We start from the raw sequence: 54446 nt of genomic DNA, 5'->3' as shown, positions 1-54446 counted from the left end.
CCAATCGCTGGCCGCGGCCACCGTCCCGGAATGGGTGCCGAAGCCGATGAGCGCCGCCTCTTTCCCGAACCGCTCGCGGCAGAGCTGGCCCAGGTTCAGCTCCTCGCGGGTGATGCCCATGTCGGTGAAGCGCGCGTCGCCAATATGCGAGTTGTGCGCCCACACCACCGCCTTCGCCCCCTCGCCCTTTGCCGCGAGCAGGTGCTCCAGCGTCTCGAACATATGGGTGTCACGCAGGTTCCAGCTTTCCGCACCGCCGTAATACATAATGCGGTAGTAGCGTTCGGCCGAGGCGATCAGCCGCGCGTTCTGCGCCGCATCGAGGAAGCTCTCTTGGTCCTGCTGCGCGTATTCAAGCTGCTTTCGCAACAGCGCCTGGCACTGCTCGATCACGGCAGCCTCGCACGTCCTGTACCCCTGCGTGAGCACGGCGCGGCCATAGGTGGCTGGATCTCTCTGCCAGGGCGTGAGGCAGCCATAGCGCTCACGCGCGGCTCGCGCCGCCCCGGGGTCCACCCGGTCGAGATAGTCCAGCACGGCGGCAATGGAGCCGCGCAGGTTATAGAGGTCGAGGCCGTGGAAGCCGGCGCGCCACTCGGGCTCGGTCACCGTCTCGTTGTGCGCGCGCATCCATTCCACCAGCCCGGCAACCTCGGCGTTGCGCCACATCCAGGTAGGGAAGCGCTGAAACGGCAGCTCGCCGGTGGCCGGGCCCGGACGGTGGCGGACATAGCGGTCCACGGCGGCCGCATCGGGCCAGTCCGCCTCCACCGCCACGATGGTGAACCCGTGCTTCTCGACGAGATGCCGGGTGATGGCGGCGCGGGCGCAGTAGAACTCCGATGTGCCGTGGCTCGCCTCGCCCAGCAGCACCACGCGGCAGTTCGCCCATCGATCGAATAGGGCGCCGAAGCGAGGATCATCCAAATCAGGCAAGGGTTCGGCGGCATCGGCGATCATCTCTTCGAGCGTGTGCGCCTGAGACCCGGGCTTGGCGCCGGAACTTGGGCCGCGGCCCAGGCCGCGGCCTAGGCCGTGGCCTTCCGACCATCCATGCTCGCCGATGAGCGGCACGAAGGCCACCAACCCGCGCTCCTCCTCGCGGTATTCGTCCTCGCTCACCCGGGTGATCTTGAGGAGCGTCTGCGCGCGCTCGCTGCCCACCGGAATGACGAGCCGGCCACCGATGGCCAGCTGCGCCTTCAAGGCTTCCGGCACCCGCGGCCCGCCGGCCGCCACCAGGATCGCATCGAACGGCGCCGCTTCCGCCCAGCCCTGCGAGCCATCGCCAACCCGCAGCTCGATATTGCGGTAGTCCAGCCGCTGGAATCGTTCCCGCGCCGCATCCACCAAGCCAGGATGGCGTTCGATCCCGTAGACCCTGTCGGCGATCTGCCCGAGCACAGCGGCCGCATAGCCCGAGCCCGCCCCCACCTCGAGCACCTTATCGCCCGGCTTGACTTCGCCCGCCTCGATCATCTCCGCGACGATGAAGGGTTGGGAAATCGTCTGCCCTTCGGCGATCGGCAGCGGCGCATCCTCATAGGCGAACTCGGCAAGCCCCGGCGAAACGAACTCTTCCCGCGGCACTGAGCGCATGGCATTGAGCACATGCGCGTCGCGGACACCCCGACGCGCCAGCTGCGCATCCACCATATGCCGGCGCCGTTGTTCGAAGCTCGACATGGCAGGACCCTCGCGAACACCGGATTTCTGTTGTAACGGCGAAGATTGGCGAGCGTTCCGGAGCGTGCGGGCTGCTAGCGGTTTGGCCTGGGGCTATGCTGGACGGTCTGGGATCGCGCGGCGGCAAGCTCCCGCTTGAGCTCCTCTTCGAGGAAGCCGGCATTCTGCTCCGGAACCATGACCACCAGAGGATGGATCTGCACCGCGCTGAACAGGCCCGCTTGCATATAGGGCTCCTCCGCCAGGAAGCGGTCCACCTCCGCGCGGCTGTCATAATCCAGCACGAAGGCGCTGCCGATCGAGGTGATACCGTCCTCAGCTTTCATCGGGCCGCCAAACAGGATGCGGTCGCGATGGGCGATCATGTAGCGCAAGTGCCGCGCCCTGATCTGGCTGCGCAAGCCGGGCTTATGCGGATCATCGAGACAGAAGATCTGGAACGGCATCACTCAACCTTCTTCGCGTGATCTTTTCCGAAAACCGGTGTCCACTTTTCGGGATCACGCTCTATCCCAGCACCATCGCATCATCATCCACCGGCACGCCGCGCGCCTGCTTGAAGAGGTCGAGCAGGTCGCTGCTGGTCATTGACCGCTTCCGGTCCTGCGGCAGGTCGAACAATACCCTGCCCTCGTGCAGCATCACCGTGCGGGTGCCGTGGGCGAGCGCCTGGCTCATGCTGTGGGTCACCATCAGCACGGTGAGCCGGTTGCGCGCGGCAAGCTGGTCGGTCAGCTCGAGCACATTGGCGGCCGCATGCGGGTCGAGCGCGGCGGTATGCTCGTCCAGCAGCAGCACCTTGTTCGGCACGAGGCAAGCCATCAGCAGGCTGAGCGCTTGCCGCTGTCCGCCCGACAGCAGGCCGACCCGGTCATTGATCCGGTTCTCGAGGCCCAAGCCGAGCTCGCGCAGGCGCTCGCGGTAGTGTTCATAGTCGCGCCGGGCGGTGGCACCACGCAGGCTGCGACGCCGGTTACGGGCCGCTGCGATGGCGAGGTTCTCCAGAATCGTCAGCCCCTCGCAGGTGCCGGCGCGCGGGTCCTGGAACACACGGCCCACGAGGCGAGCGCGCCGGGCGGCATCGCTCTCGGTCACATCCTCCCCGTCGATCCTGATCGATCCGGCCCGGGGCCGGATGTCACCGGCAAGCGCCCCGAGCAAGGTCGACTTACCCGCGCCATTGGTGCCGATCACCGTGACGAATTCGGCCTCCGCAATGGTGAGGTCGATGCCGCGCAAGGCATGGTTTTCAAGCGGCGTGCCCGCGTTGAACACGACTTCGATGCCAAAGGCCTCAAGCATCTTCGCGCGCACCCCTCGCAACGGGAAGCTGCCGCACCCGGACTGCCCTGCCCGCCGCCATCCACCCGGGTTGCGTGAGCTTGGCGGCGGCAATGGCGATAACGACCAGCACGGCCGTCACCAGATTGAGGTCCTGGGCGCGCAAGCCGATGGCATCCAGATTCAGCGCGAAGGCGATGGCGATACGGTAGATCAGGCTGCCCACCACCGCCGCGGCAGTGGCCAGTATCACGGTGCGGGTCGGAAGCAGCGTCTCACCCAGAATGACGGCCGCCAGCCCGATGATGATGACGCCGACGCCCATGCCCACGTCGGCAAAGCCCTGCGCCTGGGCGAACAAGGCGCCGGCCAGCGCCACATAGGCATTGGAGAGGCCGAGCCCAAGCGCCACCATGCCGCCGCGCTCGATGCCGTGGGCCGCCGCCATGCGGCTGTTGGCGCCGGCCGCCCGCAAAGCAAGGCCGATCTCGGTTGCAAGGAACCAGTCCAGAACGAGCTTCGCCGCCAGCACCACGACCGCCAACGCGAGCGGCAGGGCCAGATAACCCGGTATCGGCAGAGCCTGCAGCGGGGTGAACACCGTGTCGGCCGCAAGCAGCGGCAGGTTCGGCCGGCCCATGATTCGCAGGTTCACCGAATAGAGCGCCAGCATCACCAGGATGCTGGCCAGGAGGTGCAGCACGTTGAGGCGCACATGCAGGACCGCGGTGACCAGGCCGGCCAAGAATCCCGCCACCATGGCGAGCGCGGTCGCGGCGAACGGATCGATGCCGTGCATGATGCCCACCGCGGCAATGGCCGCACCGAGCGGGAAGCTGCCGTCCACAGTGAGGTCGGGGAAATCGAGCACCCGGAACGACAAGTACACCGCCATGCCCACCAGGCTGAAGATCAGCCCGGCTTCCACGGCGCCCATGAAGGCGAACAGGGTCATGGCTATTCGATCACCCGGGTGGCTTCTTTGACCAGGGAATCCGGCAGGGTCACGCCCATGGCCGCCGCCGCTTTGGGGTTCAGGTACAGCTGCAGCCTGTCGATGAAGCGCACCGGCAGCTTGGCCGGGCTCTCGCCCTTCAGCACCGCCACCGCATAGTCGCCGGCGGCCAGGCCGATGTCGAAATAATCGAAGCCCAGGGCCGCGATCGCGCCCCGTTCAACCGAGCCAGTGTCCCCGGCGATCACCGGAATGTCGGCTTCGCCGCCCACTCGCGCCACCGCCTCGATGGCGCTGACCACGGTCGAGTCGGTCGGGACATAGATCGCATCCACCTTGCCGACCAGGCTGCGGGCCGCATCCAGCACGGCGCTCGACTGGGTGGCCGTTGCCTCCACCACCTTGAGGCCCGCCTTGGCCGCCTCCGCCTTGACCACCTCCACCTGAGCGACGGAATTCGCCTCGCCGCCATTATAGATGACCCCGATCGTCGCCACGTCGGGCACGATCCTGCGGACGAGTTCCATATGCTTGTCGATCGGGGTCATGTCGCTCGCGCCGGTGAGGTTGCGGCCCGGTGCCTCATAGCTGTCCACCAGCCCCGCCGCGAGCGGGTCGGTCACCGCCGCAAACACGATTGGGATGTCCTTCGTCGCCGCCATGGCGGTCTGCGCGCTGGGCGTCGAGATGGCGATGATCAGGTCGGGCTTGTCGCCCACGAACTTGCTGTTGATCTGGGCCTGGGTGCTCATGTTGCCCTGGGCGCTCTGCACCTCCAGCGCCATGGTCTTGCCGTCCACATAGCCCGCCTTGTTCAGCGCGGCCAGGATGCCGTTCTTGGCCGCCTCGATGGCCGGATGGTCGACGATGTAGCTGAGCTTGACGCTCACCGGTTCCTCGGCCTGCCCGGCACTGATGCCCCAGAACATGGAAGCGGCAAGACCCAACTTTAAGACGAGTGCTCTCTTCATTGTTGTCTCCCCTATTGTCCCCTCGGTTCGGTCATTCGGCGGCAACCGGCAGCGGCGGGTTCGCCGGCCCGGCGGCAAAAGCGGCAAGCAGCTGCTCGCGTTTGGGGCGCACCGCCTCGATCGCCGCCTTTTTCACATGCCCATAGCCGCGGATGCGCTGCGGCAGGCGGGCAAACTCCACCGCCGGCCCGTGCGTTTCTGGCTTTAGCGCTGCGGCAATGCGCGAAAGGTCCGCTTCGTATTCCGCGATCAGGGCGCGCTCCTCGCGCCGGTCGGGATGCCATCCGAACGGGTCGAGCGCGGTGCCGCGCAGGCCCTTCATCCGCGCCAGCAGCCGGAACAGGTGCAGCATCCACGGCCCGAAGCGGCGTTTTCGCGGCAGGCCGGTCAACGGATCGCGTCGGGCGATCAGCGGTGCCGCCAGATGGAAATGGACCCTGCCGGTGGCTGCGACGGTCTTCTCAAGCGCCTGCTGGAACAGGCCGTCCGTGTAGAGGCGCGCCACCTCATACTCGTCCTTATAGGCCATCAGCTTGGCGAAATTCTCGGCCACCGCATGGGCCAGGGCGCCGGGCGCCCCGATGGCCCGCGCTTCGGCCGCGGCCACCAGATCGACGAGCCGGCGATAGCGCCTGGCATAGGCCGCATTCTGATAGCGCGTGAGCTCGGCTGCCCGATGCTCGGCCAACGCCTGCCAAGTCATCTCCTGCGGAAGCGGCGCACGCGCACGCTCCAGCCGGCGGAGGACGGCTTCCGGCTCGTGCGCATAACGCCGGCCCAGCGCGAAGGCGGCCTGATTGAGCTTGACCGCCACCCCGTTCTGCACAATCGCCTGATGAATGGCCTCGCGCGGAATCGGGATCAGCCCTTGCTGCCAGGCATAGCCCACCAGGATCAGGTTGGCGCCGATCTCATCGCCCAGCAGCGATTGGGCGAGGTGCCTGGCCGGGATAAGATGGGTGCGGCCTGGCGCAAGCCGTTCCAGCGTCCTCTGCAGCGCGTGGGACTGGAAGTCGTAATCCGGATTGCGGACGAACTCACCGCCGACCGCCTGCTCGCTGGCGATGACCAGGCTCCCATTCTCGCGGGCGACCAGATCGAGCATGGCCGGCTCGGCCGAAACCCTCAGATCGCCGCCGATCAGCACCCGCGCCGCCCCGCGCGCAATCCGCACGGCATCGAGCTGACCGGGGGAAACAGCCAGCCGCAGATGGCTGTTCACCGCCCCGTATTTTTGCGCCATGCCCAGCTTGTCGTGTACGGTAAAGGCATGGCCCTGCGTCCGGGCGGCCGTGGCCAGCAAAGTGCTCACCGTGACGATGCCGGTGCCGCCCACGCCGGCAATCAGCATATCGTAGGCGCCGCTGGCGGGAAGCGGCGGCAGCGGCGGTTCGGGAATGGCGGCCTCGTCGAGCAGCGCCGGGTCGAGCACCGGCTTGCGCAGGCTCGCGCCCTCGATGGTCACAAAGCTCGGGCAGAAGCCCTTGAGGCAGGAGAGGTCCTGGTTGCAATTCGTCTGATCGATGGCGCGCTTGCGCCCGAATTCGGTTTCGACCGGCACCACCGACAGGCAGTTCGACTGTACGGAGCAATCGCCGCAGCCCTCGCACACCCGGTCATTGATCAGCACCCGCGTCTCGGCTTGCGCCATGGTGCCGCGCTTGCGCCGCCGCCGCTTCTCCGTGGCGCAGACCTGGTCATAGATCAGCACCGATACGCCAGGCACCCGGCGCAGCTCGTCCTGCACCTGTTGCAGCTGCTCCCGGCCCGAGACCGGCACCGCTGCAGGCAGGCCGGTCCGCGCGTGGTAGCCGTCCATATCCTCGGCCACGACGGCGATGCGCTTCACGCCTTCCGCCTGCACCTGGCGCACGATGTCGGCGACAGAAAGCTTGCCGTCCACCGGCTGGCCGCCGGTCATGGCGATCGCGTCATTGTAGAGGATCTTGTAGGTGACGTTCACCCCAGCCGCGACGGCGGCGCGGATCGCCAGGCTGCCAGAGTGGAAATAGGTGCCCTCCCCCAGGTTCACGAACACATGGTCCGTTTCGGTGAATGGCGCGGTGCCGATCCATGGCACGCCCTCGCCGCCCATCTGGGTGAAGGTGTCGGTGCTGCGGTCCATGCCGGTGGCCATGAAATGGCAGCCGACACCGCCGAGCGCCCGGCTGCCCTCCGGCACCACCGTGGAGCTGTTGTGCGGGCATCCCGAGCAGAAATAGGGCGCCCGCGGCGGCAGCACCGCTGCCGGCGCGGGGGGCTGATGCAGCACCGCTTGGATTAGCGCGCGGCGGCGCTCATCCAGCCTGTCGGCAATTTCGGGCGCGAGCGCCGCAAGGATCATCTCCGCCGACAGCTCGCCTACCATGGGGAACAGCGGCTCGCCCTCACGGTCGCACCGGCCCAGCACCGCTGGCCGCTGCTGACCGGCGAAGGGATAGAGCGCGGATTTGACCTGGCTCTCAAGGAGATCGCGCTTCTCCTCGATGATCAGGATCGTCTCATTGCCCAGGCAGAAGGTGGCGAGCGCCGCCTCGTCCGCCGGCCATGGCATGCCGATCTTGTAGATTGAGAGGCCGCGCTCACCCGCCTCGTCCAGTGACAGGTCAGCGAGGCGCAGCGCCTGCTTGAGGTCGAGATAGGACTTGCCCGCGACCACGATGCCGAGGCGCGGCGCGGCCGCCTGCACCATCACGCGGTTGAGCTGGTTGGCACGGGCGAAGTCCAGCGCGGCCGGCAGCTTCACGCCGAACAAGCGCCGCTCCACCTCGGGCCACGGATCGGGCCAGCGGATCCAGCGGTCGTTGTCCGGCCCCAGTGCGCGCGGATGGGCCAGCGAAATCCGCTCGAGGCCCACATCGACGATTGCCGTCGAGTTCACATGCTCCGCCAGCACCTTGAGGCCGACATAGCACCCGGAATAGCGCGACATCTCGAAGCCGAGCACCGCATAGTCCAAGAGCTCCTGAATGTCGGCCGGATAGAGCACCGGCATCTGCATGTCGATGAAGGTGGGCTCGGAATGATAGGCCTGGCTCGACGACTTCAGCGCATGGTCATCGCCCGCAACCACCAGTACGCCGCCGCTGCGGGATGAGCCCGCCCCATGGGCGTGGCGCAGCGCGTCGCCACAACGATCGAGCCCGGCGCCCTTGCCGTACCACATGGCGAACACGCCCTCGACCTTGGCGCGTTGATCAAGCGCGGTCTGCTGCGTGCCCCATACGGCGGTCAGCGCCAGGTCCTCGTTGATGCCAGGCTGAAAGCGGATGTCTTCCGCCGCCAGGTCCTTCGCCACGCGCCAGGCCTCGGTATCGAGGCTGGACAGGGGCGAGCCGCGATAGCCGCTGATGAAGCCGGCGGTGTTCAGGCCGCGCGCCCGATCGAACCGGCGCTGGCGGATCATCGCCAGGAGCAGAGCCTGGGTGCCGGTCACCATCAACTCTCCGGCCGAGGAGCGGTAGATGCTGTCCATTTCGGCTGCTTTGCTGGCCATGCGCGGCAGGGCTCCCCATTCGCCGAGATGCTGCCCGGAGCCCATTTTCTCTAGCGGTGGCTCAACGGGCTCGGCTTTCTCGATTCATTTATGCATAGAACGAACGGTCGATCAATTAATTTTCCAGAGAACGACGCTCACCTCCCCGCGCCTTCCGCTCAGCGCGCGCCGGACCGCTTCGCGGACTTCGCCTTCGGCGCCGCGATATGGCGGTAGCCGTCGAGAAAGATGTCCACCGCCCGTTCCGCCAACTCGCCCGGCTGGATCGAGCCTTGCGGCTTGTACCAGGTGTAGGTCCAGTTGATCATGCCGAAGAACAGCATGGTGTCCGCATGCGTGACCTGCGCGTCCTGCGGCATGTCCGGGCGGATGCGGACTAGGATATCGCGCACCGTGGCGATCAGCGCCCGCTGCTTCTCCACGATTTCCTTGCGCTTGTCCTCGGGCAGGAACTGCAGGCAGGTGAGCAGCACCACGTGCTTGTTGCCCGAGACCGCATAAACGTCCAGGAACAGGCGGATGAGCTCGTGGAACCGCTCCACCGGGTCCTCATGCCGCTGCAGCGTCTCGCGGCAACGCTCCAGCAGCTTGTCCACATGCTCGGTGAGCATCTCGGACAGGATCGCCTCCTTGGACTCGAAATAATGATAGAGGCGCGACTTCGAGCAGTTGCAGGCGGCCGCGATGTCGCCGATCGAGGTGGCCGCATAGCCGCGCGAGGCAAACAGCGCAGCGGTCTTCTCGATGATCGAGGCCTGGATGTTGTCGAATTCCGGGGAACGCGTTCTCGCCACAGGACTACCTGTCTTGATGATCAGATGCGGGACTATAGGGATCGGCACTGCCCGAGGCAATTTTTCGCGAGAAGCAGGCCCGGTGAGGCGCTCACATGGCCGCCTCCATTCGCCGTTGCAGGACGGCGTAGTTCGCTGGTGCGCTCACCTCGGCGAGATGCGCCGCACCCAGATAGCGCACATGCTCGGGGGTGATCTCGGAGAGGGAGGCGGCACCCAGCAAGGTCATGGCCCGTTCGAGCTCCGTCTTCAGAATCCTGATCACATGGGCAATGCCGGCCGCCCCCGCCGCCCCGGCGCCATACAGCGTGTTGCGCCCCATCAGCACCGCATCGGCCCCAAGCGCCCGGGCCTTGATGATGTCTGTTCCCCGCCGGAAGCCGCTGTCGCACAGGATGGTGAGCCGGTTTCCCAGCTGCTGACGGATCTCCGGCAGCACGGTGAGCGGCGACACCGCGCCGTCGAGCTGCCGGCCGCCATGATTGGACAGGATCACACCCGATGCGCCGATGTCAGCGGCACGCAGCACGTCGTGCACGCTGAGCAGTCCCTTGATGATGACCGGCCCTTTCCACAGGGCGGTGAACTCGGCCACATCGGTCCATGTCACCGAGGGGTCGAGCTGGGAATTCATGAAGGCGACCAGCCCCTGAGCGCTTGCGCCTGCCCCGGTGGCCGCTTCCACCATGTTCTCCGGCCGCGGCGCGCCCGATTTGGCAAGGCGCATCAGCCATCCCGGATGCCGCAGCGTGTCGAGCACGTTGCGGCGGGTGAGCTTCAAGGGCAGCATGAAGTCGTTACGCGGGTCGCGCTCGCGATTGCCGCCGGTGGCGCAGTCTACCGTCAGCACCAACACCTCAAAACCTGCCGTCTTTGCCCGGGCCAGCAGGCTGCGGGACAAGTCGCGGTTACGGAAGATGTAGAGCTGGAACCAGGCGCCCGGGCCCGCGGCGTCCGCCACTTCCTCCAGCCGCACGCTGGAGACGGTGCTGAGGCAGAGGGGAATGCCCGCACCGACGGCTTCCTTGGCCAACAGGATTTCCGCCCGTGGCCAGGCAAGGCCCGCAAGCCCGGTTGGCCCGATGCCGAAGGGCGCCGCATAGCGCCGGCCGAACAGCTCGAGCGACATGTCCACCCGGCTTACGTCGTTCAGCACCCGCTGCACAAAGCCCCAGTCCTCGAACTGCATGCGGTTGCGGCGACGCGATACCTCATCTTCCGCCGCGCCATCGATGAAGTCGAAGATGGCGCGCGGCAGCCGGCGGCATGCCTCCCGGCGCATGTCCTCCACATTCAGGATGTGCTTGAACCGCCCCGCCCTCGCTTCCACCTCAGGCAACCTCCGCCCGGTGCAGCACCCGGGTTGCCTTGGCCTCATAGCGCGGCAAGGCACCCTCCTCCAGGCACTCCACCTGCACGTTGATACCGAGCCGGGCCTGAATCTCGCGCCTGATCTCGTCCACGATCTGCGCGGGCGGCCGGCCCGCACCGCGCGCCGCCTCCACGGCCACGCACATCGTGCCGATGGTGGTGCGCTGCTTGTCGATATAGATCTGCCAGGCCTCCTTCACGGTGCCGGGCGTCTTGGCGACGATATCCTCCACCTGCGAGGGGAAGACGATCACCCCCTTCACCTTGATCATGTCGTCGGTGCGGCCGATGATGCGGCCGATCTTGCGCATGCCGCGCCGCCCAGACGGACAATCGAAAGGGTTCGGCGACAGCCGCACCAGGTCGCGGGTGCGCCAGCGCACCACCGGCGAGGCCTCGCGGCACAATGTGGTGACGACGATCTCGCCCACCTCTCCCGGCTCAATCGGTTTCAAGGTGGCGGGATCGAGGATCTCGGTGATCACCGTGTCCTCGTTCATGAGCTGCAGCTCGTCATCCCCGTGGGTATAGGGGGTCGAGATCGCCAGGATCGGGCCGCCGGCTTCGGTCGTGCCGTAGATGTTGTGGCTCATGAAGCCCTCGGGCATTTCGGCTTCGAGCTGGGCGCGGAATTCGGTCGAGACGGACTGGCCGCCGAGAATGCCCACTTTGAGGCACCAGTCCGTCTTGGGATCGATGCCCATCTGCTTGGCCTGGGTGATCAGGGTCATGAGCCAGAGCGGCGACATGGAGGCCACCTCATAGCCGTGGTCGCGCAACCAGCGCACCGCCAGTTCGGCGCGCCCTGGCCCGATCGGGAATGTGGTGCAGCCCAGCGCGGCAAAGCCCGTATCAAGCGCGGGGCCGCCGATCCACAGCCCATAGCCATAGCCCTGATAGGCCCGTTGGCCCCGCCGGACCCCGGCGGCCGCCAGCATGCGCGCTAGTTGGTACGGCATGAGCTTCGTGTAGTCCGCTTCGGTGAGGCCGAACAGAACCGGAAGTCCCGTTGTGCCTGATGTGGCCATGAAGCGCTGCACCCGGTCCATCGGCACGGTCAGGAACGGGAAGGGATAGCGCTCATGCAGGGCCGATTTGTCCAGGAACGGCGCGTTCTCCAGCCCGTCTTCGGCAGCGAGGTCGCGCGGGTTCATGCCGGCCGTGGCGAAATGGTCGACCCATTCCGGGCTTTCCGCAAGGCGCGCACCGAGCTCCGCCAATCTCTTCCTCTGCAGCTTTTGGATCGCGGGCCAGTCCAGGCTCTCCACCTCGGGATGCAGCATCCAATCCTCCCTTTGCGCCGGAACTTTTCGATCGCATCACATGGACGACTCCCGGCAATCAGCATTTTATTAGAACGAACGATCGGTCTATGTAAATGGCCGAGCTGCTGGCAGTGGTGCGGCCTTGACAAATGTCGTCGAGCGCAAATAATTAGAACGATCGTTCGGTCTAATATTCTTCCCCAGAAGGTACGACAGCGCCATGCTTCATATGCCAAAGACGCCGGACTACCGCAGCCTCGTGGAGCCGACCAGGGTCCATAGTAGCCTTTATACGGACGAGCGGATCTTTCAGGATGAGCTGGAGCGCATCTGGTACCGCACCTGGGTCTATGTCGGTCATGTGAGCGAGGTGCCCAATCCCAATGACTATGTGACCAAGTCGATCGGACCGACGCCGGTTCTGCTGGTGCGCGACCGCGCCGGGGAGATCAGGCTCCTGCTCAACAAGTGTCCCCATCGCGGCAACCAGCTCTGCGCCTATCGCCGGGGCAACCGCACCACCTTCACCTGCCCGTATCACTCCTGGACCTTCAGCAATACGGGCGACCTCATCGGCTTTGCCTTCGCCGACGGCTACGAGGGCTGCGACAAGCGCCAGTTCGGCCTGGGCAAGGTGCCGCGCATCGGCATCTATCGCGGCTTCATCTTCGGTTCCTTCGCGGAGGACGGCCCCTCGCTGGACGAATATCTGGGCGGGGCCAAGGCCTCCCTCGACCAGCTCCTGGACAATTCCCCGGAAGGCGAGCTCGAGCTTACCGCCGGCTTCCTCCAGCATCGCACCAAGGCCAACTGGAAATTCATTCTGGAGAACGAGACCGATGGCTATCATCCGGCCTTCGTGCACAGCTCGATCTTCCAGGTCTCCGACAGCGGCATCGGCAAGCTCTATGATCCCCGCTCCAGCGCGCTGACCCGTGATTTCGGCAACGGTCACACGGAGTTCGACCTACGCCCGGAATGGCGACGCCTGGACAAGCCGCTGCAATGGTTCGGGACCAACGAAGGCCGGCTGCCGGATTACGTGCGGGCCATGACAGGGGCTTATGGCCCGGAGCGCGCACGCCAGATCATGATCGACGGCACGCCACATACCATGATCTTCCCCAACCTGTTCATCGCCGAGATCCAGCTGTTCGTGATCCAGCCGATCGCGGTGGACGAGACCATCCAGCACGTGACGGCCCTGCAGTTCAAGGGCGCGCCCGATTTCAACCGCCGCCTGCGCCAGCAAACCATGGGCTCGGTGGGCCCGGCCGGCCTGCTGCTGGCCGATGATACGGAAATGTATGAGCGCAACCATCGCGGGGCGGCGATCCGCGATCCCGAATGGCTCACGCTGACCCGCGGGCTTCACCGCGAGCGGCGGGACGAGAACGGCTATCTGATCGGCCATTCCACCGACGAGGTGCCGCAGCGCGGCATCTGGCGCCATTACCTGGAGTTGATGACCGCATGAGCAGCACGAGCGCGAGCAGTTTGACTTTGGCGGAGGCAGCATCGACTGGCAGCGACCACGCCCATCGGCAGGAGGATGCCGGCGAACTCATGCACCGCATCGAACAGTTCCTCTATCTGGAAGCGCGGCTCCAGGACACCCACGCCTATGACGACTGGGAGGCGCTGTGGACCGATGATGCCATCTATTGGGTGCCCGCCAATGGCCACGACACCGACCCGGAGCGGGAGATGTCCATCATCTACGACAACCGCTCGCGCATCCGCCTCAGGGTGGAGCAGCTGAAGACCGGCCGCCACCACACCCAGACGCCGCCTTCGAACCTGGCCCGCCTCATCTCGAATGTGGAGCTGGTGCGCCAGGAGGGCGACGAGGTGCACGTGCGCGCCAACATGCTCGTCTTCGAAGACAACCTGCGCGGCGAGACCATCTGGGCCGCGCGCAACGAATATACCCTGCGCATGGTCGAGGGCGCCTTCCGCCTCGCACGCAAGAAGGTGGCGCTGGTCAACAATCACAAGCCGATCTTCACCCTGTCCTTCCTCGTCTGAGCGGCCATCTATGGGAACCACACACATCCCCGGCAGAACGGGCGGGGCGAGCCGGTCCGAGCCCAGGTCATCGGTAGTGCGGCGGGCATCGGCGCCGCCGTCGACCAGCTGTCCCGCAGCCACGAGGGCTAGCCACCGTGGCTAGCCGTTCCATAGATGGCCGGTATCAGGTCAGGGCCATGCGCGGGGCGACGGTCTCCTGCGCTTCAGCTGCGCTCGCCACGCCCAGATAGCTGTCGATCACCCGCGGGTTCGCGGCGAGGTCAGCCGCTCTGCCCTGCAGCTCCACCCTGCCGTTCTCGAGCACATAAGCCGTATCGGAGACCTTGAGCGCCGCCCGGGCATTCTGCTCGATGAGCAGGATTGACACCCCGTCCTGCTTCAGCCGTGCAATGATGCGGAAGATCTCGGCCACGATCAGCGGGGCAAGGCCAAGGCTCGGCTCGTCCAGCATCAGCAGGCGCGGCCGCAACATGAGGGCGCGGCCCAGGGCCAGCATCTGCCGCTCGCCGCCGCTCAAGGTGTGAGCGAGTTGGCGCCGCCGCTCCGCAAGCCGCGGAAACAACGCAAACACCTCGTCCAGCTGCTTGGCCGGATCAATCGACCGGTCATGCCGTTGGGCAAAGGCGCCGAGCCGCAGATTGTCCAGCACCGTCATCGGCCCGAACAGCTCGCGCGTTTCCGGCACCAGGGCGATGCGCGCACGCACCCGCGCCTCGACCGACCGGGACGCCTCGGGCCAGGCGGGGAACACGATGCGGCCGGATGAAGGGATCAGCCCCATGACCGCATTCACCAGCGACGTCTTGCCGGCACCATTGGGGCCGATGACCGCGGTCACCTCTCCCTGGCGTACGGTGAGCGAGACCTCGCTCAGCGCGATGATCCTGCCATAGCGCACCGACAGCCGCTCCAGGTCCAAGAGCACGGTCACGCCGGCACTCCCAGATAGGCTTCTTGGACGCCGCTGTCGGCGCGCACCACGGCCGGCTCGCCGAAGGCGATGCGGCGGCCGAAATTCATCACCATCAGCCGGTCCGCCAGCTTGGTCACGAAATCCATGTCATGCTCGACCAGCAGGATGCCGAGGCCATCCTCACGCAGGCTGCGCAGCAAGGCCGCAAGCTCTGCCTTCTCATTGGCGCGCAAACCGGCCGCAGGCTCATCCAGCAACAGGAGCACTGGGTCGGCCGCAAGCGCCCGGGCAATCTCCAGCACCCGTTGATGGCCCAGCGGCAGCGCGCCCGCCGGCTCCCAGGCCTTGTCCGCCAGGCCGACCCGCCCCAGGAGATATATCGACCAGCCGAGCAGCCGCTTCTCCTCTGCTCGGTCGAGCCCAAAACTCGCCGACGCAAGCCCGGCTTGGCCAAGATGGGTCGCGCCGATCGCGACATTCTCGATCAGGCTCATATCCGGCACCAGCTTCACGTGTTGGAACGTGCGTGCCATGCCCAGCCGGCACATGGTGCGCGCATCCGCCCGCGGGATTTCCTGGCCGAGGAAGGTGATCCGCCCGGAGCTTACCGGCAGCGTGCCGCTGATCAGGTTGAACAGGGTGCTCTTGCCCGCGCCATTGGGGCCGAGCAGGCCGAGGATCTCGCCCGCGCGCACCTCCAGGCTCACCTCGTCCACCGCGACAAGGCCGCCGAAATTCCGCTTGAGACCTTCCGCCGCAAGCAGGGGTGTGCCCCTGGGCGGACGCGGCCGCGGCGAAGGCAGCCGGGCCGGCGCCATGACGTCTCCCTCAGCCGCAGCGCGCGGCAGCCAAGACTGGACGAGCGGCAGCATTCCTCGCCGAGCGCGCCACAGCACCAGCAGCATGATGCCGGCGAAAGCGAGCATCTCCAGCCGGGTCGTCGCCCCGAACAGCGGCTGCAGCACCTCCTGGAGCTCCTGCTTCAGCAGGGTCACCAGCCCCGCGCCCAGGATCGCGCCCATGACCTGGCCGCTGCCGCCGATCACCGTCATGAACAGATATTCGATGCTCATATGCACGCCGAACGGGGTGGGGTTCACGAAGCGCTGGACGTGCGCATAGAGCCAACCCGAGAGCGCCGCAAGCAGGGCCGCGACCAGGAAGGCGACCAGCCTATAGTGGGTGGCATCCGCCCCGAAGCTCTCGGCGATGGCCGATCCGGTGCGCAGCGAGCGGATCACGCGTCCGATCCTGGAGGCGAGCAGGCGCTGCACCCACCAGACCGCTGCCGCCAGGGCCGCCAAGGCCATGAGATAGCCCACCCGTTCCGACCGCAGCTCGAACCCAGCCAGCGAAACCGGCGGAATGCCCGTGAGCCCGTTGAACAGGCCCAGCGCCTCCGTGTTGCCCACCAGGAAATAGAAGCTGATGCAGAAGCACAAGGTGGCGAGGGCTAGGTAGTGCCCGCTCATCCGCACGGTCACCGAGCCGATGACGAGCGCCACCACCGCGGCCGCCGCAAGCGCCACCACCAGGCCTAGCCAGGGCGACAGGCCATAGGCCGTGGTCACATAGCCGGTCGCATAGGCCCCGACCCCGACGAACGCGGCCTGCCCGAGAGAGACCATGCCGGCAATGCCGGTCATCAGCACCAGGCCGACGCAGACGATGGCGAACATCATCACGTAAGTGGCGATGGTGAGCTGATAGGCCGTGAGAAACAAGGGTGCCACGGCAGCAATCGTCAGCAGAACCAGAGGCGCCTTGCGCATGAGCTTTGCTGTCATTCCGCCTCGTCCTCCACATGGGGCGAGATGAGCGAGCGCCAGAACAGCACTGGGATGATCAGTGTGAATACGATCACGTCGCGATAGGCGCTCGCCCAGAAGGACGCGAAGGCCTCGACGAGGCCAACGGCCAGCGCGCCCGCCGCGGCCAGGGGATAGACCGCGAAGCCGCCGACGATCGCGCCGACGAAGCCCTTGAGCCCCAGGATGAAGCCGGAGTCGTAGTAGAGGGTGGTGATCGGCCCGATCAGCAGGCCCGAGACCGCGCCGATGAAGCCTGCCAGCACGAAGGCCGTGCGCCCTGCCGAGACGGTGCTGATACCGAGGATTGCAGCGCCCCGCCGGTTATAGGCCGCCGCAAGCAGCGCCTTGCCCCGCAAGGTATGGGTGAAGAAGGCATAGAGCCCCAGCACGAGAAGCAGGCTGACGAGCAACACGCCGAGGGATTGCTGGGAAACCACCATGTCGCCGAAGACGAGCGGGTCGCCCGAGAAGCCGGTGGTGCGCACCCCTTCCGCGCCGAACACCTCGAGGCCGATGCTGTTGAGGCCGAAATGGGCCGCGATCGCCGCGATCAGCAGCACCAGCGGCGACGCGCTGGCAATGGGCTGGAAGGCGACCCGGTAGAGGATCGGGGCCATTGCGGTGATAAGCGCGCAGGTCACCGCCATTTTCCACAGGAGAGGTGCATCCGCGGGCACGAGATAGATCGCCGCAAGCACCAGTGCGGCCGGGATCGCGCCAAAGGTGACGAGCGAGCGTCCGACGCCGCTCCAATCATGGCGCAGCGCGGCCGAGCCGAGGTCGAAGAGCAGCGCCAGCGCGGCCCCGGCCGCCAGCACCCAGACCGTGCCCGGCAGGGTGCCCGCCTCGAAGGCCGCAAGGGTCAGGGCCGAGAAGGCCACGAAGTCCCCCTGCGGCACGAACACGATCCGGGTCACGGTGAACACCAGCACGAGCGCAACCGCGAGCAGGATATAAACCGCGCCGGTGGTGACACCGTCCTGAACGAGGATGGCCCCGATATCGAAGGTCATGGGGGCGAGCCCTAACAGCCTCTAATCCACGAGCGTCCACTTGCCGTCGACGATCTGGGTCATCACGCGCGAGCGCTCATCGAGCCCGAGATGGTCGGTGGGCGACATGTTGTAGACCCCATTGGGCCCGGCAACGTCGCGCGTGCTCTCGACCGCATCGCGCAAGGCGGCCCGGAACTCCGGCGTGCCCGGCTCGGCTTTTTCCGATGCCTTGCGGATCGCCGCATCGAGGATGAGCTGAGCATCCCAGAGATACGCGGCGAAGGTCGACCGCGCGCCCGCGCCGGGTATGGCCTCATAGAGCTTGATGAAGTCGAGCGCCGGCGCCTTGGCGGGATGGTCGTCCGGCAGCTGCTCGGCCACCAGCACCGGCCCCGCCGGCACGAAGGTGCCTTCCAGCGCCTTGCCACCAACCCGCAGGAAGTCGTTATTGGCCACCCCATGGGTTTGATAAATGGTGCCTTTATAGCCGCGCTCGACCAGCGTGCGCTGCGGTAGGGCAGCCGGGGTTCCCGATGCCGCAATGAACACCGCATCCGGCTTGCGTGCCACGATCTTGAGGATCTGCCCGGTCACGCTGCTGTCGGTGCGCTGAAACCGCTCCGACGCCACCACCTCGATGCCATTGGCTTCGGCAAGCCCGGTCATCACCTTGATCCAGCCTTCGCCATAGGCATCGCTGAAGCCGATGAAAGCCAGGGTCTTGATACCGCTCTTGCCCATGTGCTCGAGCACCACCGAAGCCATTTGCGCGTCACTCTGTGGCGTCTTGAACACCCAGCGGCGCTTCTCATCCACGGGCTCGACGATCAAGGCGGAGCCAGCAAGGCTGATCATCGGCACCTTCTGCTCGATCACCAGCTCCAGCAAAGCCAGGGAGTTCGGCGTGAGACTGGGGCCGACGATGACGTCGACCTTGTCTTTGGTGATCAGCTTCTGCGCGTGCTTCACCGCGGTCGAGGTATCGGAAGCGTCATCCAGCAGGATATAGTCCACCGACTTGCCGCCCAGAGTCTTCGGTAGAATGGGCACCGTCCGCTGCTGAGTCACGCCAACCGACGCGCCAGGCCCCGTCGCCGAGACGATGACACCGACCTTCACCTGGGCTGCAGCGGGCAGCACCATTGCTGCCGCGGCCAGAACACCAAGGACAAATCTCTTCAAGGCTTCCTCCCCTGGTTTGCCGGGTGCGCGTGCTCGTGGCGGAATCGCCATCGGTTCCAGCCAGCCGCATCCCCATGCCGTTGTTTGCGTAATTTATAGAACGAACGGTTGATCTTTTAAAGGGATAAATCGCGTCTGCCATTCCCATCCCGTTCTCACCCTAGGCAGGACGGAACCGATGCGTTACAGCCCGTACTGGACCGTAGAGACCCGGAGACGCCGCAGATGAGTGACACGGTGATAGCCGCGCCAGGCGAAGAGGATCCAATCTGCCTTGCCAGGCGCATCGATGATATCGCGCTGATCTGGATGAATGACCCGAAGCGGCGCAATCCCCTCTCGCTGGAGGCCAGAGGGTTGCTGATTGCCGAAGTGAACCGGGCGATGGACGACACCGCCGTCTCGTCTCTCGTGCTGGCCGGCGCTGGCGGCTTCTTCTGTTCCGGTGGCGATATCAAGGGCATGATGGGCATCGCGCCCGCCGATGCGCGCCGCCGTCTCCATCATATTCATGATCTGATCCGCACCATCCAGACCGGGTTCAAGCCGGTCATCGCCGCGGTCGAGGGCGGCGCCGTGGGCGCAGGCCTGTCATTGGCCGCCGCCTGCGACATCGTGGTGGCGGCCGCCGATGCCCGCTTCTCCCTGCCCTTCGGCAAGATCGGCCTCGCCCCTGATCTCGGCGCGCTCTACACCCTGCCGGCGCGCATCGGCGTTGGCCGCACCCGATGGCTGGCTATGACCGCCCGCTCCATCGAGGCGGAACAGGCCCTCGCGTGGGGTCTCGTGGAGGAGACCACAGCACCGGGCAATGCCGTTGCCCATGCGGTGGAGCTTGCCCGCGAGATCGGCCGCAACGCGCCCCTGTCCACCGCCATCTGCAAGCAGCTGCTCGCCCGCCACCCCGCCGCGCTAGAGGACGTGCTGTCCGCCGAGGTGAACGTGCAGGCCCTGCTCTTCGCGAGCGAGGATTTCGCCGAGGGCGCCAGGGCCTTCTTCGAGAAGCGCGCTCCCAAGTTCAAAGGGAAATAGGGGAGCCGGGATGCTCGACCACGTCTCCATCGGTGTCCGCGCGCTCGATGAAGCTGCGCGCTTTTATGAGGCCGTGCTTACGCCCATCGGCTATTCGCGGCTGGTGACCCGCACCGGCACGGTCGGGTTCGGCACCCGCTATGCCTCGTTCTGGCTCAACGAGCGGCCGCATATGGCGCCCGTCGCCGCGGATACCGGCTGCCACATAGGCCTGCGGGCGAAGAGCCCTGCGGAAGTCGACGAATTCCACCGCATAGCGGTGGAGAATGGCGGCAGCGACGACGGCGCGCCTGGCGTGCGCCATTACAGCAAGGCGAGCGTCTATGCCGCGTTCATCCGCGACCCGGACGGCAACCGGCTGGAAGTGCTCGCCGTCCTACCGGCCGGAGAGAAGACCACCTCCTGAGGTTCGACCGGGATGATCATGGCGCATACCAGCTATTCCATATCGCCAGTGGTGCCCGGGGCAAATCTTGCGTAGCGGCAGGCTGGTCTGCACACAATCGTCTGCCACAGGCTCGTGTGGGCCATAAGCTCGACCATTCCGCCTTCCGCATCAACCAGAGGACAGGATGAGCGCAGTGTCAGCCGGCGAACGGGCGCCGCGGGCTCGATATGTGGCGGGTGCCGTCTGCGGTCTTGGGGCAATTCTCATCTGGGCCGGCTGGATGTCGGTCACCCGCCTCGGTGTGACCACATCAATGACAGCCACGGACGTCACCATGCTGCGCTTCGGCACGGCGGGCCTGGTGCTGCTCCCGATCGTGATCCGGGAGGGGCTGGCGCTTGATCGTATCGGCTGGTGGCGCCTCCTGATCCTGGTCGTCGGTGCCGGTGCGCCCTATGCCATGGTTGCCGCCATGGGCTTGCGCTTTGCCCCTGCCGCCCATGCCGGTGTGCTCATTCCCGGCGTGATGCCACTTCTGGTTGCATTGCTCTCGCTCGTGTTCCTCAAGGAGCGGTTCACCTCGAGCCGGAAAGTCGGTTACGGGCTGATCTTGCTCGGCGTGGCCATGATCGCCGGCCTCACGGCCGTGCTCCCTGGTCAGGACCATACCAAGGGACACCTGCTGTTCCTGACAGGCGCCTTCATGTGGGCCTGTTATGTGGTCACCCTGCGCCAGAGCCGGCTGGCGCCGCTGCACGCGGCGGCCTTGGTCTCGGTGGGATCGGCGGTTCTGTTCCTGCCCGTTTACCTGATGAGCCGCGGGTTGCACCTGCCGCCGGCGCCCGTGTCGGACATTCTCGTCCAGGCCATATTCCAGGGCATCTTCGCCACGGTGATCGCCCTCTACCTGTTCGGCAAGGCCGTCAGCATTCTCGGCGCCTCGGGCGGCGCGGCGTTCGGCGCCCTGGTTCCGGCCCTCGCCGCCCTCATCGCAATTCCCGTGCTGGGTGAGATTCCCACCCTAAGCGATTGGCTGGGCATCATCGCTGTCTCGAGCGGGGTCTATCTGGCGAGTGGTGGTCCGGTGTGGCGACGGGGTTAACCCGGGCGTTACCAGCAGGGACGAAGCTTGCCAATTGGCCAGCAGTGATCTTGGCGAGCCTACCGAGGCCAACTACATCAATGAGGGGCGGCCAGAGAAGGAACAGACCAATGGGATGGAGCACGCTCGTCCTCGCAGCCGGGATTGGCCTGGCAACGCCCGCCAACGAGATGTTCAACTGGGACCCGCAGGACGAAACCCGCAACCCGACCTATCGCTACTATCAGCAGGGCTATCCGTCGCCCTACCTGCCGCCAGCCTATGTAGCGCCGCGGCCGCGGGAAAGCAGCACGGCGGTCGGCAACTGGACCAACAGCCCCCGCCCGCCTGCTGCTCGAAAGTGCGATCCGCGCGTCGCTGCCTGCTGACTTGAGCAGGCGGGAGCCGCGGACCCAATTACAGTGGAATGTTATCGTGCTTCTTCCAGGGGTTCTCTTGCTCCTTATGGCGGAGCATGTTGAGCGCCCGGGTGAGGCGCCGCCGGGTTGAGTGCGGCATGATCACCTCGTCGATATAGCCGCGCTCGGCGGCTACGAACGGATTCGCGAAGCGCTGTTCGTATTCCTTGATGCGTGCGGCGATCTTCTCGGGGTCGTTGAGTTCCGACCGGTAGAGGATCTCCGCCGCGCCCTTGGGACCCATCACCGCGATCTCCGCCGAGGGCCAGGCATAGTTCACGTCCCCGCGGATGTGCTTCGACGACATCACGTCATAGGCGCCGCCATAGGCCTTGCGGGTGATGACGGTGACCTTCGGGACCGTCGCCTCCGCATAGGCGAACAGCAACTTGGCGCCGTGCTTGATTAACCCGCCATATTCCTGGGCCGTGCCGGGCAGAAATCCGGGCACGTCCACGAAGGTCACGATGGGGATCGAGAAGCAGTCGCAGAAGCGCACGAAGCGTGCCGCCTTGCGCGAGGCATCCGTGTCCAGCACACCGGCGAGCACCATGGGCTGATTGGCGACGAAGCCTACGGTGCGGCCTTCCATCCGGCCGAAGCCCACGATGATGTTCTTCGCGTAAGCCTCTTGGATCTCGAAGAAATCTCCCTCATCCACGACCTTGAGGATAAGCTCGCGCATGTCATAGGGCTGGTTCGGGTTCGCGGGAACCAGGGTGTCGAGGGATATATCGGTCCGATCGGGATCATCGAAGGTCGGGATCTCCGGCACCTCGTCCGTGTTGGAGGCCGGCAAAAAGTCCAGGAGCCTGCGCATCTGCAGCAGGGCTTCCAGGTCATTGTCATAGGCACCGTCCGCGACCGAGGACTTGGTGGTGTGGATGGACGCGCCCCCCAATTGCTCGGCCGTGACCGTCTCATTGGTGACCGTCTTCACCACGTCCGGACCGGTCACGAACATGTAGGACGTGTCGCGCACCATGAAGATGAAGTCGGTCATGGCCGGCGAATAGACATCGCCGCCAGCGCAGGGACCCATGATCACCGAGATCTGCGGGATCACGCCGGACGCCAGCACGTTGCGCAGGAATACCTCGCCATAGCCGCCCAGCGCCGCAACGCCCTCCTGGATGCGGGCGCCGCCCGCGTCGAACAGGCCGATCACCGGCGCGCGGTTGGTGAGTGCCATGTCCTGGATCTTGGTGATCTTGCGCGCATGCGCCTCCGACAGCGAGCCGCCGAACACGGTGAAGTCCTTGGCGAACACGTAGACCGTGCGGCCGTTCACCGTACCCCAGCCGGTGATCACCCCATCGCCCGGGAATTTCTGCTTCTCCATGCCGAAGTCGGTGCAGCGGTGCTCGACGAACATGTCGAACTCCTCGAACGAGCCGTCGTCCAGCAGCAGCTCCAGCCGCTCGCGGGCCGTGAGCTTGCCGCGATCGTGCTGGGCCTCGATGCGCTTGGCCCCACCGCCGGCGCGCGCCACCGCCCTGCGCTGCTGCAGCTCGCTCAACACATCGCTCATGCCCCTGCTCCCCATCTGTCGTGGAATTGTCCACGGGGTAAATACCACCAGGGGCGGCAAACGCAACGGTTATGGCTGATGGGTGAGCCGTAAGAGCAGCACGGCGGAATCGAACTCGGCCTTGCGCAGGGCGCGCCGGCGAACGGCCGCCGGATCCTCGCCCCATTGCTCGGCCTGCCAGTCCTCGTCAAGATGGGCGGCGGTCCAGCCCTGCTCCGGATCGAGATGCTGCTGGGCAACGGCAAGGGCCACGATGGCCGAGCCCGAGAGGGTGGTCATGTTATGGAGGCCGGTGAGCCCGAAGGCATCGTAGCCGTCGAGATGCGTCTCCAGCTTGGCGAGGGCCTCCTTCGGCTGCTGGCGATAGATGACGCCCGTCGCCGTGACGAGCTTCACCCCCAAGGCTTCCGCCGCCCAGTCCAGAATGGGATCCCACAGGGCACACTGGCGGGCCACCAGCGGGTCGGGATCATTGGCGCGATAGCACAAGAGATCGCTGCTGCCATAAGCAAGGATCTCCGCCATGATACGCATCTTGTCTGGCGCCACCCGATCGATCGCGGTGTTGGACAGGCGGGTCAGCGGCATGGCCGCCGGATCGATATGCTCGCCCTGCCTGTTCCACTCGGCGGCTATCTCACCGGCAAGCGCCGCATTGGGCACAATCAGTGGGTTCTTGAGTGGCGTCTTGATGCTGCGGCCGTCGAGTGTGACGGTAAAACCACCATTGGCCTCACGCACTTCGGCCTGCTTGTAGAAGCGCTTCGGTAGCGGCCGATCCTGAGCATGCGCTTTGATGATTTCCGCAAAGCTCGCAGCCGCGGCGCCGTTCTTTTCTTGCTCTGCCATTGGTTCGACCGTCCTATGCCAACTGCGCTGCCTGATAGCTCATCTAGGCAAGATTGGCGATCGATCAATGGCCGCCGCTCGCGCGATCGAAAACCAGACCGGCCTCGTACCCCGTGGCTTATTCCTCGAAGATTTGGAAGGGATCGTCGGACGGCACGTCAAAGCCGAGATAATCGAGGCTGCGGCGCATGTGCTGCGGCAGATCGGCGAGCACCCTGAGCCTGCCCTTGCGTGGATGGGCGAGGGTGATGCCTCGGGCGTGGAGATGCAGCAATGGATCGAGCTCGTCGCTCAAGCTGGCATCCTCGCCGCCATATTTGCGGTCGCCCAGGATCGGATGGCCGATCGCCGCCATATGGGCGCGCAGCTGGTGGGTGCGCCCGGTTCGCGGGCTCAGCGCCACGAAGGCGGCCCGGCGGCCAGCATTGGCAAGCACGATATAGTCAGTGATCGCGCCCTGTGCCTCCTCGTCATGGGCGTTGGCGCCCACCACCCGCTGGTCGCCCGCATGGCCGATCTTCTTCAGGGGCAAGTTGATCGTGCCTGCCCGCGGCTTGGGCACACCGCGCACAAGCGCCCAGTAGACCTTCAGTGCATCCCGCGATTTGAAGCTGTGGGCCAGGGCGGTTGCCGCCGACCTGGTGCGCGCCAGCAGCAGCACGCCGCTGGTGTCGCGGTCGAGACGATGGACCAGGCGCGGCCGTTCTCTACCGTCCAGCACCAGCGCGTCCAGCATGCCGTCGAGATGCCGCTCGGTCTTGCTGCCCCCCTGCACCGCGAGGCCGGCCGGCTTGTTGAGCGCCAGGACGTCCGCATCGCGGTGGATGACGAGCGATTGCAGCCAGCGCGCGTCCCGCTCGCTGACGTCAGACCGTTTCGGTTCCGGGCCGGCATCGGGCAATGGCGGCACGCGCACCGCCTGGCCCTCGCTCACCCGGTCGCCCGGCTTGGCGCGGGCGCCGTCCAGGCGCACCTGGCCGGTGCGCAGCAGCTTCTGCAGCGCGCCATGGCCAAGGGCGGGATAATGGGCCTTGAACCAGCGATCGAGGCGCATGCCGTCTTCCGCCGGCGCCACCGTCTTCACCACGACCCCGCTCACTGTCCGTCGTCCTCCACCTGGCGCTGGTCGCGCAGCTTGGCCCAGTAGTCCAGCCGTTTGCGGATCTCCCGCTCGAAGCCGCGCTCGGGCGGGTCGTAATAGCGCTCGCGTGGCATGTCCTCGGGGAAGTAGTTCTGGCCGGAGAAGGCCTCCGCGGCATCGTGGTCGTAGTCGTAGCCCTTGCCGTAGCCCTGCGCCTTCATCAACTTGGTTGGCGCGTTGAGGATGTGGAACGGCGGCGACAGCGAGCCGGTCTCCTTGGCGCGACGGGTTGCGGCCTTGTAGGCCACGTAGGCAGCGTTGGACTTGGGTGCGGTCGCCATGTAGATCACCGCCTGGGCAATGGCCAGCTCGCCCTCGGGTGAGCCCAGGAAGTCGAAGGCATCCTTGGCGGCGACGGCCTGGGTCAGGGCCTGCGGATCGGCAAGGCCGATATCCTCGACCGCCATGCGCACCACCCGGCGGGCGATGTAAAGCGGGTCCTCCCCCGCGACCAGCATGCGTGCGAGATAATAGAGTGCGGCGTCCGGATCCGACCCGCGCACCGATTTGTGCAGCGCCGAGATCAGGTTGTAATGCCCATCCCGCGACTTGTCATAGAGCGGCATCCGCCGCTGCACCACCTCGGCCAGGCCGGCCGAATCGAGAGGCTCGCCCGTCCCGGGCACACTGGCGAAAATCTCTTCCGCCATGTTGAGGAGATAGCGGCCGTCGCCATCCGCAAGCTGCATGAGCGCGTCGCGGGCGGCGGGATCAAGCGGCAGCGTCCTGCCCTCATAGGCCTCGGCGCGGGCCAGCAGCTGCTCGAGGGCGGCGCTGTCCAGCCGCCGCAGCGTCAGCACCTGGGCGCGCGACAAAAGGGCCGCATTCAGTTCGAAAGACGGGTTCTCGGTGGTGGCCCCGACCAGGGTGATGGTCCCGTCTTCCATCACCGGCAGGAAGCTGTCCTGCTGGGTGCGGTTGAACCGGTGGATCTCGTCGATGAACAAGAGGGTGCCCCGCCCCTGCTCCCGCTGTGCCCGGGCCGCCTCGAACGCCTTCTTGAGGTCCTGCACCCCGGAAAAGATCGCCGACATCTGCACGAAGACCAGCTTGGCTTCCCGGGCCAGCAGCCGGGCGATGGTGGTCTTGCCCGTGCCCGGCGGGCCCCACAGGATCACCGAGCCGAAGCGGCCGGAGCGCAGCATGCGGGTGAACACGCCCTCGGGGCCGACCAGGTGGTCCTGGCCGACCACGTCGGCGAGGCTTTCCGGCCGCAGACGGTCGGCGAGCGGGCGCGGCGCCTCGCGCTCCAGGCCCGCCGCCTCGAACAGATTGGTCATCATATCCCGTCCGTCATGGGATCAGCCTCCGAAGGTCGACGAGATCACCTGGCCTTTGCGATTGACCACCACCTCCCACATCCGGGCGGAGCGCTGCGTCGCGGCAACCGCATCCTTGACGCTGCCGAGCTTCCGCCCGTTGACCTCGACCAGAATGTCGCCGGGGCGGAAGCCCAGCTGCCTGGCGGGCCCGCGCGCGAGGTCGACGACGACAACCCCCTCTCGCGCGCTCGGAACCCCGAGTTCCTCGGCAACCGCCGGTGAGAGATTGGCCACCACCAACCCGGCCAGCGGCGAGCGGCCCTGCAGTGTCGTCCGGTTCTGGGCCGGTTCCTCGGGCGGTGCTATCACCGCGACCTGAGCGGTCATCCGCTTGCCGTCCCTGAGGAAAGCGACCTCCGCCCGGCCGCCGATGCGCAGGGTGGAGAAGCGGTAATTGGCTGCCGCTGGACTGTCCACCGGCTTACCGTCGATGGCGATCAGCACATCGCCGGTGCGCAGGCCCGCCTTGATCAGCGGCGAGAGCGGATGCCCGTCGAGCACCACGGCACCGGTCGGTGCGGCGAGGCCGAGGGATTCGGCGATATCCGCGGTCATGTCCTGCATGTTCACCCCGAGCCAGGGCCGCACCACCTTGCCGCCGGCTCGCGCCGATTCCACCACCATGCGGACCGTGTTCGCCGGAATGGCGAAGCCGATGCCGATCGAGCCGCCGCTGCGGGAATAGATCGCCGTGTTGATGCCCACCAGCCGGCCATTCATGTCGACCAGCGCGCCGCCTGAATTGCCGGGATTGATGGCCGCATCGGTCTGGATGAAGAACTGGTAATCGCTGATCCCCGCCGCGGTCCGTGCCAGCGCCGACACGATGCCGCTGGTGACGGTTTGGCCCACCCCGAACGGATTGCCTATGGCCAGCACGAGATCGCCGACCTGCAGCGAATCACTATCGTCGAAGGCGATGGTCGGCAGCTTGCTGCCATTCGTCTCGATTTTCAGAACCGCGAGGTCGGTACGCTCGTCCGCCAGCAGCACCTTGGCCTCGAACTCGCGCTTGTCGGAGAGCACCACCAGGATCTCTGAGCCCTGCCCCGCCACGTGGTTGTTGGTGACGATGAGACCGTCCTCGCTCACGATCACGCCCGAGCCGAGCGAGCGTTCGACCCGCTCGCGCGGAATGCCGAAGCCGTTATTGCCGAAGAAGCGCTGGAAGAACGGATCTTGGAAGAACGGCAGGAGCTGGTTGCGCACGAGCCGGCGCGTATAGATGTTCACCACGGCCGGCGCCGTCTGCCGGACCACGGGTGCAAAGGACAGCTGCACCTGCTCGCGCGACTGCGGCAGTTCGCGGATCTGGGCGGTTGCGGGAACGCTGGCAAGGCAAAGCAGAACGAGCGCAAGAAGGCTGCGAAGCCAGATCATACGGTCGTGTCCTCCTGAAGTCTGGTGACGGTTCCAATCAAGACGCTGCCACGCAAACGACAATGTAAGCGCGGCCGCAAGCCCTGCAAAGCGATGGGGGCGCGAATCAAAAAGGCGCGGGAGCCTGTTCCCGCGCCTTCTGATGAAATGCCTTCAGCCCTGGGGGGTCACGCCGCCGCGGCTTCCTCGTCCACGGATACCGGGCCCGAATCCTTGCCCTTCTCCGCCGGATCGCGGTCCACCAGCTCGATCACCGCCAGCGGCGCGTTGTCGCCATAGCGGAAGCCCGCCTTGAGCACACGCGTGTAACCGCCAGGCCGGCTCTGGTAGCGGGCGCCCAGCGTGTCGAACAGCTTGCCTACCTGCTCGATGTCGCGGATCTGGGCGATTGCCTGGCGTCGGCGGTGCAGGCCGCCCTTCTTGGCCAGGGTGATCAGCCGCTCCACAACCGGGCGCAGCTCCTTTGCCTTGGGCAGCGTGGTGACAATCTGCTCGTGCTTGATCAGGGCTGCCGCCATATTGGCGAACATGGCCTTGCGATGGCTCGCTGTCCTGTTGAGCTTCCGCCCGCTCTTGCCGTGGCGCATCGCGCGTCTCTCCTTAGCAACTCATCTGCCGCACCCGAAACGGGACGCCGGCTCAGTACTGATTCTCGTATTTCTTGGCGAGCTCTTCGATGTTCTCCGGCGGCCAGTTGGGTGCCTCCATGCCGAGATGGAGACCCATCTGGGCGAGAACCTCCTTGATCTCGTTCAGCGACTTGCGGCCGAAATTCGGCGTGCGCAGCATCTCGGCCTCGGTCTTCTGGATGAGGTCGCCGATATAGACAATGTTGTCGTTCTTCAGGCAGTTGGCCGAGCGCACCGACAGCTCGAGCTCGTCCACCTTCTTCAGAAGCGCAGCGTTGAACGGCAGCTCGGAGGGCTGACGCTCCTCCTTCACCACCCGGCTCGGCTCCTCGAAATTGATGAAGATCTGCAGCTGGTCCTGCAGGATGCGCGCCGCATAGGCAACCGAGTCCTCCGGGGTGAGGGAACCGTCGGTCTCGACGGTGAGGGTGAGCTTGTCGTAATCAAGGATCTGCCCCTCGCGGGTATTCTCGACCTTGTACGACACCCGCTTCACCGGGCTGTACAGGCTGTCCACCGGAATGAGGCCGATGGGCGCATCCTCCGGCCGGTTGCGTTCGGCCGGCACATAACCCTTGCCCGTGTTCACGGTGAACTCCATCCGGATCTCCGCGCCCTCATCCAGGGTACAGATCACGTGATCGGGATTGAGCACCTGGATGTCGGCGGTCTCCTCGATGTCGCCCGCCTTGACGACACCGGGCCCCTGCCGCTTGAGGAGCAGCCGCTTGGGCCCCTCCACATGCATCCGCAGCGCGATCTCCTTGATGTTCAGGACGATGTCGGTGACATCCTCCCGGACACCGGCGATCGAGGAGAACTCGTGCAGAACGCCGTCGATATGCACCGAGGTGATGGCCGCGCCCTGAAGGGACGACAGCAGCACGCGGCGCAACGCGTTGCCGAGCGTGAGGCCGAAGCCGCGCTCCAGAGGCTCCGCGACCAAGGTGGCGACGTTCTGCGCATTGCGACCAGGCGCGACCTCGAGCTTGGTCGGCTTGATCAGGTCCTGCCAATTCTTTTGGATCACTTGGAATCCTCGTTCATCGATAGTTTGCGCCGATGATCCACCTCAGGGCGGGGTTCGCCGGCGCCAAAGGCTCCGGCGTGGCAACCGCCGCGCCGGGCCGCAGAGCTGACGATCACACGCGCCGGCGCTTCGGCGGCCGGCAGCCGTTATGGGCGATCGGCGTCACGTCGCGGATCGTGGTGATCTGCAGGCCAACAGCCTGCAGGGCGCGCAGCGCCGACTCACGACCCGAGCCCGGGCCCTTCACCTCCACCTCGAGGGTGCGCATGCCATGCTCCATGGCCCGGCGCGCCGCCTCTTCCGCCGCCATCTGCGCGGCAAACGGCGTCGACTTGCGCGAGCCCTTGAAGCCCATCTTTCCGGCCGAGGCCCAGGAGATCGCATTCCCCTGGACATCGGTGATGGTGATCATCGTGTTGTTGAAGGTCGCGTTCACGTGGGCGACGCCCGACGTGATGTTCTTACGTTCCTTGCGGCGAATGCGGGTAGCGTCCTTGACCATGGGATCCAGCCTTGTCCTTACTTCTTCTTACCGGCAATGGCCTTGGCTGGACCTTTGCGGGTGCGGGCGTTGGTGTGGGTGCGCTGGCCGCGCACAGGCAGGCCGCGGCGATGGCGCAGGCCGCGGTAGCAGCCGAGATCCATCAGCCGCTTGATGTTCATGGCCACTTCCCGCCGCAGGTCGCCCTCCACCATATAGTCACGGTCGATGGTCTCGCGGATCTGCAGCACGTCCGCATCCGACAACTCATTGACCCGCCGCGCGCTAGGAATGCCCACCTTTTCACAGATCTCGCGCGCCATCTTGGGCCCGATTCCATGAATATAGGTGAGCGCGATCTCCACGCGTTTGTTCGTCGGAATGTTGACGCCAGCAATACGGGCCACGTCGGCTTCTCCTACAATCGCCCGGCTCTTGCCCGGGCTTCAAAACGTCCTGCAATCGGGTGCGCTAACGACACAAGGCTGCACCTTCGGCAATCCGGAGGGAATTGCCAGAGGCCAGCCCGATTGAGCGCAACAAAGTTCGCGTTATGTAAGGCGACTCTGCTGTTTCGTCAACACGCGGCTTGGCACTTCACGCCAATCCCGGCAACTCCGGGCCTGTTCAGGCTGCTCGCGCCCGATCGAGCACCTGCCCGATCTGGCGATTGACGGTCTCCACGTCAGCCATGCCGTCCACGGTGCGCAACACCCCGCGCGACCGGTAATAGGCCGCAACCGGCGCGGTCTGCTCGTTATAGACGGCCAGCCTCTTCTTGAGCGCCTCGGCATTGTCGTCGGCTCGCGGGCCACCCGCCGTCTCGCTCGCCCGCTTCTCGATGCGCCCGATCAGGATGTTCTCGTCGACTCCCAGCTCGATGACGGCGTCGAGCTTCAGGCCGAGTTCCGAAAGCATCGCGTCCAGAGCCTCGGCCTGGGCCACGTTGCGCGGAAATCCGTCGAGAATGAAGCCCTTGGCGCAGTCCTTGGCGCGGATCCGCTCGGCGATGATGCCGACCACCACGTCGTCCGGCACCAGGTCGCCGCGGGCGATGATCGCCTCGACCTTGCGCCCCAGCGCCGTGCCCTCGGCAATGGCGGCACGCAGCATGTCGCCCGTGGACAGCTGCTTCAGCCCGCGCTGCTGCTCCAACAGCTTGGCCTGCGTCCCCTTACCGGCCCCGGGTGGTCCAAGCAGAATGACGTTCATCGACGGGCTCCCCTCAGCTTCGCCTTCTTGATCAGCCCTTCATACTGATGGGCGAGCAGATGGCTCTGCACTTGCGCGACGGTATCCATGGTGACGCTGACCACGATCAAGAGCGAGGTGCCGCCGAAATAGAACGGCAGCGCCCAATACGAGCGCAGGATCTCCGGCAGCAGGCAGACGGCGGCGATATAGATGGCGCCCACCAGGGTGATACGGGTCAGCACATAGTCGATATACTCCGCCGTGCGCTCCCCCGGGCGGATGCCCGGGACGAAGCCGCCGTGCTTCTTCAGGTTATCCGCCGTGTCCTTGGGGTTGAACACGATGGCCGTGTAGAAGAAACAGAAGAAGACGATCAGCGCCACATAGATCAGCAGGAACAGCGGCTGGCCCGGCCCCAGCAGCGCCGTCAGGGTGGTCAGCCAGCCCGGCCCCTGTCCCGACATGAAATTCGCGATGGTCACCGGCAGGAGCAGGAGCGAGGACGCGAAGATTGGCGGAATGACGCCGGCCGTGTTGAGCTTCAGCGGCAAGTGCGAGCTGTCGCCCTGGAAGACCCGGTTGCCGACCTGGCGCTTGGGATACTGCACCAGAATGCGCCGCTGCGCCCGCTCCATGAAGACGATGAACATGACCACGGCGAGGGCCATGATGACGATGCCGATGATCAGGTAGGTCGAAAGGATGCCTTGCCGCCCGAGCTCGAGGGTGCCGGCAATGGCTCGCGGCAGCTCGGCCACGATGCCTGCGAAGATGATCAGCGAGATGCCGTTGCCGATGCCGCGGGCGGTGATCTGCTCGCCGAGCCACATCAGGAATACGGTGCCGCCCACGAGGGTGATCACGGTCGAGGCACGGAAGAACCAGCCGGGGTCGAGCACCGCATTGCTCGAAGTCTCGAGCCCGACGGCGATTGCGTAGGCCTGAACCGCAGCCAAGATAACGGTGCCATACCGGGTATATTGATTGAGGGTCTTGCGGCCCTGCTCGCCCTCCTTCTTCAGCGCCTCCAGATGGGGCGATACCGACGTCATCAGCTGCACGATGATGGACGCCGAGATATAGGGCATGATGTTCAGGGCGAAGATGGCCATGCGGCCGAGCGCGCCACCGGCCAGGCCGTTGATCCAACCCAGAATGCCGGCCGAGTTCTGCTGAACGAGGCGGGCAAGCTCGGTCGGATCGATGCCGGGAACGGGGATGTAGGTCCCGAGCCGGTAGACGATCAGAGCACCCAGCGTGAACCAGATCCGCTTCTTGAGTTCAGTCGCCTTGCCAAAGGCCGCGAGATTGATGTTCGCGGCAAGCTGCTCTGCTGCTGATGCCATGTTGTCCCTCGAGCGGGTACCCCTTGCCGTTCATATGGGCGAGGCACCCGACGCCCGCCAGGCGGCGCCGAAGATTTCCTCCGGCAGCGGCCGCATGAGCCTACCGGCTTACCCAGGCGGAACAGTTTACCAAGCCTTCCGCCCCATGCTCGACGCGTGCGGCCGCATGCGGCAACACGCCGCGTGCCAAGCCTGAATTCAGGAGGCCGCTTCGCCCGCCTCGGCCGACGGGCCACCCACGATCACCAGGCTGCCACCGGCCTTCTCGACAGCCGCGCGCGCCGACTTGCTGGCGTGGTTCACCTCGATCGAGATCTTGCTCTTGAGCTCGCCATTGCCGAGCAGCCGCACGCCGTCCAGACGGCGCGACAGAACGCCCGCCGCAACCAGCGTATCGACCGTCACCGTGCTGCCGGCGTCGATCAGCTTGGCATCGATCGCCTGCTGCAGCCGTCCGAGATTGATCTCGTTGAAGCTCTTGGCGTGGATATTGTTGAAGCCGCGCTTCGGCAGCCGGCGGTAGATCGGCATCTGGCCGCCTTCGAAGCCGACCACGGCCACGCCCGAGCGCGCCTTCTGGCCCTTGACGCCGCGACCGGACGTCTTGCCGAGGCCGGAGCCGACGCCACGGCCGCGTCGCTTGGCGCGATGGCGGGCGCCGGGGTTGTCATTCAGCTCGTTCAGTTTCATGTCCTCGATCCCTCGGATCCCGATCTTCGGCCGGCTGCCTCGAGCCGGCGACTATTCAACCACGCGGATGAGGTGGGCGACCTTGCGAATCATGCCACGCACCTCCGGCGTATCCTTGAGGGTCGACCGCGCGCGCATCCGCTTCAAGCCGAGCCCGAGCAGGGTGGCCTGCTGGTCCTTGGTGCGGCGGTTGGCGCTGGCGATCTGCTCCACCGTCACCGTGCCGCTCGTCTCTGTCTTTGCCTTGGCCATAACGCCTATCCTTGCTTCACGCTCGCTCGCCACGCCCGCCTGTAAAGCCGGTTACTCGACCAGCGCTGACGCATCCCGGCGGCGGGCGACGATGTCGCTCACCTTCTTGCCGCGGCGGGAGGCCACCTGGCGGGGGCTTCTCTCGTTCTTCAGTGCGTCGAAGGTGGCGCGCACCATGTTGTAGGGGTTGGACGTCCCGATCGACTTTGCCACGACATCCTGCACGCCCAGGGTCTCGAACACCGCGCGCATCGGGCCGCCGGCGATGATCCCGGTTCCGGGCGGGGCTGCGCGCAGGACCACGCGGCCGGCGCCGTGATGGCCGAGCACGTCGTGATGCAGCGTCCGCCCCTCGCGCAGAGGCACCCTGACCATGCTGCGCTTTGCCGTCTCGGTCGCCTTGCGGATCGCTTCCGGCACCTCGCGCGCCTTGCCGTGGCCGAACCCGACCCGGCCCTTCTGGTCGCCGACCACCACCAGCGCGGCAAAGCCGAACCGGCGGCCGCCCTTCACCACCTTGGCCACGCGATTGATGTGCACCAGCTTGTCGACGAACTCGCTGTCGCGCTCGTCCCGATCCCTGCGGTCTTCCCGCTCTCTGTCTCTCGTGGCCATGGCGTTCGCCTTGCTTTCGGTAATGCGTGTTAGAAGTTCAGGCCGCCTTCGCGCGCGGCATCCGCCAGCGCCTTGACCCGACCATGATAGAGATATCCGCCGCGGTCGAAGACCACGTCGGAGATACCCGCGCTCTTGGCGCGCTCGGCGATCAGCTTGCCAACCACCGCCGCCGCGCCGATATCGCCGCCCGTCTTTAGCGTACCCTTGACCTTGGGGTCCAGGGTGGATGCCGCCGCAAGCGTCACGCCCTTCTCATCATCGATGATCTGAACGTAGATGTTCTTGTGGGAGCGGAACACGCTCAGCCGCGGGCGACCAAAAGCACGGGCCTTGAGTGCCCTACGCACACGGGCCGCGCGCCGCTCCTGCTGGGTAAGTCTGCCAACCATTCTCGCTGCTCCCGTTACTTCTTCTTGCCTTCCTTGCGGAAGATCACCTCGTCGGCATACTTGATGCCCTTGCCCTTGTAGGGTTCCGGCGGACGGAAGTCGCGGATTTCCGCTGCGACCTGGCCGACGCGCTGCTTGTCGATGCCCGAGATCACGATCTCGACCGGGCGCGGCGTTTCGATTTTGATGCCCTGCGGCACGGCATATTTCACGTCATGGCTGAAGCCGAGCTGCAGCTGAAGCTGCGAGCCCTGCATGGCGGCACGGTAACCCACGCCATTGATCTCCAGCGTCTTCTTGAAGCCGTTCGAGACGCCTTCCACCATGTTGGCGACCAGGGTCCGGCTCATGCCCCACATGGCACGGGCCCGCTTGGACTCATCCCGCGGCGTGATGGTCACCGCGCCGTCCTCGCCGAGCTTGGCGATGACCTCTTCCACGAGCACCATGGAAAGCTCGCCCTTGGGCCCCTTGGCCGAAACGGTCTGGCCGTCGATGGAGACCGAGACCCCCTTCGGAACGGAGACGGGCTTCTTACCGGTCCTGGACATGGGTAAATTCCTGCTTCTCTTCTCGCCGCCGTTATCCGGCCATCCGGAACCAGCGGCAGATCAATCCGTTAGCACCACTTCCCGCAGCCGCCTCAGAAGACGGTGCAGAGAACTTCGCCACCCACATTGCGGTCGCGCGCGTCGCTGTCGGACATCACACCCTGGGACGTCGACAGGATCGAGATCCCCAAGCCGTTATAGACCGTCGGCATGGACGCCACCGAGGCATAGACGCGCCGGCCCGGGGTCGACACCCGCTTGATGTCGTGGATCACAGGCTCGCCGTCGAAATACTTGAGCTCGATCTCGATCTCTTTCTTGCCGTTGTCGAACTCGACCTCGGCATAGCCGCGGATGAAGCCTTCCTGCTCCAGCACGTCGAGCACGCGCTTGCGCAGCTTGGACGCGGGCGTCGTCACCTTGGACTTGCCGCGCAGCTGCGCATTGCGGATGCGGGTCAGCATATCGCCGAGCGGATCATTCACACTCATATCACGTGTCTCCCAGATTCCGCCTACCAGCTCGACTTGACCATGCCGGGAATGGCGCCGCTATGGGCCAGATCCCGCAGCGCGATCCGCGAGATCTTCAGCTTGCGGTAAAAGGCGCGCGGACGGCCGGTCATCTCGCAGCGGTTGCGGACGCGGCTCGGCGCCGAGTTGCGCGGCAGGTTGGCGAGCTTGAGCTGCGCCTCGAAGCGCTCCTCGATCGGCAGTGCCTTGTTCTGCACGACCGCTTTGAGCCGCTGGCGCTTGTTCGCGAACTTCTTCGCCAGCGTCCTGCGCCGCTTGTTGGTTTCGATAGCGCTCTTCTTGGCCATATCGGTCCTCTAGATCCTTGAGCGGGCCCGTTACGCGGCCTGGCGCCGCGACGGCGCCTGGCGGAACGGAAAGTCAAAGCCTTCGAGCAGCGCCCGTGCTTCCTCGTCGGAGTTGGCCGTCGTGCAGATGATCACGTCCATGCCCCAGATGCGCTCCGCCCGGTCATAGTCGATTTCCGGGAAGATGATGTGCTCCTTGATGCCCAGCGCATAATTGCCGTTGCCATCGAAGCTCGTGGTCGGCAATCCACGGAAGTCGCGGACGCGCGGCAGGGCGATGGTCAGCAGCCTGTCGAAAAACTCGTACATCCGTGCGCGGCGCAGGGTCACCTTGCAGCCGATGGGCATGCCGTCGCGCACCTTGAAGGTGGCGATCGACTTGCGCGCCCGGGTGATTACCGCCTTCTGGCCGGCGATGCGACCCAGGTCCTCCGCCGCCGACTTGACCAGCTTGGTGTCGCCCACCGCCTCGCCTACGCCCATGTTGAGCACGATCTTGTCCAGTGCCGGCAGCTGGTGGACGTTGGTATATTTGAACTTCTCCGTCAGCATCGGGCGCACCACCTCCTGGTAGTGGCGCTGCAGCCGCGGCGTGTAAGTCTCAGCCATCGATGACCTCCCCGGAGCGGCGCGCGACGCGCACCTTGCTGCCGTCATTGAGGATCTTGAAGCCGACCCGCGAAGGCTTGCCGTCCTTCGGGTCAGCGATTGCCAGGTTCGACAGGTGGATCGGCAGCTCCTTGGAGATGATGCCGCCCTCCTGGGTGCCGGTCTGCTTCTGGTGGCGCTGCACGCGGTTGACGCCCTGGACCACCGCCCGGTTCTCCGACGGCAGCACCTTCAGCACTTCGCCGCGCTTGCCCTTGTCCTTGCCGGCAAGCACCACCACCGTGTCGCCCTTCTTGATCTTCGCCGCCATCAGAGCACCTCCGGCGCGAGCGAGATGATCTTCATGTGGTTCTTCGCCCTGAGTTCCCGTGGCACCGGGCCGAAAATGCGGGTGCCGATCGGCTCGCCCTGGTTGTTGATCAGCACGGCCGCATTGCCGTCGAAGCGGATGACCGAGCCGTCCGGACGGTGGATGTCCTTGGCGGTGCGCACCACCACGGCCTTCATCACATTGCCCTTCTTCACGCGGCCGCGCGGGATCGCCTCCTTCACGGACACGACGATCACGTCGCCCACATGGGCATATTTCCGGTGCGACCCGCCCAGCACCTTGATGCACTGCACCCGGCGCGCGCCGGAATTGTCGGCTACGTCCAGATTGGTTTGCATCTGTATCATGGCACCACCTTCATCCTGTTTCGCTCGTCCGAAGCTCAAGCTCGGCGGCGCTATTCCCGTGCTTTGGCGGCCTCGGCCGCAGCGGCTCTGGCCTCGGCCTCAGTCGCCCTGCCCTCGGAGACGTTCTCGATCAATGTCCACGTCTTCAGCTTCGAGATCGGGCGGCATTCCTGGATGCGCACGATGTCGCCCACCTTGGCCGCGCGATGCTCGTCGTGGGCGTGAAACTTCTTCGACCGCCGCACGGTCTTCTTGAACAGCGGGTGCGTGAATCGCCGCTCCACCTGCACCACGATGGTGCGCTCGTTCTTGTCGCTGACCACGACACCCTGCAGGATGCGCTTCGGCATCTTTATCTCCCGTCCTTACTTCGCCGCGGTCTTGGCGCGCTGGCGCTGCGCCGTCAGGATCCGCGCCACGGTCCGCCGGACCTCGCGGACACGTGCGGTGTTCTCAACCTGGCCGACCGCCTTCTGGAAGCGCAGATTGAACTGCTCCTTCTTCAGCTTCAGCAACTCGTCCTTGAGCTGATCATCGCTCAGGAGTTTCACTTCGGAGGCCTTCATAGCGGTCAATCCCAATAAAAATCTCCAGCCGGTCCGCCGATCATTCGCCGAACCGCGCCACGATGCGCGTGGTGATCGGCAGCTTTGCCGCGCCCAGCCGCAGCGCCTCCTCGGCGATCTCGCGATCGACGCCGTCGATCTCGAACATGATGCGGCCGGGCTTCACCTTGGCCGCCCAGTACTCGGGCGCGCCCTTGCCCTTGCCCATGCGGACCTCGGTGGGCTTCTTCGACACGGGCACGTCCGGGAAGATGCGGATCCACACGCGCCCGCTACGCTTCATGTGGCGGGTAATCGCGCGGCGCGCCGCCTCGATCTGGCGCGCGGTGACCCGCTCCGGTTCCAGCGCCTTCAGGCCGAAGGCGCCGAAATTGAGCTCGGTGCCACCCTTGGCCTTGCCATGGATCCGCCCCTTGTGCTGCTTGCGGAATTTCGTGCGTTTTGGCTGCAGCATTGTCCTTTGTCCTTAAGTCCCTATGGGCTCGTCCAGCCGTTAGCTCAGGCCATCTCGCGCCGCTGGCGCTCCCGGTCACCCCGCTCGCCCCGCGGGCCGCCTTCCTGATAGTCCTGCAGGCGCTTCTCGGAAGCGAACGGGTCGTGCTCGAGGATCTCGCCCTTGAAGATCCACACCTTGATGCCGATCGTGCCATAGGCGGTGTGCGCGGTCGCCGTTCCGAAATCGATATCGGCGCGCAGGGTGTGCAACGGCACACGCCCTTCGCGATACCACTCGGTGCGGGCGATTTCCGCGCCGCCCAGCCGGCCGCCGCAGGTGATCCTGATCCCTTGGGCGCCAAGCCGCATGGCCGACTGCACCGCCCGCTTCATGGCGCGGCGGAAGGCGACGCGGCGCTCGAGCTGCTGGGCGATGTTCTCTGCCACCAGCTGGGCGTCCATTTCGGGCTTGCGCACCTCGACGATGTTCAGGTGAACGTCGGATGAGGTGTACTCGCCGATCTTGCGGCGCAGCTTCTCGATATCGGCGCCCTTCTTGCCGATCACCACGCCCGGACGGGCGGTGTAGATCGTGACCCGGCACTTCTTGTGCGGGCGCTCGATGACGATGCGCGACACGCCGGCCTGCTTCAGGGCGTCACGTAGGTATCTCTTGATCCTGAGATCCTCGTGCAGCAGCTTGGCGTATTCCGCGCGGCCCGCATACCAGCGGGAATCCCAGGTGCGGTTGACGCCCAGCCGGAAGCCGGTCGGATTGATCTTCTGCCCCATTATGCGGCCTCCTCGACCTGGCGCACCACGATGGTGAGCTGGCTGAACGGCTTCTCGATGCGGCTGGCGCGGCCGCGGGCCCGCGGCCGGAACCGCTTCATCACCAGCCCCTTGCCCACGAAGGCTTCCGCCACCACCAGGCTGTCCACGTCCAGCGCGTGATTGTTCTCGGCATTCGCAATGGCCGACTGCAGCGTCTTCTTCACGTCGTGCGAAACGCGCTTGCGCGAAAAGGTGAGCTCGGCCAGCGCCTTGTCAACCTTCTTGCCGCGGATCATCGCCGCGACCAGGTTGAGCTTCTGGGGCGACACGCGCAGCGAGCGCAGCACGGCCCTCGCCTCGGTGTCCTTAAGCACCCGCTCTCTCGAACGCTTGCCCATGGTTACTTCCTCTTCGCCTTGCGGTCGGCAGCATGGCCATAGAAGGTGCGGGTCGGCGCGAACTCGCCGAACTTGTGCCCGACCATCTCTTCCGTGACACTGACCGGAATGTGCTTCTGGCCGTTATGGACGGCAAATGTCAGCCCAACGAACTGGGGCACGATGGTCGACCGCCGGCTCCAGATCTTGATGGCCTGATTGCGGCCCGACGCGCGCGCCTCCTCCGCCTTCTTCAAGACGTAACCGTCGATGAACGGACCTTTCCAAACCGAGCGTGCCACGGCGTATTACCTCTATTTCTTCAAGTGACGGCTGCGCAGTATGTACTTCTGCGTGCCCTTGTTGCGGCGGGTGCGCTTGCCCTTGGTGGGCTTGCCCCATGGGGTGACCGGATGCCGGCCGCCGGAGGTGCGGCCCTCGCCGCCGCCATGCGGATGGTCGATCGGGTTCATGGCCACGCCGCGTACCACCGGACGCCGGCCCAACCAGCGGCTGCGGCCGGCCTTGCCGATCGAGCGGTTGGCGTGGTCCGGGTTGGACACCGCCCCCACCGTGGCCAGGCACTCGCCGCGCACGATGCGCGTTTCGCCGGAGCGCAACCGCAGCTGGGCATAGCCCTGATCGCGGCCCACGAGCTGGGCATAAGCACCGGCAGAACGAGCGATCTGGCCGCCCTTGCCTTCCTTCAGTTCCACATTGTGCACGATCGTCCCGATCGGCATGTTGGCGAGCGGCATGGCATTGCCGGGCTTCACGTCGACGCGCGTGCCGGACACCACCGTATCGCCCACCTGCAGGCGCTGCGGCGCCAAGATGTACGACTGCTCGCCATCGGCGTAACGGATCAGCGCGATGAAGGCCGACCGGTTCGGGTCATATTCCAGCCGCTCGACCTTGGCTTCGACGTCGAACTTACGCCGGCGGAAATCCACCAGACGGTAGCTGCGCTTGTGACCGCCGCCACGCTGCCACGTGGTGATCCGTCCGGAATTGTTGCGCCCGCCCGACTTGGTCAGTCCCTCGGTCAGCGCCTTCACCGGCTTTCCCTGCCAGAGCTCGCTGCGGTCGACGAGAATGAGGGCGCGTTGCCCCGGTGTCGTCGGCTTATAGTTTTTCAGTGCCATGACAAACGCCTCTCGTCAGATACCCGTCGTCACGTCGATCGACTGGCCCTCTTCGAGGGTCACGACCGCCTTCTTGACGTCGCTCTGCCGGCCCATGGTGTTGCGAAACCGCTTCACCTTGCCCTTGCGCAGCAGGGTGTTGACCGCCTTCACCTTGACCCCGAACAGCGCCTCGACCGCCTTCTTGATCTCCGGCTTCGTCGCCTCGCGCGCCACGTTGAACATCACCTGGTTGTGCTCCGACAGCATGGTCGACTTTTCGGTGATGATCGGGCTCTTGATCACGTCGTAAAGCTTCGGATTCATTTGAACCGCTCCTCGAGCGCCTCGATGGCGGCTCTGGTCAGCACGAGCTTCTTGCAGCGCAAGATGTCATAGACATTGATGCCCTGCACCGGCAGAACGTCGATGCCCGGCACGTTGCGCGCCGCCAGCCCGAAATTCACGTCAATCTGCGGGCCACCGATGATCAGCGCGTTCTCCAGCCCCAGCTTGCCGAATGCCTCCTTCAGCGCCTTGGTCTTGGGCTCGGCCGCGACCGCCTGGTCGAGCACCACCAGCTCTTCCGCCTTGGCCTTGGCCGAGAGCGCATGCTTCAGCGCCAGCGCCCGCACCTTCTTCGGCAGATCAATGGCGTGATCGCGGGACACAGGCCCGAAAGCCTTGCCGCCGCCGCGGAACAGCCCCGCCTTTCGGCTGCCGTGCCGGGCCCGTCCGGTGCCCTTCTGCTTGTACAGCTTGGCCGTCGAATAGGCGACCTCTGCACGGTTCTTCGCCTGATGCGTGCCGGCACGCCGTTTTGCCAGCTGCCACACCACCATGCGATGGAGAATGTCGGCACGCGGCTCGAGACCGAAGATGTGGCCGGGGAGCTCGATGGAGCCGGCGTCCTTGGCCTCAAGGGTCTTTACGTCAAGTTTCATCTCGGACACCTTCACCCTTGTGCCTCAGGCGCTTGCGCCCCGGGCGCTTGCGCTTCGGGCGCGTGCGCCTCAGGCTGGGCCTCCGGCCCTTGCGCCACCGGCGGCTCAGAGGCCTGCGCCTCGCTGCCAGCGCCGTTCTTGCGGAACGCGCCGGGGAACGGCACGTTTTCCGGCAGCTTGCGCTTGACCGCGTCGGACAGGTAGACCCAACCGCCCTTCGAGCCCGGGATCGAGCCCTTGACCATGATCAGCCCGCGTTCGGCATCGGTGCTCACCACCTGCAGGTTCTGCGTGGTCACCCGCTCGGCGCCGAGATGGCCGGCCATCTTCTTGTTCTTGAACACCTTGCCCGGGTCCTGCCGGTTGCCGGTCGAACCATGGCTGCGGTGCGAGATCGACACGCCATGGCTGGCACGCAGACCCCCGAAATTATGGCGCTTCATGACGCCGGCGAAGCCCTTGCCGATCGAGATGCCGCAGGCATCCACGTACTGGCCCGCCACGAAATGGTCGGCCGTCAGTTCCGAGCCCACCTCGATGAGGTTGTCCGGGCTCACGCGGAACTCCGCCACCTTCCGCTTCGGCTCGACCTGCACGGCCGCAAACTGGCCGCGCTGCGCCTTGGTGACCCGCTTTACCTTCGGCGTACCCACGCCCAGCTGGACAGCCGTATAGCCGTCCTTCTCCTGGGTGCGGTGCGCCAAGACCTGACACTTGTCGAGTTTCAGGACCGTCACCGGAATCTGACGGCCGTCCTCGGTGTAGATCCGGGTCATGCCAAGTTTCTGCGCGATGACACCTGACCGCATCGCTTTGGTCCTTTCGCTTGAACGGGCGTTACAGCTTGATCTCGACATCCACACCGGCCGCCAGGTCGAGCTTCATCAGAGCATCGACGGTCTGCGGGGTGGGGTCGACAATGTCGAGAAGCCGTTTGTGAGTGCGAATCTCGAACTGCTCGCGGCTCTTCTTATCGATATGCGGCGACCGGTTGACGGTGAACCGCTCGATCCGGGTCGGCAGCGGAACCGGGCCGTGCACCTGGGCGCCCGTGCGCTTCGCGGTGTTCACGATCTCCCGGGTCGACGCATCGAGGATGCGATGGTCGAACGCCTTGAGCCGGATGCGGATATTTTGTCTCTGCATAGTTTCAGACCCGCGATGCAGCATGCTCCCGAGTTGATTCCCGGGAGCACGTGCTGGTTTCGATTCACTTACTCTTCGATGGAGGAGACGACGCCGGCGCCGACGGTGCGGCCGCCTTCCCGGATGGCGAAGCGCAGCTTCTCCTCCATGGCGATCGGCGTGATCAGCTCAACGCTCATCGACACGTTGTCGCCCGGCATCACCATCTCGACGCCTTCCGGCAGCGTCACAACACCCGTCACGTCCGTCGTCCGGAAGTAGAACTGCGGACGGTAGTTGGTGAAGAACGGCGTGTGACGTCCACCCTCCTCCTTCGTCAGGATGTAGGCTTCCGCCGTGAACTTCTTGTGCGGCTTCACCGAGCCGGGCTTGCACAAAACCTGGCCCCGCTCCACCATGTCCCGGTCGATGCCGCGCAGCAGCGCACCGATATTGTCGCCCGCCTCGCCCTGATCGAGCAGCTTGCGGAACATCTCGACGCCCGTCACCGTCGTCTTGCGCGTGTCGCGGATCCCGACAATCTCCACTTCCTCGCCGACCTTCACGACACCGCGCTCGATCCGGCCCGTCACAACCGTCCCGCGCCCCGAAATCGAGAACACGTCCTCGATCGGCATCAGGAACGGCTGGTCCTTCGGACGCTCAGGCGTCGGAATGTACGAATCCACCGCCTCCATCAGCTTCAGAACCGACGCCCGGCCAATCCCATCCGCATCCCGGTCCTCCAGCGCCGCAAGCGCCGAGCCCGAAATCACCGGTATCTCGTCCCCGGGAAAGTCGTATTTCGACAGAAGCTCCCGAACCTCCATCTCAACCAGTTCCAGAAGCTCGGGATCATCAACCTGGTCAACCTTGTTCAGGTAAACAACCAGCGCCGGAACACCAACCTGCCGCGCCAGAAGAATGTGCTCGCGCGTCTGCGGCATCGGACCATCCGCCGCAGACACAACCAGAATCGCTCCATCCATCTGCGCCGCACCCGTGATCATGTTCTTCACGTAGTCCGCGTGACCAGGGCAATCCACATGCGCATAGTGCCGCTTGCCCGTCTCATATTCCACGTGGCTCGTCGAAATCGTGATCCCCCGCGCCTTCTCCTCCGGCGCCTTGTCAATCTGGTCATAGGCCGTGAACGTCGCACCACCCGTCTCGGCCAGAACCTTCGTGATCGCCGCCGTCAACGACGTCTTCCCATGATCAACATGACCAATCGTCCCAATGTTCACATGGGGCTTCGTACGATCAAACTTCTGCTTGGCCATCTCAAACTGTCCTTGTCATTCAGCCCTCAGGGGCTTCTTGTCTCCGAAGGTGGCGCCTGGTGCCGCTGAGCCCATGGTCAGAAACTGGAGCGGGTGAAGGGAATCGAACCCTCGTCTTAAGCTTGGAAGGCTTCTGCTCTACCATTGAGCTACACCCGCACACTGCGCCGGAGGGCTGGGCGGCGCGACGAGCGATCAGCGCCAGTCCATCCCGGGTGCAGCCTGGCCGGCTCGTGGCGCTCTGCATGTGCCGAATGCCGAACAGCCCGGAGCGTCGAATCCGCGGGCGCAAGGCCCGAGGCGGCGCCCCGTGGCGGGACTGCGGCACCGGTCGACATCGGCCTGGTGGAGGGGGTTGGATTCGAACCAACGTAGGCTAAGCCAACGGATTTACAGTCCGTCCCCTTTAACCACTCGGGCACCCCTCCGTGCCACATGTCGCCCGTGCATAGAGCGCAAGAAGCCGTCCCGGACCGTTTCCCGGGAAGCAATGCGCGTGTTATGGAGATGGCCGATTGGCCTGTCAACCCCAACGCGAAGAGAATTCATGGTTCTTTCCAACGCTTGCCGAGCCGCCGATCCCGGAAGGGCGCAAGCCCGGGCGCGACAAGGCCGCGAGGCCTCCCGGTGAGCCGCTTTCGCCGCCAGGGAAGCCCCTCAGAGAGAGCGGCCGCCCGCGGGCAGGACACGCGGCCGCAGGAGCTCATCTACGGGCGCCATGCGGTCGAGGCGGCACTCAAGAATCCGCGGCGGCGATTGGCGAAGCTCTGGGCAAGCCAGAACGCTCTGCAGCGTCTACCGGCCGCTCTCCCGGAGGGGCTCGCGGTAGAGGTCGTTCCTCCGCAGGCTCTCGACCGGATCACCGGCCCGGACGCGGTGCATCAGGGCCTGGTGCTCGAAGCCTTGCCCCTCGCGCCGCTGCCGCTGGAAGATATCCCGGCCGAGGGAGTGATTCTGGTGCTGGACCAGGTTACCGATCCACACAATGTCGGGGCGGTGATCCGCCTGGCTGCCGCGTTCGGTGCGCATGCGCTGGTCACCACCGAGCGGCATGGTCCCGGCATGACCGCGGCACTGGCCAAAGCCGCAAGCGGCGGCCTGGAGCACGTGGCAATCGTCAGGGAAACCAATCTGGCACGCGCCCTCGATGCGCTGAAGCGCAAGGGCTTCACGGCGATCGGCCTCGACAGCGAAGCGGAAGGCGATCTCGAATCGGCGCCCCTGCGGCCGCCGCTGGCGCTGGTGCTGGGCGCCGAGGGCAAAGGGCTGCGCCGGCTCACCCGCGAACGCTGCGATCTTCTGGCGAAAATCCCCCTGCCCGGCCGGATCATCAGCCTCAACGTCTCGACCGCAGCAGCGATCGCGCTCTATATCGTCAGCCGCTCCGCTCGAGCCAAGGCTCCGGGCGGGAGCGATTGCGACTTGACACTGCAGGGTTGCTTACGAGATTGATCGCCAAGGACACACGGCGCCGGCATAGCTCAGCAGGTAGAGCACCTGATTTGTAATCAGGGGGTCGCGGGTTCGAGCCCTGCTGCCGGCACCAATAAGTGGCTGATATCCTGATAAAATTTCCAACGCCTCTGCGAGACATCCACCTGCCGCCGGTCCATGTCAGTCTGATGTCAGGAGCTGGGCATAGAAAAACCCCGCCATTTAGGCGGGGTCTCGAAGGCGTTGAGAAGGGTCAGGCCGCTAGCGCCGGTTCGCCGTCATCGGTCGACGGCTCCCAGTCATCGATTTGCGCCTGGAGTTCCTGCATATGGCTTGGCGCCACTTGCCACAGCTCCTTTGGAAGGGCCACATTGTAGTGGCGGAAGAGATAAGCGACAGCCTCCTGGACATACTCATCTAGATCGAGAAACGCCGACGCAATCTTTGCCCACGCGTCGGTCTCGTTTTCAATTTCAGCGTCGGTAATCGCCATAACTAACTCGTCGGTTAGCTCATCCCCTTTGTTCATCCAAGCTCTCTTCTTCTCATCCGGCACTTGTTCAACGACCTGATCCACGTACTCCAGAAGGTCCGCCTTAACGCCGAGGTCCACCCAATTGATCATGGCATCATCCCCTTGTCCAAACGGCTGTTGCGCTTTAAACATCACGTTGCCAATTTGGCAACGTGTATGCTAGGTACAATACCCAACATACTGCTGAGCGATCAGCGGTCAAGGAAATTGTGTATCATACCCAATTTTTTGGTGGATGACGTGCTCGTAAGTGGAAATCAGTTAAAAGCCGCCAGGGCTTTGGCTGGGATTGGTCAAATCGATCTCGCTAGGCTTGCCGGAGTGGATGTGAATACCGTTCGCAATATGGAGGCGAAAGGAAGCGAACAGTTGACCAGCCGCCTAAATAACGTGCTGAGGGTCCAAACTGCCCTTGAGCAGCTAGGCATCGAATTCCTGAACCATGGCCAGCCCGGCGTGCGGCTCCGGGCCGGCGCTCACGCCATCCCCGTCGAGGAGCTGAGCTCGGAGAACGATGGGTGAGAAACAAGCACGGAACCATCCGCGGTCTGCCTTCGTTTTGTCGCACGTACAACGTATATACGATTTATTGGTATCCGTCTGATAGCCGTATTGACAACGTACATACGCTTATGCGTTATATGAGGCTGTTCGAGCGATGCCGAACCACGATCGAAAAACATCAAAAAAAGAAAAATCCACCACCGACGCAAGGGACAAGGACATGTCATCGGCGACCGCAGTCATGGACCGTCCGGCTCAACGGGTTCGGAAGCGGAGTGACACGACCATCAATCTACGCATCTCGAGGAGGACTCGCGATTTAATTGATGAAGCCGCCGCCGTTATCGGAAAGAGCAGAACGGAGTTTGTAGTAGAAAGCGCAAGGCAGCACGCTATCGACGTGCTGCTTGACCAGCGCTTTTTTGAGCTTGACAGCGAACAGTATGCAGAATTCCTCCGCATATTGGATAATCCACCTCTTCCAAATCAAAAACTTAGGGAGTTGTTAAAAACAAAATCACCATGGGAGAAATAACATCTTTAAATCCAAAGCGCGGAAGGCCGTCGATTACGCCTCCCGCGCCCATTAATGGCGAGCACTCTCTTGATCAGTTTTTCTGCGGCAAAGAGCCCTTAGACGACTGGTTGAGGAATACAGCGCGAGGCAGTGAAGGGAAGACGGCGCGTACTTACGTAACCTGTGTTGGTCAGCGTGTAATAGGCTATTATTGCCTGGCAACCGGGGCAGTCGTACGGAGTTCTATGCCTCGAAACTATCGCCACGGAAACCCCGATCCAGTCCCGATCATGTTAATTGGCCGCTTGGCAGTAGATCGGCACTTTCAAGGCAATGGAGTTGGAAAAGCCCTACTGAAAGACGCTTTCCTTAGAATAGTAGAAGCTTCATCAATAGTCGGAGCGCGAGCCATAATAGTTCACGCGATTGATGAAGGAGCCGCAGTGTTTTACACCAATTTCGGATTTATCCCTTTTCCAGACAATCCTACGACATATATGCTTCCCATCGAAGCTATACGAAGTAGCTTAACTTAGGATCAGTTTTCTTTGGGTCGAGCTTACAACGCCTCCGAAGGCGCCAGCCAGAAATCCTGCGCATTTTCCTTCCGCACGCGCTGCTCATAGCGCCTGAGATAGCCCGGGTTCAGGCTCTCCTGGATGCGGTTGAGGATCAGGTAGTCCAGCGCAATCCGGGTGTAGAACAGGTTCAGGAAGGGCGTGTTGTTGAGCAGCGTGCGGAAGCTCGCGGCCGCGGCGTCATCGCCATTCTTCATCCGGCCGATGATGTCGAGGATATCTTCGGAAACGCCGGCCACCGGGCCCAGCGCCGTCGCGATGGGGCCGCCGCCGAAGCGCGTACGCAGCTCGCCGAACAGGAAATCACCGTAGATGCCTAGCCCGCCGCCCTGGGTCATGGCTGCCGCCCAGGTGGTCGGGTCCGCCGGATCGCGGGGCGTGCGGCCCTTGGCGAGATCCTTGGCGGTCATCGCGCCATAGCCGAATAGCGTGGTCCACAGCATCAGCTGGGCAAGACCGAGCATTTCCCCATTGCCGGCCCGCAGGGCTTCCCAGACAGCGCGCGGGCCTCGCGCATCGCCGGCATAGCCGCGGCCGAACACCTCACGGCCGATCGACTTGACGATCACGGCGACGGGGAAGGATTTGAATTGCCCGATGAAGCGGAGGAATTCGCCTTCCACCGTGCCCGGGCGGGTGCCACGGCGAATGATGGCATGGGTTCGCTGGTCCGGCTCAATCACCGCATAGCTCGTGCGGTCCACGAAATAGGACCGGAGCTGCGTTTCGATCTCGTCGCGCAACTCGCGGACGCGCGCAGCAGTGGGCTCCAGCCCCTTGCCGGCCAAATACCTCGAGAGCAGCTCGTCAGGCGCGTCGCGCACGCCCTCAGGCACGATATAGTCGCGCTCGTCGGCCATCCGCGTGGCCGTTGCCCGGATGATCTCCCACTTGCCACCATCGAGGCCATAAAGGCCGAGAACGCGGCGGAGATCCTCGTCCAGGCCACCCCAGGCAACATCGCGGTTGAGGGCCAGCCGGTGCGACATGGCATCGGCTGCCGAGGCGCGCATGGTGTCCGTCCACCAGGTGAGCCCGTTGAATTTGAAGAATTTCTGCATCAGCCACGACATGCGGCCCGGGAGATCATCGGCTGCCGAGAATCGGCTGATCACATCGCCGCGCTGGCTGTCGAAGAACACGCCCAGCATGCCGAGCACCTCTTGGCGCTCCTTGCTGCCTCGGCCGCGCATAAGCCCGCTCAGCGCCTCCCCCATGCCGCTGAGCATCGTCTGCCCCTGATAGCGCATCTCAGAGGCGTAGATCGGGATATCGGTCACCGCCGACAGCACGGCGCCGCCCAGCTTGGCCATGGATTGCCAGGCGCGGGTCACAGACGCGACGCGTGCGCCCATGGCGTTGGCCGGGATGCGGATAGAGCCGTCCACCTCGGCAAAGCGGTTCATCAGCCAATTGCGATCCTGCCGGGCGAAGCGGTCGAGCTTCTCCGGTTCGTTCTTCAGGTCCTTCGCCAGCTCATCCATGATGCGGCTGAAATTGGCCTCAGGGTTGGGCCCCAGCGCGCGCAGCAGGCCGGTGGCGCGCGCCATGCGCTCCAAGCCGAACAGAACAGCCTCATTCATGCCGCCCATGCCGAAGCGCTCGTTGTAGTCGAGCCACGCGTCCGCATCACGGAAATGCAGCACGCGCTCATGGCTGAGCCGCTTGGCAAGATTGCCCGGGCCCTTGAAACCCTCGGGTGATTGCATGGCCGCCTTGAGATGCACCCCGCTCGCCAGCCCGGAATAGGTTTCCCTCAGAAACTGGTCGAGATTTTTGACATTCGCGAAGGTGACCGGGTCGAGCCGCGGCAGGATGTAATCTCGCCAGGTCTCGAAGCCGGCGGAGCGGATCCTATAGACGTCATGCGACTGCCGGACGATATAGCCCGGGAGCTTCCTGATCCAGGCGCCAGCCTTGTTGGCATCGATCCTGGCGACGTCCTGCCATTTGGCGATCATGTCCGCGATTTGCCGGGCCTGTGTGGGGATACCGGAGAGATCAGCGTCCTTCTGGCCCTTCAGCCAAAGGGCTCGGGCAATTTCGCGGTCGAGGCTGTTGCTGACGAACAGCGGCCATAGATCGCCCTTTTGCAGATCCGCGATGAAGCCACCGAGGTAGTGGCCGGTGAGCTGGTTCTGGTGGGCGGCCGCGCTGGCCCGGTTGCCAATACCGACACGGTTCACGCCGACCATGAGGGCCTCCAAGCCTTGGGCATAGTCGTTGCGGAACTGCGTGCGCACGAAATCGAGCGCCTCCAGCCGGCGGCGCAGCGACAGAGCGGCATTGCGCTTCTCGATGAGCGCGGCTGTCTTCATGTCCTGCGCCAGCTGCTCTGCCGCGCGCAGCACCGCATCCTCTGAGCTGCCGGCCGCATCTTCGGCCCGGGCTTGCCGGACACGGGCCTGCAGCTCGTCTATCAGCTCTTCCATCTCGTCATCGCTCAGTGGCCGACCTGCGGCCTCCTGGATCGCTGATAGGCACCGGTTCCAAGTGGTCATTGCTCATCCCCAGGTTATCGGCGCAGGCCGCATAGCGCCGCCGCTCGCGCGGCACGGCCATAGGCTTCGGCTGCCGCAATGATCTCGTCGAAATGCTCAAGCTCGCCGGCGACCAGCTGCTCGCCTCCGAATGGACGGGCGACGTCATTAAGCAGAGTCAGCGCTTCCTCGAGCTCTGCGGACACCTCGTCCGCCGGTGAGGCTGCTGGCGGCTGTGTCAGTTTTTCGGCGGCTTGCTCCGCGGCCCGGAAATCTGCAACCCGGACTGCTTCGGGGGACCAGGTGCGCTGCGCTGCGGCCTGCGCCCGGCGCGCCAGCTCCAGCGGGGACGCCGCTGACTGGGTAAAGGCCTGCCGCGTGGCGCGGTCGATCTCGGGCTGCAGGTTCAGCCGTTCAGAGCGAAGAGTTTCGATCTCCGCCCGAATGGTTTCGGTATCGGTATCCCTGCCGGCAGGCATCGCGGTGCCAGCAGCGGCCGCCGTGGGTTCATCCCTCGCGGAGCGCGGCAACGACGCGGCAGGCTGCTCGGCGCCGGTCCTCGCGGTTCTCTGCGCCTCTCGCCCATCCGCCGGCCGCTCCAAGCTCGCCAGCCGCTCCTCACGTTCACGGATGGCAAGGTCCAGCTCGTCGGCCCTCGCGAACACCTCCGGGGCACTGATCCGCGCTGCCGCCTGCAGGCGATCAACCGGGCCAGCCTCCAAGCCGAAGCGCATTTCGGGCGGCGCCAGATCGACGGTGCCCGTTGCCAGCGCCGTCGACTGCAGCAGATCGCTCCGCCGGGTCGGCACAAATTCAGACCGAAAAACCGGCTCGATTTCCACGTGGCGCCCGGATGCGAGCTGCGCAACGGCAGGCCTCAGCAGCGCCTCTCGGGCTTCCGGCGGCAGATCATCGATAAGCCGGCCTGTCTCGCCCATAGGCTTGGCTGTCGCCCACCGGCTGTTGCGCCAGAGATCACCGGCAATGCCTGCGCCGACGTGCAGCCCACCGCCGACGACGGAGCCAACGGCGATATTCAGCACAGCATCGGCCATGGTGTAATCCTGGCCCTCTTGCGTGTTGGCAAGATAAGTCATCGGCTCCAGCAGCGCTGCACCTGCAGCGCCTTCCACAGCGCCAACACCCACGCGCACCCCGGCCCTGCCGAACGCGCCTCCGGCTTTCGCGAGCAGAGCGGCGTAGCGCGCCTGGCCGACGACGGGAATGAACGAAGCTGCCACCCCAACCGGATCAAGCACATTGGCCGCGAACGCCGTTCCCAAGCGCAGCGCGCCCGGCATAAGGCCTGACGGCCCGCGGGCGATGGTCGCTTCAGTCTTGCGTCGCGCCTTGGCGCGATCGATCATGATGGAAAGCGCTTCCTCGCGGATGTCCGTATCCGGCAGAGTGACGAACCCTTCGATACCTGCTTCGCGGACGCGAGCCTTCGCCTGGTCGGCCGTGAGCAACGGCGAGCGCGGAGGCTGGCGCGTAATGCCGCCGATGCCGATCTCAACATCGCCACGCTGCGCCTGGTCCAGTTCCAGCCAACGGCTCGCGCTGCCATAGAAGGTGTCCCGCCAGGCCCCTTGGAAGCTCGCGCCGAGGGTATCGCTCAGTGGCGCTTCGATTTCGCTGAACGGGATATTCTGCCGCGTACGGATCGCGCCGGGATAGATGCTCATGGCCGCACCTGCCGCGCTGCGGCACCGATCGGGGCCAAAGGTGGTGTCCAGCGGGCAATCTCATCCCAAGTGAACACCAGCGGCTGACCATCCGGGCGCAACACAGCCGCATTGCCATAGGTCAGCACCAGGCCGGTGTCGCCCGGCGCCGTTACCCAGGCGCCAAACTGGCGATAGGAGCGCAAGGCGTCCTCGCGCATGGTTTTCTCGTCCAGGCCGCCGATGTCATCCACGGGCGCGGCTATATCATTGGCGGTGAGGCCGCGGGTCAGGATCATCTCGGCATTGCGGTCGAGCAGATCCGGCGTATAGGGCAGCGATTTCGGGATGCGGTATGTGTCTGCGAATTCGTATTTGTGGCCAATCAGGTCATCAAAGGCGCGCTTTGCAGCCTCATCAACGGATTGCCCCCGCGCATGGTAATACGCAGCCAGCTTCAGCCCTTGATCCTGGAAATTCCGGCCCGTCGAGACCGCACCGGTGGTCGCCAGCAGGGTCTGCGCGAAGGGTGCGAACGCCGTCTCAACAGCCGTTTGGATATCGGCTTTCTTGGTGTCCGGAGTGGCCTTCAGGACGTCATCAGTCGAAACCGTGGCCATCTCAGCCAATGCCATAGCGGCGGGCTCGCGCACCCCTGACCCGATCACCTCGAAAACGGGCCCGGCCGCGCCTTTCACGTCACGGTAAACCCCCGGCCAGTATTCGCCCCACTGCTCGGCTAGACCTCTGATCCGCTGGGCCACGATCTGAGAGCCACCCGCCTGTTCAGGCGCGCTCAGCTGCGAAGCAATCTGCTCCCCATAAGCCTGAGGCACGATGCGAATGCCGTCCGGTGAAACTCCCAGCCGCTCCTGCTCGGCAACGATCTTCCGGGCATAGCCCAGGGACGCGGATTTCAACGCCTCCGGGCCTGCGCTCGCGGCAGCTTGAACCTCGCCATAGGCTTTGCTGATCTCGCTGGAGTAAGTCTGCAGATACGCTGCGGGATCGGCCATCAACAGCTTGCGCTGTCCGGAATAGGCGGACGCAAGCTCGTCAAACCTCCGCTGCTGCTCGGCGAAACGCTCGCTGCCCGGCTTCGGCCGGTAGCTCTCGATCAGCGCGGTGGCGTCTGACGGCGGCAGCAGGCCGATGGCTCTGCGGTCCCGTGCCGCTTTGATCTCAGCTTGATAGGTCTCGTATCGGGCGACACCATCATTCGGGCCAAAGGCTCCGACGAACTCATCCAGACCCACAGGCTGCCGCGCCACTCCCGTGGCGCCCGCTTCGGCCAGCGAGTTCTCAACCCGGCCTTTGATCTCCGCCTGCAGCCCGATGCGCCGGTCGCGGATGGCGGCCTCTGCGCGGTTGGTGAAGGCAGCCAGCTGCTCTGGCGTGAGAGCTGCATATGGTCCAGACAGGCCGCCGAACTGAAAGCCCGCCTGCTCCGCGGTGCGGCTGTCACCAAAGCGGGCGGTCAGCAGCCGATAGACCTCCTCCGCCGATCTTGGCCGGCCATCCGCCTTACGAAATACCGCCGGATTAGCGGAAACCGCGTCCGGCGCGGCATAGCCGCTGGCCGCGGCGTTTGGGTCCGATCGCAAGCCGTCGAGGAATTTCACGGCGCCGGCAGCGCCGAGGAAATGCGCGAGATAGAGGTTTCCATCCGTCGGTGCATGCCCTGCGGCTTTCAGCGCCGCTGCATTGTCCCGCGTGAAGGCAGCTATTGCCCGCTCCTGCGCATCCGGACTGAACCGGTCCGCCGGCTTCAACCCAAGATCCGGATGCTTTGCAATCAGATCGCGCCAGGTGCCCTCGGTGAACTGGAACGGCCCGAACGCACTCGATGTTCCCGCGGCATTCGGCACGTTCCGGCCGCCGCTCTCAGCGGCGCGAAGCCGATCATAATAGGCGGCATTCGGGCGCCCGGTCAGGCGGCTCGCAACCTCGTCGGGGTTCCGCTCGATTTCACCCTGGATGGCAGCGGCCGCCAAGGTGCGGTCTGCCAGCTGTGCCAGTTCAGATTTTGCCTCGGGTGGCAGGTTGGTCTCGCCAACGTCTGCAAGGTACGACGCTCGCACCGTTTCAAACTCGCCGGGAGCCATGGTGACGGTCTGTGCGTTCGTCTGCAGGGCGCTTTCCAGCTGCGTCCTACGATGACGCCACCTCTCCTCGGCCTCAAAGCGCATGGCGCTGCTGCCCAGCGTCTGGCGCAGCTGCGTGGCCTCCTGCTGGTATAGCCGGCCGGCGATCTCGTTCGGCGGCTTTACCGCCGCCACCTGCCGGTCGAAATCATCGAGCAGCGCACCTGTGAAATTCTCCGCGCCGGACGGGGCCGTTTCCTGCCGGCGCAACAGTTCCTCGGTCCAGCGCAGCCGATCCTGTGCCTGCCGTTCGGCCAGCCAGGCCACTGCGTCCTCGCGTTCCTGCTCGACCAGTTTGTGCTGCACGGCCTGGACTGTCTGCTGGCCGGCAGACCCAGCGTCCACCAATGCCATGCCGACGCCCGCACCGAATTCTGCCCCTGAAGCTCTCTGCTGCCGTGGCGCACCCGGCAGACCGACACGGGGTTGGTAGATCGGGATCTGGACCATGTTTCGCCTGCCTTTTGCTATTCTTCTGATGGTTTGTCAGAGGATCTATTTATTTAACTGTCTGCAATTCCACGTTTTTCCAGATAGAAATTCATGCAGTGTCAGTTCAGTGTCAGTCCGATCGGCCCGTTCCAGTCAGGACGCGTCGATGGCTCATCGTCCTCGCGCCAGTCTTGAATAAGGCACACGAACGATGCCTCGGTTACGCCAGGATGCCTGGCGAGCGCCGCCTCGGCGGTTTCGCCTTCCTCGACCAGGATCGCAAGGAAAGCGGATTTGGGCTTCAACTGTCGCTCCAGGCTACGCAGCCTGCGTTCGAACTGTGTCCGGC

General features: G+C 65.0%; 61 protein-coding genes and 3 tRNA genes (2 of these 64 only partly in view). 11 read left to right on the top strand and 53 right to left on the bottom strand.

Annotated elements, in window-relative coordinates; translation table 11 throughout:
- From E4P09_RS20500 to E4P09_RS20460, 9 genes are all read right to left on the bottom strand, one after another.
- Positions 1–1686, bottom strand: partial view of a protein-L-isoaspartate(D-aspartate) O-methyltransferase gene (locus E4P09_RS20500; RefSeq protein WP_137391488.1) — the 5' portion only. It extends 330 nt beyond the left edge of the window; 1686 of the gene's 2016 nt are visible here — the first part of the coding sequence; it begins with the start codon at positions 1684–1686; its stop codon lies beyond the left edge, outside the window.
- Between the two features lie 74 nt (positions 1687–1760).
- Positions 1761–2132 (bottom strand): YciI family protein, encoded by a 372-nt coding sequence (locus tag E4P09_RS20495; protein WP_137391487.1) that lies wholly within the window; start codon positions 2130–2132, stop codon positions 1761–1763.
- 61 nt (positions 2133–2193) lie between these two features.
- Complete coding sequence (locus E4P09_RS20490) at positions 2194–2988, bottom strand: ABC transporter ATP-binding protein (protein WP_137391486.1); 795 nt, start codon at positions 2986–2988, stop codon at positions 2194–2196.
- Complete coding sequence (locus E4P09_RS20485; RefSeq protein ID WP_137391485.1) at positions 2981–3922, bottom strand: ABC transporter permease; 942 nt, start codon at positions 3920–3922, stop codon at positions 2981–2983. The genes E4P09_RS20490 and E4P09_RS20485 overlap by 8 nt, the downstream gene beginning before the upstream one ends.
- 2 nt (positions 3923–3924) lie before the next feature.
- Positions 3925–4893, bottom strand: a complete 969-nt coding sequence (locus E4P09_RS20480) for an ABC transporter substrate-binding protein (RefSeq protein WP_428977732.1) — start codon at positions 4891–4893, stop codon at positions 3925–3927.
- Between the two features lie 31 nt (positions 4894–4924).
- A complete protein-coding gene (locus tag E4P09_RS20475; RefSeq protein WP_137391484.1) occupies positions 4925–8389 on the bottom strand; it encodes an indolepyruvate ferredoxin oxidoreductase family protein in 3465 nt (1154 codons plus the stop codon).
- Positions 8390–8547: 158 nt separating this feature from the next.
- The gene (locus tag E4P09_RS20470; protein ID WP_137391483.1) at positions 8548–9183 is read right to left on the bottom strand and encodes a TetR/AcrR family transcriptional regulator; all 636 of its coding nucleotides are present in this window, start codon (positions 9181–9183) and stop codon (positions 8548–8550) included.
- A 91-nt stretch (positions 9184–9274) separates the two neighbouring features.
- Positions 9275–10513 (bottom strand): alpha-hydroxy acid oxidase, encoded by a 1239-nt coding sequence (locus E4P09_RS20465; protein WP_170984526.1) that lies wholly within the window; start codon positions 10511–10513, stop codon positions 9275–9277.
- Position 10514: 1 nt separating this feature from the next.
- On the bottom strand, positions 10515–11837 hold the full coding sequence (locus E4P09_RS20460; RefSeq protein ID WP_137391481.1) for a phenylacetate--CoA ligase family protein: 1323 nt from the start codon (positions 11835–11837) through the stop codon (positions 10515–10517).
- A 202-nt stretch (positions 11838–12039) separates the two neighbouring features.
- On the opposite strand from E4P09_RS20460, the gene E4P09_RS20455 reads away from it, so the two are divergent.
- Both E4P09_RS20455 and E4P09_RS20450 read left to right on the top strand, forming a co-directional pair.
- Positions 12040–13296, top strand: coding sequence for an aromatic ring-hydroxylating oxygenase subunit alpha (locus E4P09_RS20455; protein WP_137391480.1), 1257 nt, complete (start codon positions 12040–12042; stop codon positions 13294–13296).
- On the top strand, positions 13293–13847 hold the full coding sequence (locus E4P09_RS20450; RefSeq protein WP_137391479.1) for an aromatic-ring-hydroxylating dioxygenase subunit beta: 555 nt from the start codon (positions 13293–13295) through the stop codon (positions 13845–13847). Before E4P09_RS20455 ends, E4P09_RS20450 begins: the two co-directional genes overlap by 4 nt.
- Before the next feature lie 166 nt (positions 13848–14013).
- On the opposite strand, the gene E4P09_RS20445 is transcribed toward E4P09_RS20450, so the two are convergent.
- From E4P09_RS20445 to E4P09_RS20430, 4 genes are read right to left on the bottom strand one after another with little or no spacing between them, the layout of a single operon-like run.
- Positions 14014–14781, bottom strand: coding sequence for an ABC transporter ATP-binding protein (locus E4P09_RS20445; RefSeq protein ID WP_137391478.1), 768 nt, complete (start codon positions 14779–14781; stop codon positions 14014–14016).
- A complete protein-coding gene (locus E4P09_RS20440) occupies positions 14778–16550 on the bottom strand; it encodes a branched-chain amino acid ABC transporter ATP-binding protein/permease (RefSeq protein WP_137391477.1) in 1773 nt (590 codons plus the stop codon). Before E4P09_RS20440 ends, E4P09_RS20445 begins: the two co-directional genes overlap by 4 nt.
- A complete protein-coding gene (locus tag E4P09_RS20435) occupies positions 16547–17587 on the bottom strand; it encodes a branched-chain amino acid ABC transporter permease (protein WP_137391476.1) in 1041 nt (346 codons plus the stop codon). The genes E4P09_RS20440 and E4P09_RS20435 overlap by 4 nt, the downstream gene beginning before the upstream one ends.
- A 21-nt stretch (positions 17588–17608) precedes the next feature.
- Positions 17609–18751, bottom strand: coding sequence for an ABC transporter substrate-binding protein (locus E4P09_RS20430; RefSeq protein ID WP_239025289.1), 1143 nt, complete (start codon positions 18749–18751; stop codon positions 17609–17611).
- A 225-nt stretch (positions 18752–18976) separates the two neighbouring features.
- On the opposite strand from E4P09_RS20430, the gene E4P09_RS20425 reads away from it, so the two are divergent.
- The 4 genes from E4P09_RS20425 (at position 18977) to E4P09_RS20410 (ending at position 21641) form a co-directional block, all read left to right on the top strand.
- Positions 18977–19783 (top strand): enoyl-CoA hydratase/isomerase family protein, encoded by an 807-nt coding sequence (locus tag E4P09_RS20425; RefSeq protein ID WP_137391474.1) that lies wholly within the window; start codon positions 18977–18979, stop codon positions 19781–19783.
- A gap of 10 nt (positions 19784–19793) precedes the next feature.
- Positions 19794–20189, top strand: coding sequence for a VOC family protein (locus E4P09_RS20420; protein ID WP_137391473.1), 396 nt, complete (start codon positions 19794–19796; stop codon positions 20187–20189).
- A gap of 166 nt (positions 20190–20355) precedes the next feature.
- Positions 20356–21273: a DMT family transporter gene (locus E4P09_RS20415; RefSeq protein ID WP_239025288.1), complete on the top strand. Its 918-nt coding sequence runs from the start codon at positions 20356–20358 to the stop codon at positions 21271–21273.
- Positions 21274–21383: 110 nt separating this feature from the next.
- Positions 21384–21641: a hypothetical protein gene (locus tag E4P09_RS20410; RefSeq protein ID WP_137391472.1), complete on the top strand. Its 258-nt coding sequence runs from the start codon at positions 21384–21386 to the stop codon at positions 21639–21641.
- A gap of 28 nt (positions 21642–21669) precedes the next feature.
- On the opposite strand, the gene E4P09_RS20405 is transcribed toward E4P09_RS20410, so the two are convergent.
- The 35 genes from E4P09_RS20405 to E4P09_RS20235 form a co-directional block, all read right to left on the bottom strand.
- Complete coding sequence (locus tag E4P09_RS20405) at positions 21670–23202, bottom strand: acyl-CoA carboxylase subunit beta (RefSeq protein WP_137391471.1); 1533 nt, start codon at positions 23200–23202, stop codon at positions 21670–21672.
- A 69-nt stretch (positions 23203–23271) separates the two neighbouring features.
- Positions 23272–24051, bottom strand: coding sequence for an ATP12 family chaperone protein (locus E4P09_RS20400; protein WP_137391470.1), 780 nt, complete (start codon positions 24049–24051; stop codon positions 23272–23274).
- Between the two features lie 118 nt (positions 24052–24169).
- A complete protein-coding gene (locus E4P09_RS20395) occupies positions 24170–25150 on the bottom strand; it encodes an RluA family pseudouridine synthase (protein ID WP_205042214.1) in 981 nt (326 codons plus the stop codon).
- Complete coding sequence (locus E4P09_RS20390; protein ID WP_137391613.1) at positions 25147–26472, bottom strand: replication-associated recombination protein A; 1326 nt, start codon at positions 26470–26472, stop codon at positions 25147–25149. The genes E4P09_RS20395 and E4P09_RS20390 overlap by 4 nt, the downstream gene beginning before the upstream one ends.
- 21 nt (positions 26473–26493) lie before the next feature.
- On the bottom strand, positions 26494–27894 hold the full coding sequence (locus E4P09_RS20385) for a DegQ family serine endoprotease (protein WP_137391469.1): 1401 nt from the start codon (positions 27892–27894) through the stop codon (positions 26494–26496).
- 167 nt (positions 27895–28061) lie between these two features.
- A complete protein-coding gene (rplQ, locus tag E4P09_RS20380; protein WP_137391468.1) occupies positions 28062–28481 on the bottom strand; it encodes a 50S ribosomal protein L17 in 420 nt (139 codons plus the stop codon).
- Positions 28482–28533: 52 nt separating this feature from the next.
- A complete protein-coding gene (locus E4P09_RS20375; RefSeq protein ID WP_137391467.1) occupies positions 28534–29553 on the bottom strand; it encodes a DNA-directed RNA polymerase subunit alpha in 1020 nt (339 codons plus the stop codon).
- Positions 29554–29665: 112 nt separating this feature from the next.
- Positions 29666–30055, bottom strand: a complete 390-nt coding sequence (gene rpsK, locus E4P09_RS20370; protein ID WP_137391466.1) for a 30S ribosomal protein S11 — start codon at positions 30053–30055, stop codon at positions 29666–29668.
- 17 nt (positions 30056–30072) lie between these two features.
- Entirely contained in the window at positions 30073–30441 is a 369-nt protein-coding gene (rpsM, locus tag E4P09_RS20365; RefSeq protein WP_137391465.1) for a 30S ribosomal protein S13, read from the bottom strand.
- Between the two features lie 220 nt (positions 30442–30661).
- On the bottom strand, positions 30662–31246 hold the full coding sequence (locus tag E4P09_RS20360) for an adenylate kinase (RefSeq protein WP_137391464.1): 585 nt from the start codon (positions 31244–31246) through the stop codon (positions 30662–30664).
- On the bottom strand, positions 31243–32574 hold the full coding sequence (gene secY, locus E4P09_RS20355; protein WP_137391463.1) for a preprotein translocase subunit SecY: 1332 nt from the start codon (positions 32572–32574) through the stop codon (positions 31243–31245). Before secY ends, E4P09_RS20360 begins: the two co-directional genes overlap by 4 nt.
- A gap of 198 nt (positions 32575–32772) precedes the next feature.
- On the bottom strand, positions 32773–33264 hold the full coding sequence (rplO, locus tag E4P09_RS20350; protein WP_137391462.1) for a 50S ribosomal protein L15: 492 nt from the start codon (positions 33262–33264) through the stop codon (positions 32773–32775).
- 51 nt (positions 33265–33315) lie between these two features.
- Positions 33316–33516 (bottom strand): 50S ribosomal protein L30, encoded by a 201-nt coding sequence (gene rpmD / locus E4P09_RS20345; RefSeq protein WP_137391461.1) that lies wholly within the window; start codon positions 33514–33516, stop codon positions 33316–33318.
- Between the two features lie 51 nt (positions 33517–33567).
- On the bottom strand, positions 33568–34131 hold the full coding sequence (gene rpsE, locus E4P09_RS20340) for a 30S ribosomal protein S5 (protein ID WP_137391460.1): 564 nt from the start codon (positions 34129–34131) through the stop codon (positions 33568–33570).
- A gap of 29 nt (positions 34132–34160) precedes the next feature.
- Positions 34161–34523, bottom strand: coding sequence for a 50S ribosomal protein L18 (rplR, locus tag E4P09_RS20335; protein WP_137391459.1), 363 nt, complete (start codon positions 34521–34523; stop codon positions 34161–34163).
- Positions 34524–34537: 14 nt separating this feature from the next.
- Complete coding sequence (gene rplF / locus E4P09_RS20330) at positions 34538–35074, bottom strand: 50S ribosomal protein L6 (RefSeq protein ID WP_137391458.1); 537 nt, start codon at positions 35072–35074, stop codon at positions 34538–34540.
- 92 nt (positions 35075–35166) lie between these two features.
- On the bottom strand, positions 35167–35565 hold the full coding sequence (gene rpsH / locus E4P09_RS20325; RefSeq protein WP_137391457.1) for a 30S ribosomal protein S8: 399 nt from the start codon (positions 35563–35565) through the stop codon (positions 35167–35169).
- 23 nt (positions 35566–35588) lie between these two features.
- On the bottom strand, positions 35589–35894 hold the full coding sequence (gene rpsN, locus E4P09_RS20320) for a 30S ribosomal protein S14 (RefSeq protein WP_137391456.1): 306 nt from the start codon (positions 35892–35894) through the stop codon (positions 35589–35591).
- Between the two features lie 30 nt (positions 35895–35924).
- Positions 35925–36503, bottom strand: coding sequence for a 50S ribosomal protein L5 (gene rplE / locus E4P09_RS20315; RefSeq protein WP_137391455.1), 579 nt, complete (start codon positions 36501–36503; stop codon positions 35925–35927).
- Positions 36496–36813: a 50S ribosomal protein L24 gene (gene rplX, locus E4P09_RS20310; protein ID WP_137391454.1), complete on the bottom strand. Its 318-nt coding sequence runs from the start codon at positions 36811–36813 to the stop codon at positions 36496–36498. Before rplX ends, rplE begins: the two co-directional genes overlap by 8 nt.
- Entirely contained in the window at positions 36813–37181 is a 369-nt protein-coding gene (rplN, locus tag E4P09_RS20305) for a 50S ribosomal protein L14 (protein ID WP_137391453.1), read from the bottom strand. Before rplN ends, rplX begins: the two co-directional genes overlap by 1 nt.
- 50 nt (positions 37182–37231) lie before the next feature.
- The gene (rpsQ, locus tag E4P09_RS20300; RefSeq protein WP_137391452.1) at positions 37232–37531 is read right to left on the bottom strand and encodes a 30S ribosomal protein S17; all 300 of its coding nucleotides are present in this window, start codon (positions 37529–37531) and stop codon (positions 37232–37234) included.
- A gap of 15 nt (positions 37532–37546) precedes the next feature.
- Positions 37547–37747: a 50S ribosomal protein L29 gene (rpmC, locus tag E4P09_RS20295; protein WP_137391451.1), complete on the bottom strand. Its 201-nt coding sequence runs from the start codon at positions 37745–37747 to the stop codon at positions 37547–37549.
- A gap of 40 nt (positions 37748–37787) precedes the next feature.
- A complete protein-coding gene (gene rplP / locus E4P09_RS20290; RefSeq protein ID WP_137391450.1) occupies positions 37788–38201 on the bottom strand; it encodes a 50S ribosomal protein L16 in 414 nt (137 codons plus the stop codon).
- Between the two features lie 44 nt (positions 38202–38245).
- A complete protein-coding gene (gene rpsC, locus E4P09_RS20285) occupies positions 38246–38974 on the bottom strand; it encodes a 30S ribosomal protein S3 (protein ID WP_137391449.1) in 729 nt (242 codons plus the stop codon).
- A complete protein-coding gene (gene rplV, locus E4P09_RS20280; RefSeq protein WP_137391448.1) occupies positions 38974–39354 on the bottom strand; it encodes a 50S ribosomal protein L22 in 381 nt (126 codons plus the stop codon). The genes rpsC and rplV overlap by 1 nt, the downstream gene beginning before the upstream one ends.
- Positions 39355–39356: 2 nt before the next feature.
- Positions 39357–39635: a 30S ribosomal protein S19 gene (gene rpsS, locus E4P09_RS20275; RefSeq protein WP_137391447.1), complete on the bottom strand. Its 279-nt coding sequence runs from the start codon at positions 39633–39635 to the stop codon at positions 39357–39359.
- 12 nt (positions 39636–39647) lie between these two features.
- The gene (gene rplB / locus E4P09_RS20270; protein WP_137391446.1) at positions 39648–40478 is read right to left on the bottom strand and encodes a 50S ribosomal protein L2; all 831 of its coding nucleotides are present in this window, start codon (positions 40476–40478) and stop codon (positions 39648–39650) included.
- 15 nt (positions 40479–40493) lie between these two features.
- Positions 40494–40784, bottom strand: a complete 291-nt coding sequence (locus E4P09_RS20265; protein ID WP_137391445.1) for a 50S ribosomal protein L23 — start codon at positions 40782–40784, stop codon at positions 40494–40496.
- Positions 40781–41401, bottom strand: a complete 621-nt coding sequence (gene rplD, locus E4P09_RS20260) for a 50S ribosomal protein L4 (RefSeq protein ID WP_137391444.1) — start codon at positions 41399–41401, stop codon at positions 40781–40783. The genes E4P09_RS20265 and rplD overlap by 4 nt, the downstream gene beginning before the upstream one ends.
- Positions 41402–41412: 11 nt before the next feature.
- Complete coding sequence (rplC, locus tag E4P09_RS20255; protein WP_137391443.1) at positions 41413–42210, bottom strand: 50S ribosomal protein L3; 798 nt, start codon at positions 42208–42210, stop codon at positions 41413–41415.
- A 28-nt stretch (positions 42211–42238) separates the two neighbouring features.
- Complete coding sequence (rpsJ, locus tag E4P09_RS20250) at positions 42239–42547, bottom strand: 30S ribosomal protein S10 (RefSeq protein WP_137391442.1); 309 nt, start codon at positions 42545–42547, stop codon at positions 42239–42241.
- Between the two features lie 68 nt (positions 42548–42615).
- A complete protein-coding gene (gene tuf, locus E4P09_RS20245) occupies positions 42616–43809 on the bottom strand; it encodes an elongation factor Tu (protein WP_137391441.1) in 1194 nt (397 codons plus the stop codon).
- Positions 43810–43894: 85 nt separating this feature from the next.
- Positions 43895–43968: transfer RNA gene (locus tag E4P09_RS20240), tRNA-Gly, on the bottom strand.
- A 184-nt stretch (positions 43969–44152) separates the two neighbouring features.
- Positions 44153–44237, bottom strand: a tRNA-Tyr gene (locus tag E4P09_RS20235).
- Between the two features lie 199 nt (positions 44238–44436).
- Between E4P09_RS20235 and rlmB the strand changes: the two genes are divergently transcribed.
- Both rlmB and E4P09_RS20225 read left to right on the top strand, forming a co-directional pair.
- Positions 44437–45261, top strand: coding sequence for a 23S rRNA (guanosine(2251)-2'-O)-methyltransferase RlmB (rlmB, locus tag E4P09_RS20230; RefSeq protein WP_239025287.1), 825 nt, complete (start codon positions 44437–44439; stop codon positions 45259–45261).
- An 18-nt stretch (positions 45262–45279) separates the two neighbouring features.
- A tRNA-Thr gene (locus E4P09_RS20225) sits at positions 45280–45355 on the top strand.
- A gap of 141 nt (positions 45356–45496) precedes the next feature.
- On the opposite strand, the gene E4P09_RS20220 is transcribed toward E4P09_RS20225, so the two are convergent.
- Positions 45497–45868: a hypothetical protein gene (locus E4P09_RS20220; RefSeq protein WP_137391439.1), complete on the bottom strand. Its 372-nt coding sequence runs from the start codon at positions 45866–45868 to the stop codon at positions 45497–45499.
- Between the two features lie 12 nt (positions 45869–45880).
- On the opposite strand from E4P09_RS20220, the gene E4P09_RS20215 reads away from it, so the two are divergent.
- From E4P09_RS20215 to E4P09_RS26915, 3 genes are all read left to right on the top strand, one after another.
- Complete coding sequence (locus tag E4P09_RS20215; RefSeq protein WP_338049015.1) at positions 45881–46300, top strand: helix-turn-helix domain-containing protein; 420 nt, start codon at positions 45881–45883, stop codon at positions 46298–46300.
- A 136-nt stretch (positions 46301–46436) separates the two neighbouring features.
- Entirely contained in the window at positions 46437–46817 is a 381-nt protein-coding gene (locus E4P09_RS20210; RefSeq protein ID WP_239025286.1) for a type II toxin-antitoxin system TacA family antitoxin, read from the top strand.
- Complete coding sequence (locus E4P09_RS26915; RefSeq protein ID WP_137391438.1) at positions 46805–47335, top strand: GNAT family N-acetyltransferase; 531 nt, start codon at positions 46805–46807, stop codon at positions 47333–47335. Before E4P09_RS20210 ends, E4P09_RS26915 begins: the two co-directional genes overlap by 13 nt.
- 23 nt (positions 47336–47358) lie before the next feature.
- Here the strand turns inward: E4P09_RS26915 and E4P09_RS20200 are convergent, their stop codons facing one another.
- From E4P09_RS20200 to E4P09_RS20185, 4 genes are all read right to left on the bottom strand, one after another.
- Entirely contained in the window at positions 47359–49878 is a 2520-nt protein-coding gene (locus E4P09_RS20200; protein ID WP_137391437.1) for a hypothetical protein, read from the bottom strand.
- A gap of 14 nt (positions 49879–49892) precedes the next feature.
- On the bottom strand, positions 49893–51542 hold the full coding sequence (locus E4P09_RS20195) for a hypothetical protein (RefSeq protein ID WP_137391436.1): 1650 nt from the start codon (positions 51540–51542) through the stop codon (positions 49893–49895).
- Positions 51539–54115: a hypothetical protein gene (locus E4P09_RS20190; protein WP_137391435.1), complete on the bottom strand. Its 2577-nt coding sequence runs from the start codon at positions 54113–54115 to the stop codon at positions 51539–51541. The genes E4P09_RS20195 and E4P09_RS20190 overlap by 4 nt, the downstream gene beginning before the upstream one ends.
- Before the next feature lie 101 nt (positions 54116–54216).
- Positions 54217–54446: the 3' portion of a hypothetical protein gene (locus E4P09_RS20185; protein ID WP_137391434.1), read on the bottom strand. The gene runs 4 nt beyond the window's last position; the window shows 230 of its 234 coding nt (coding positions 5–234); the start codon falls outside the window, past its right edge; the stop codon is at positions 54217–54219.

The organism is Rhodoligotrophos defluvii (genome assembly GCF_005281615.1).
Classification (GTDB): Bacteria; Pseudomonadota; Alphaproteobacteria; order Rhizobiales; family Im1; genus Rhodoligotrophos; species Rhodoligotrophos defluvii.
The sequence above is the reverse complement of the archived record's forward strand: the minus strand, read 5'-3'. Positions and strand labels throughout refer to the sequence as shown.

Bases quoted from the DNA above. Each gene is read 5' to 3' on its own strand.
- E4P09_RS20495 (WP_137391487.1), bottom strand. From the start codon at position 2,132: ATGCCGTTCCAGATCTTCTGTCTCGATGATCCGCATAAGCCCGGCTTG.
- E4P09_RS20490 (WP_137391486.1), bottom strand. From the start codon at position 2,988: ATGCTTGAGGCCTTTGGCATCGAAGTCGTGTTCAACGCGGGCACGCCG.
- E4P09_RS20485 (WP_137391485.1), bottom strand. From the start codon at position 3,922: ATGACCCTGTTCGCCTTCATGGGCGCCGTGGAAGCCGGGCTGATCTTC.
- E4P09_RS20480 (WP_428977732.1), bottom strand. From the start codon at position 4,893: ATGAAGAGAGCACTCGTCTTAAAGTTGGGTCTTGCCGCTTCCATGTTC.
- E4P09_RS20475 (WP_137391484.1), bottom strand. From the start codon at position 8,389: ATGGCCAGCAAAGCAGCCGAAATGGACAGCATCTACCGCTCCTCGGCC.
- E4P09_RS20460 (WP_137391481.1), bottom strand. From the start codon at position 11,837: ATGCTGCATCCCGAGGTGGAGAGCCTGGACTGGCCCGCGATCCAAAAG.
- E4P09_RS20455 (WP_137391480.1), top strand. From the start codon at position 12,040: ATGCTTCATATGCCAAAGACGCCGGACTACCGCAGCCTCGTGGAGCCG.
- E4P09_RS20450 (WP_137391479.1), top strand. From the start codon at position 13,293: ATGAGCAGCACGAGCGCGAGCAGTTTGACTTTGGCGGAGGCAGCATCG.
- E4P09_RS20440 (WP_137391477.1), bottom strand. From the start codon at position 16,550: ATGACAGCAAAGCTCATGCGCAAGGCGCCTCTGGTTCTGCTGACGATT.
- E4P09_RS20435 (WP_137391476.1), bottom strand. From the start codon at position 17,587: ATGACCTTCGATATCGGGGCCATCCTCGTTCAGGACGGTGTCACCACC.
- E4P09_RS20425 (WP_137391474.1), top strand. From the start codon at position 18,977: ATGAGTGACACGGTGATAGCCGCGCCAGGCGAAGAGGATCCAATCTGC.
- E4P09_RS20420 (WP_137391473.1), top strand. From the start codon at position 19,794: ATGCTCGACCACGTCTCCATCGGTGTCCGCGCGCTCGATGAAGCTGCG.
- E4P09_RS20415 (WP_239025288.1), top strand. From the start codon at position 20,356: ATGAGCGCAGTGTCAGCCGGCGAACGGGCGCCGCGGGCTCGATATGTG.
- E4P09_RS20410 (WP_137391472.1), top strand. From the start codon at position 21,384: ATGGGATGGAGCACGCTCGTCCTCGCAGCCGGGATTGGCCTGGCAACG.
- E4P09_RS20405 (WP_137391471.1), bottom strand. From the start codon at position 23,202: ATGAGCGATGTGTTGAGCGAGCTGCAGCAGCGCAGGGCGGTGGCGCGC.
- E4P09_RS20400 (WP_137391470.1), bottom strand. From the start codon at position 24,051: ATGGCAGAGCAAGAAAAGAACGGCGCCGCGGCTGCGAGCTTTGCGGAA.
- E4P09_RS20390 (WP_137391613.1), bottom strand. From the start codon at position 26,472: ATGACCAATCTGTTCGAGGCGGCGGGCCTGGAGCGCGAGGCGCCGCGC.
- E4P09_RS20385 (WP_137391469.1), bottom strand. From the start codon at position 27,894: ATGATCTGGCTTCGCAGCCTTCTTGCGCTCGTTCTGCTTTGCCTTGCC.
- rplQ (WP_137391468.1), bottom strand. From the start codon at position 28,481: ATGCGCCACGGCAAGAGCGGGCGGAAGCTCAACAGGACAGCGAGCCAT.
- rpsK (WP_137391466.1), bottom strand. From the start codon at position 30,055: ATGGTCAAGGACGCTACCCGCATTCGCCGCAAGGAACGTAAGAACATC.
- E4P09_RS20360 (WP_137391464.1), bottom strand. From the start codon at position 31,246: ATGAACGTCATTCTGCTTGGACCACCCGGGGCCGGTAAGGGGACGCAG.
- secY (WP_137391463.1), bottom strand. From the start codon at position 32,574: ATGGCATCAGCAGCAGAGCAGCTTGCCGCGAACATCAATCTCGCGGCC.
- rplO (WP_137391462.1), bottom strand. From the start codon at position 33,264: ATGAAACTGAACGAGCTGAATGACAACCCCGGCGCCCGCCATCGCGCC.
- rpmD (WP_137391461.1), bottom strand. From the start codon at position 33,516: ATGGCCAAGGCAAAGACAGAGACGAGCGGCACGGTGACGGTGGAGCAG.
- rpsE (WP_137391460.1), bottom strand. From the start codon at position 34,131: ATGGCCACGAGAGACAGAGAGCGGGAAGACCGCAGGGATCGGGACGAG.
- rplR (WP_137391459.1), bottom strand. From the start codon at position 34,523: ATGGTTGGCAGACTTACCCAGCAGGAGCGGCGCGCGGCCCGTGTGCGT.
- rplF (WP_137391458.1), bottom strand. From the start codon at position 35,074: ATGTCCAGGACCGGTAAGAAGCCCGTCTCCGTTCCGAAGGGGGTCTCG.
- rpsH (WP_137391457.1), bottom strand. From the start codon at position 35,565: ATGAGTGTGAATGATCCGCTCGGCGATATGCTGACCCGCATCCGCAAT.
- rpsN (WP_137391456.1), bottom strand. From the start codon at position 35,894: ATGGCCAAGAAGAGCGCTATCGAAACCAACAAGCGGCGCAGGACGCTG.
- rplE (WP_137391455.1), bottom strand. From the start codon at position 36,503: ATGGCTGAGACTTACACGCCGCGGCTGCAGCGCCACTACCAGGAGGTG.
- rplX (WP_137391454.1), bottom strand. From the start codon at position 36,813: ATGGCGGCGAAGATCAAGAAGGGCGACACGGTGGTGGTGCTTGCCGGC.
- rplN (WP_137391453.1), bottom strand. From the start codon at position 37,181: ATGATACAGATGCAAACCAATCTGGACGTAGCCGACAATTCCGGCGCG.
- rpsQ (WP_137391452.1), bottom strand. From the start codon at position 37,531: ATGCCGAAGCGCATCCTGCAGGGTGTCGTGGTCAGCGACAAGAACGAG.
- rpmC (WP_137391451.1), bottom strand. From the start codon at position 37,747: ATGAAGGCCTCCGAAGTGAAACTCCTGAGCGATGATCAGCTCAAGGAC.
- rplP (WP_137391450.1), bottom strand. From the start codon at position 38,201: ATGCTGCAGCCAAAACGCACGAAATTCCGCAAGCAGCACAAGGGGCGG.
- rpsC (WP_137391449.1), bottom strand. From the start codon at position 38,974: ATGGGGCAGAAGATCAATCCGACCGGCTTCCGGCTGGGCGTCAACCGC.
- rplV (WP_137391448.1), bottom strand. From the start codon at position 39,354: ATGGGCAAGCGTTCGAGAGAGCGGGTGCTTAAGGACACCGAGGCGAGG.
- rplB (WP_137391446.1), bottom strand. From the start codon at position 40,478: ATGGCACTGAAAAACTATAAGCCGACGACACCGGGGCAACGCGCCCTC.
- E4P09_RS20265 (WP_137391445.1), bottom strand. From the start codon at position 40,784: ATGAATCCGAAGCTTTACGACGTGATCAAGAGCCCGATCATCACCGAA.
- rplD (WP_137391444.1), bottom strand. From the start codon at position 41,401: ATGAAACTTGACGTAAAGACCCTTGAGGCCAAGGACGCCGGCTCCATC.
- rplC (WP_137391443.1), bottom strand. From the start codon at position 42,210: ATGCGGTCAGGTGTCATCGCGCAGAAACTTGGCATGACCCGGATCTAC.
- rpsJ (WP_137391442.1), bottom strand. From the start codon at position 42,547: ATGCAGAGACAAAATATCCGCATCCGGCTCAAGGCGTTCGACCATCGC.
- tuf (WP_137391441.1), bottom strand. From the start codon at position 43,809: ATGGCCAAGCAGAAGTTTGATCGTACGAAGCCCCATGTGAACATTGGG.
- E4P09_RS20220 (WP_137391439.1), bottom strand. From the start codon at position 45,868: ATGATCAATTGGGTGGACCTCGGCGTTAAGGCGGACCTTCTGGAGTAC.
- E4P09_RS20210 (WP_239025286.1), top strand. From the start codon at position 46,437: ATGCCGAACCACGATCGAAAAACATCAAAAAAAGAAAAATCCACCACC.
- E4P09_RS26915 (WP_137391438.1), top strand. From the start codon at position 46,805: ATGGGAGAAATAACATCTTTAAATCCAAAGCGCGGAAGGCCGTCGATT.
- E4P09_RS20200 (WP_137391437.1), bottom strand. From the start codon at position 49,878: ATGACCACTTGGAACCGGTGCCTATCAGCGATCCAGGAGGCCGCAGGT.
- E4P09_RS20195 (WP_137391436.1), bottom strand. From the start codon at position 51,542: ATGAGCATCTATCCCGGCGCGATCCGTACGCGGCAGAATATCCCGTTC.
- E4P09_RS20190 (WP_137391435.1), bottom strand. From the start codon at position 54,115: ATGGTCCAGATCCCGATCTACCAACCCCGTGTCGGTCTGCCGGGTGCG.